The following is a 57,671-nucleotide window of genomic DNA, read 5'->3' on the forward strand; positions in this document are numbered from 1 at the left end:
CCCGATTGGAAACAAACCCTGGATAGTCATTCACTTCCACAGGGGTTTTGCTAAGGGCTTTTGTGGTTTGATCAATCGTTTGATAGGTTTCATCCGACGTTGCCAGTCCGCGGATCACCTCGACCAGTGGCATAACTGGTACAGGGTTCATAAAGTGCATGCCAATCACCTGCTCCGGGCGATTCGTAGCCGCGGCAATTTCTGTAATCGGCAGGGATGAAGTGTTGGAAGCTAAAATGGTATGCTCCGGTGTGACTTCATCCAGTTCACGGAACACCTTCGTTTTGACATCCATATTTTCCACGACCGCTTCCACAACGAGATCACAGTCGCCGGCATCTTTTAAAGAGGTTGTGGTGGTCAGCTGGTTAAGCACAGACGTCTTATCCTGCTCCGTGATCCGCTCCTTTTTTACGGAACGGGACAGATTTTTATCAATCGTCTCGATCCCTTTGTTCAAGGCATCCTCGGAAATATCATTCAGTTTCACCTGAAAATTGGATTGGGCAAAAACCTGGGCGATGCCTGCCCCCATTTGCCCCGCACCAATGACCATAATTTTATTGGGCTGCATAGAGTTTCCTCCTTTGAACTTGGTTAATAGATTTATATTTTATTTGCTGACTTAGCACCTAACTAACGCTTCCATTATCCTGACAGAGCCAGAACTGTTTAGCCTGCCTGAAAGCTAGGACTTCGGTACATCTACAAGCACGGCATCTCCCTGGCCGCCTCCGGAACAGATGGCTGCGATACCAAGTCCGCCGCCACGCCGCTTTAATTCATAGATTAAGGTTAATAGAATCCGGGCACCACTGGCTCCGATTGGGTGTCCAAGGGCGACAGCGCCACCATTGACGTTGACTTTTTCCGGATCCACATCGGCAATTTTTCCACTGGCAAGGGCGACGGCAGCAAAGGCCTCATTGATTTCGAACAGATCAATATCCTCCAGGGTTTTGCCTGATTTTTTCAGTAAGGAGTTAATGACTAATCCAGGTGTCTGCGGGAAATTTTCGGTTTCCACAGCGACCTCATCATGAGCCAGAATCGTTGCCATTGGGGTATATCCTTCCTGTTTCGCTCGTTCATCCGACATGAGCAGCATCGCACCTGCTCCATCGTTGACGCCCGGGGCATTTCCGGCTGTGATGGTTCCATCTTTATCGAAGGCTGGCTTCAGTTTGCTAAGTTTTTCTACGGAGGTGTCTTTTCTTGGAGCTTCATCGGTGTCCACAACGACAGGTTCACCCTCGCGCTGCGGAATTTCTACGGGGACAATTTCCTCTGCAAGCTTTCCTGCTTCTATCGCCTGGGTAGCTCGCTGGTGACTGCGGTAGGCCCATTCATCCTGGGCTTCACGAGTGAGCCCGTATTCCTGTGCGGTTTTATTGCCATACGTGCCCATGTGAACTCCGGCGAATGAGCAGGTTAATCCATCATGAACCATCATGTCGACAACCTTCTGATCCCCCATTCGCATGCCAAATCTCGCCTTTGGTAAAAAGTAAGGGGCCTGGCTCATGCTTTCCATACCACCGGCTACGATGACCTCTTCATCTCCTGCTCGAATGATCTGGTCTGCTAACGTTACACTGCGGAGACCTGAGGCGCACACTTTGTTAATGGTTTCCGTTTTAACATCCCAGGGAAGGCCTGCTTCTCTGGCTGCCTGACGTGAAGGAATCTGACCCTGTCCTCCCTGAAGTACGCTTCCCATAATGACCTCATCAACGTTTCCCGGCGAAAAGTCGGCTTTTTCAAGTGCAGCCTTAATCGCTGTTCCTCCCAGTTTTGAGGCTGTAAGTGAACTTAAAGCGCCACCTAATTTGCCAAAGGGTGTTCTTGACCCTGACACAATGACGGTTTTTCTCATTTATAAATCCTCCCCCTTAAGTCAATTTGTTAACGTTTTCATAATAGGTTGATTGAACGCTCGCTCAATCAGTATTCAAAAGGCAGGGCCATCCCTGCTTTCGCCTCTCTTTCAAGAGGCACATTCAGGTGATGACCACTGCTTTCACTCCCTGGTTGCATCCTTTACGAATCTTATGTTTTCTTTGCTTCCATTATGAAGCGGTTTTTTCCTCTTTTTCGTCTCCGAAAATGGACTTGGCTAACACTTCAGCTACATCCATTGTGCTTACGTCATCTTCCACTTCTTTTGCCTTCGTACCGTCGCTTAACATCGTCAGACAGAATGGACATGCACTTGCGATGGTATTTGGATCGGTTTCAAGCGCCTGTTCCGTGCGGGCGACATTGACGCGATTTCCGGTTTTCTCTTCTGTCCACATAAGTCCTCCACCGGCACCACAGCACATGGAATTCTCTCTGCTGCGTTCCATTTCCACAACCGTTACACCAGGGATGGCTTTAAGAACGTCACGTGGTTCTTCATAAACCTCATTGTAGCGTCCTAAGTAACAGGAGTCGTGGTAGGTAATACGCTCTTTTACCTCATGTTCAGGGGTTAAGCGTCCTTCTTCCACAAGCTTTGCCAAAAATTCGGTATGATGGTAAACCTCGGCCTCCAAACCGAAATCCGGATATTCATTTTTAAAGACGTTGTATGCGTGAGGGTCTGTCGTTACAATCTTTTTCACGCCATTTTTCTCGAAATCCTTAATGTTTTTCTCTGCAAGCTCCTGGAATAAAAATTCATTCCCCAGACGACGGGCTGTGTCTCCGGAGTTACGCTCTTTGTTACCAAGAATTGCGAATTTCACACCAGCCTTATTCATAAGACGGGCAAAATCCTGGACAATCTTTTGACTGCGGTTGTCGTAGGATCCCATAGCACCAACCCAGAAAAGGTATTCGAAGTCTTCATCTTCCTTCTTAAGCTCTTTTACAGTTGGCACATAAAGATTTTCATCCGCTTCACGCCAGTTCTGACGCTCCTTCTTGGATAGTCCCCAAGGGTTACCCTGACGCTCAATATTCATCATGGCACGCTGAGCATCCGGATCCATTTTTCCTTCTGTTAATACCAGATATCGACGAAGATCAATGATTTTATCCACATGCTCGTTCATCACCGGGCAGGCATCCTCACAGTTACGGCAGGTTGTGCAAGCCCAGAGTTCTTCTTCAGTGATGACATCGCCAATCAGGTTCGTTGATTCCATGGCTTCGATTGTTGCGGCAGCCTCATCCTGGCCGCTGTAGCCTTCTTTTGCCATTTTCGCCAGCTGATTTCCTTCTGTTCCAGCGAATGCATAGGATGGAACCCATGGTGATTTCCCCGTAACCACTGCACCTTTTTCTGTAAGATGGTCTCTTAATTTTACAATCAGGTCCATTGGTGAGAGCATTTTCCCAGTGCCGGCAGCTGGACAAACGTTTGTACAACGTCCGCATTCCACGCAGGCATAAAAATCAATCATCTGAAGCTGATCGAAATCTTCAATTTTTCCAACACCAAAGGAAACGTCTTCTTCGTCTTCTTCATCAATATTAAAGTCGATTTTGGACAGCTTCCCTGGTGGGTCATTACGACTCAGGAACACATTTGTCGGTGCTGCCAACAGATGTGCGTGCTTGGATTGCGGCACGTATACCAGGAATGACAGCAGTGCGATTAAATGGATCCACCAGGATACAAAGAACACAACCGCTGCTGCTGTTGGGCTCATCCAGGCAAATGCTGCGGCTATGCCTGATGCAACAGGTTCAGTCCATGTAAGCTCCTCGCCATGCCAGACAATCTCCATTCCATTTCCAAGTAATACGGACAGCATTAAAGTTCCAATAAAAATGAGTACGAGTCCTGCTTTAAAGCCTCTCTTCAGGCGGACAAGCTTTTCAATATAACGGCGATAAAACGCCCAGATAACGGCAATCAGAATCATTAACGTTACAAGCTCCTGGAAAAAGGTAAAGCCAGGATACAAAAATCCAAGCGGTAAATGAGACCCTGTTGCCAGTCCCTTCCAGATAAAATCAATGGCCCCAAACTGAACGAGAAGGAAGCCGTAAAACATCATAACGTGTATAGTCCCTGACTTTTTATCCTTCAGCAGCTTCTTCTGACCAAACACATTCACCATGACTTTGTTGATGCGTTCCTTCCAGGCCTTGTCAATTTCCACTTTCCTGCCCATCTTGATATAGGCAATTCGGGTGCGAACCACCTGAACAAATAACCCTAATGCGTAAACGGTTACAGCTAAAAATAAAATCCAATTGATGACTTCCAGTGTATTCATCCTCTGCCCCCCAGTCCTATTCTTACAGGTTGTAATTTTGGTTCCATATTTTTTGGAAACGAACTAATTTTCAGACTCTTATAGTACTACTTTAAATTATGAATGAACATTCAGTCAATACCCTGAGAAAATTTATTTTGGTTTAGCCTGTTTCTTTTGCGAGAATAATATAGTGGAGAAAGGAGAATGGACAACATTGATATTTATACTCGTAAGCTTTGTATTTATATTCCTTCTATTTTTTATCTGGCTGGACCTTTATTTGGGTCAAAAAAGTCATTACAAGCATTCACAGTCGCTTTCGTTTCCCCTGTCCAGCGCCCAGGTAAAGCTTTTCCAATCGGGACACTCTTTATATGATGATATGTTCCGCGCGATTAAGGATGCAAAAAAGGAGATTTATCTTCAGTTTTATATAGTGAAACGTGATGAAGTGGGTGAAAAGCTCCTGGCCCTGCTGGAGGATAAAGCACAGGAAGGGATTACCGTGAAACTCTTAGTTGATCGTCTCGGCGGCTACCAATTTGGACGGTCCACCCTTAATCGGCTGCGAAATGCAGGTGTTCACTTCGCTTTCAGTTCAAAACCGGGATTTCCTTATTTACTTTATAAATTGAACCGGCGAAATCACCGGAAAATTGTCGTCATTGATGGGAGTCTTGCCTACACTGGGGGATTCAACGTCGGTCGCGAGTATGTAAGCAAGGATACCAATTTTAATAATTGGCGGGATTATCATTTGAAATTATACGGGAAGGCCGCCCAGCATCTGCAAAAGGTTTTTCAGGCGGACTGGCAGGAAAATGCAGGTCCTTTGGAGGTCTATGAGTTCGAGTTAAAAGACGAGAATCAGGAAGTCAAAATCATGGCAACAGACGGACGTGACCTTGAAAGCACATTTTTTCAATTCCTGAATGCCGCCCGCGAGGAAGTGATGATCGGATCTCCTTATTTTATTCCGAGCAAAACGCTCCTTAGCGGGATCAAGGCTGCACTTAACAAGGGAGTATCCATTAAAATTCTCGTACCGATGAAGGCTGATCATCCACTTGTAAAAGAGGGTGGCATCTCCTATTTGTTTGACCTGAAAAAGGCCGGTGCAGAAGTGCGTTTGTTCGATCAGGGCTTTTATCACGGAAAATTATTTGTAGTGGATGACAAATTGTGTGAAATCGGGACCTCAAACTTTGACCGGCGCAGTCTGTTCCTGAATAAAGAAGTCAATGCGATTCTATATGACCGAAGCTTTATTGAGGAGGTTCGGAGCAAATATATGGAGGACTTTAAAGCAAGTGTGGAGCTCAGTAAAAATTGGTACAGGCAGCTCAGCTGGACGACAAGAAGAGTGAAGATTCCGCTCGCAAGGCTGATGCGGCGATGGCTGTGATGGCTGAGGTGCTGGCATGGGATTGAGCTAAAAAATGACCGATCATGCCACGCTCACGTGCACACCCACAACCAGGCCAGAGCTTAAACTCATATAAAAGAGGCTGGGACATAACTAATTCGCTTGGTAATAAACCGAATGATAGGATGCTTTAGCGGAGGAAATATACGTAGACTCCTGCGGAAGGAAGGCCTAGGTCAGACCCCGCAGTGCGATAGCGCGAGGAGGCTTACCAGCCGCCCGCGGCAAAGAAGACACTATGAAAACGACCTTTGGGAGTTTGAATAGATGTCGCACTTGTGCCCTTGGGTGAAAGCGAAGTATATTTCCGGAGCGGTGGTTCCTACACCTATTCGGATTTACCTTTAGCAAAAACACTTATGTCCCAGCCTCTTTTGTCATGTATTACATCTTCTCCGGTGCGTGCACACCGATCAGCTTCAAGGCATTAGCCAGGGTGATGCGTACGGCTTCAATCAAAGCAAGGCGGGCTTTGCTGAGCTCCATTTGATCGGAGTTGATGACTTTTTCTGCATTATAAAAGCTGTGCAGGTCGGATGCCAAATCATAGATGTACTGGGTTACCCGGTGTGGGGTACGTTTCACCGCTGAATCTCCAACAATCTGCGGGAATTCTCCCAACCGCTTCAGCAGGTCAATTTCTTTTTCCGATTGCAGCAGGCTTAAATCTGCTTCTGCATTTGGTTCGAGGCCTCTTTCTTCAGCCTGGCGCAGCATGCTGCAAATCCGGGCATGAGCATATTGAACGTAGTAAACCGGGTTTTCATTTGACTCGGATGTCGCCAGATCCATGTCGAAGTCCAGATGCGTGTCGTTCGAGCGCATAACGAAGAAATAACGTACGGCATCAAGACCTACTTCCTCGGCCAGCTCCACCATCGTAACTGCTTTTCCGGTACGCTTGCTCATTTTGACGATTTCGCCGTCCTGAATCAGGTTGACCATTTGAATTATGGAAACCTCAAGCTGTTCCGGATTATAGCCGAGCGCTTCAATAGCAGCTTTCATCCTTGGAATATACCCGTGGTGATCCGCGCCCCAGACATTGATGAGCGTATCAAAGCCGCGGTCGAATTTATTCTGGTGATAGGCAATGTCAGGTGTTAAATACGTATAATTGCCGTCCTTTTTCACCAGTACACGGTCCTTATCGTCGTTGAATTCCGTTGTCTTAAACCAGACCGCACCATCCTTTTCATACAAATAGTCATTTTCTTTAAGATAGTCCAAGGTCTGCTGTACTTTTCCTTCTTCATAAAGGGACGTTTCAGAGAACCAGTTATCAAACGGAACACGGTAATCCTCCAGGTCCTTTTTGATGCGATCCAGCAGGAAGTCGAGTCCGTACTGTCTGCAGAATTGAACACGGGCCTCCTCTGACTCCTGAACCCATTTTTCACCGTATTCCTTTGCCATTTTTTCGCCAAGCTCCACGATATCCTTGCCATGGTAGCCATCTTCCGGCATGTCAAAATCAGTATGACCGAGCGCCTGCATATAGCGTGCTTCCACGGATTTTGCCAAATTGTTCATCTGGTTGCCGGCATCATTAATATAATATTCCCTTTGGACATCATAGCCTGCTTTTTCCATAATGTTCGCCAGGGAATCTCCAAATACGGCTCCGCGGGCATGCCCTAAGTGAAGAGTTCCTGTTGGGTTGGCCGATACAAATTCAATCTGGACCTTTTCTCCCTCACCCGTATTTGTTTTTCCGTAGTCTTCCTGATCCTTCAGAATGGTTAGAATTAAGTCGGTTAAATAGGCTGTATCCAGGAAGAAGTTGATAAATCCGGGCCCGGCAATTTCAATATTTTTAATCGACGCTTTTGACTGGTCAAAATTCGCTACGATGTCCTCGGCAATTTGACGGGGGGCCTTTTTCGCGATACGTGCAAGCTGCATCGCCATGTTTGTGGCATAATCTCCGTGTGCCTTTTCTTTCGGTGTTTCAAGAACGACTTCCGGCAGCTGATCCTCTGTTGCAAGGCCGGCCTTCACAACTGCCTGAGCAATTTCTGCTTTTAGTTTCTGTTCGGTTTTTTCGACAATATTCATTTCCTTTACTCCCTTTCATATGTAAGCGTCAGTTTATGTCTTTGGGGTTCCTGCTGATTGAGGCTTAACGAATACGAGATCAAGAGCCTGCCCTCATCTCCGTTCCCGCTTCTGGAAAAATCAATCTGGTTCGTTTTCGTTTCCATATGCATCGTCCCATATGGATGATAATACGTGCTTTCGGTTGCACGGTTTTCCCTGAAGATCTGGTTCATTTTCACAGTGCCCTTACGTTTGATGGTCACTTTATCCGAGGTGATGGTCGTCATATTTTTGACACTGTTCCCATCCTCGTCCTTCTCATTAAAAATTAAAACCAGGGAATCTCCATTGTCATAGCATTTTCCTCTGCCCGTCACATCCATTTGCTCCCGGGCGTTATCATCGGTTATGTCCGTTTTTACTGTTACTTTAACACTCATGGGTTCTGTAGCCAAGATGAATCTCTCCGATCCGTGATGTAGGTCTATCCTATTATAAAGATTTCCGTTCAATTTCTCAAATCCCCCTCATCTGCATACCAGTTCATGCGTAAGAACAAAGGCGGAAGCACCCGTTTAGCGACGTACGGACTGGATTGAGCCGTAGGAGATAAAGGAAACACGACGAACCTTGTGAGTCGATGTTGACTTATCGGACGGAGGTGAAGGAAGTCTCGCTAGTCGCTGGGCGCTGGAGCCGGACGTGGCCTCTCCTGTCTTTATTATCCACAAAGCATTTATTTTATAATTTACTAGAACATAAAAAATTGTCGCACGGGCTGTCATTTTATCGTTTAAAAATATGGTGCTGTTTCCATACTGTTAATAGACTTGCATCTGTGTAACAAAACGAAAGGTGGAACTCGTATGGAACAACGGCGCCGGCGCACCAGAACCAGAAAACGTAAGCAATGGATTATTTATAGTGTTATCAGTGCATTTATGCTTTTTTTACTGGGAATCGGTAGTGTTTTTCTTTTCAGTTATCTTCAGGGGCCTCCCTCTCTGACCAGCCAGCAAAACACGGTCCTCTATTCTGCAGATGAGGAAGTGATTGGAGTCAAACACGGGAATCAAAGTCGTTATTGGGTACCTCTGGAAGAAGTGTCCCCTGATTTAAAACAGGCGTTTCTGACCACCGAGGATGACGAGTTTTATGACCATTTCGGATTTGATTTTACACGTATTTTCGCAGCTATTGGCAAAAACATTATCAATATGGACAAGGTTGAAGGAGCCAGCACCATTACCCAGCAATACGCGAGAAATCTGTTTTTAACCCATGAAAAATCCTGGAGTCGGAAAATAAAGGAAGCATTGTATGCACTCCGGCTTGAAATGTTCTATGACAAGGATAAAATTCTCGAAGGCTATTTAAATACGATTTATTTTGGGCACGGAAACTACGGTGTCGAGGCTGCCAGTCGTTTTTATTTTGATAAACACGCAAATGAGCTGACTGTAGCTGAAGCGGCGATGCTTGCAGGTATTCCTAAGGGGCCCTCTTATTATTCACCCATTCGTCATCCGGAAAATGCCAGGGAAAGGCAGGAAACGATTTTGCATCTGATGGCTAAAAAGGGAGACATCACTCAGAACGAACTCGATAAAGCCCTGCAGGAAAAACTCGCTTTTGCCGAGGAGGATGAACGGGAAGGAAAGCAAATTGCCCCTTATTTTCAGGACGCCGTTATGAATGAAGCCAGCCAATTGCTGAGTATATCCAGAAAGGAGCTTAAAACCGGCGGCTATAAAATTTATACAACCTTAAATAAGGACATGCAGAAAAGTCTAAAACAGACATCTGTGCAGGAAATTGATGAGGCCTCCAAAATCCAGGTGGGCGCTTTAAGTCTGGATCCAAAAACTGGCGGTATTCAGGCACTTGTAGGCGGCCGTGATTTTGAGGAAAGCCAGTATAACCGGGCATTACAGGCGAAACGGATGGCCGGCTCGACCTTTAAACCTTTTTTATATTATGGTGCCCTGGAAAAGGGGGCCACGCCGGGAACCCCGCTGGAAAGTGAGCCGACAAAGTTTAAATTGGCCAATGGAAAGGTCTATGCGCCAACCAACTATAATAATTATTATGCAAATGACGAAATTACTTTGGCACAGGCATTGGCCCTTTCCGATAATATTTATGCGGTCAAAACCCATATGTATTATAAACCGGAAACGTTAGTGGAGAATGCTCGGAAGTTTGGGATTCAAAGTGAGCTGCCCGCGGTTCCTGCCCTCGCGTTAGGTTCTGCCTCTGTATCGGTTCTGGAGATGGCCCGGGGGTATGGAATGCTGGCTAATGGGGGAAAAGCTGTGCATCCACATACCATTACCAAAATTACGGATTCATCCGGTACGGTTTTATATAAGCGAGACAAGCCGTCAGCTAAACAGGTCCTTGATCCCAATACATCCTTTGTGCTTACAGATTTAATGACCGGAATGTTTGACACGTCGCTCAATGACTACAGCCGTGTCACCGGTGCAGCCATTAAAGACCAACTCACCAGGGAGTATGCAGGGAAAACCGGCTCCACAGATAAAGACAGCTGGATGATCGGCTTCAGCCCTCAAGTAGTGACAGCCGTCTGGACCGGCTATGACAATAATAAAGACATTACGAAAGTCGAGGAATACCGGTATGCACGGAACATCTGGGCGGATCATATGGAAACCATTCACAAGGATCTGCCTGAGCGTGAATTTAAACCGCCTGAGGGAGTCACAGCCGTAGCCATGGATCCCCACACTGGAAAACTCGCACATTCAGGCTGCGACGACCGGCGTGTAACGTATTTTCTTGAAGGAACAGAGCCAAAAAACTATTGTACGGTCCACGTACCAAATCCGGAAGAGACCGATGAAAATAAACAAAGAAAGAAAGACGGCCGCTCGATTTGGGACTGGATTGGATTTTAGGGCGTTTGATTGCGGGATTGGATGAATTCCCTTGAATAGAACGCAAAAATAATTCCATAGAAAAAGGGGCGGCATAAACGCCGCCCCTTTTTCTTGTCCTAGTAAACATGTAAAACCCATGTGCCCTTATTTTACAAACTTCCAAACTCAAGCACAAGATATTCATAAAACGTTCACAATTCTTTCATAATTTCCCAATGTTGAATCCGGATTTTATTCACTGGTGCCATCAAAGGCATTCTTTAACTCATCCCTAGAGTTTTCCCACATTTCCGGATTAAATTCACGGAGAAATTTTTCTAAAATACCTTTAGATTTCTCATCCATATGATCGATAACAACCCGGCCTTTCAGGGATTTATCCATATGATTCACATGCTCCGGCAACAGCTTATAACCTCTGCGGATTTCTCTGTCCACCACCAGTTCACTGGCAGCCAGACCATAATAGTAGGCGCCGCTCTCACTGCGTTCAACCGTTGTCCAGGCAATCCAATAGAGTTTTCCATTTGGCACTTCATTGCGATCAGATAAAAATTTAATCCGTTTTTCCACTTTACTTCTCGCGTGCATAGCCCCCATATCAACAAAGGCTTCCTCTTCATTTGGGTCTACTATAATCGGTGACATATTTTCAAGACTAATCGCTCCACCCCCGCTATAGCCAGGGTGACCGTCAATGGGATCATCTTTCATAATCGTAAATTGCTGTGTTTTCTTTGGTTCCTTTTCGTTGGACACGATGTAAACCTCCTTTAATTAAAACTCAGGAAAAGTTTGTCTTTTATTCTAACATATCACAACTGTGCAAAACATGATAAAGAGAAACTTCCATCTGTGCGGGTTTTGCAGCCAGTTAATGCCTAATAAACGACTCTGATACAAGGATAGACAGTATGCCAGGATTTTAAGCAAAATGATCATGATTCCTCACCCGTGTAAAATCCTCAGGTTCTGGCTTAAGCTTCGTCGGCCGCACATCCTTTTTGAACTGCCTGTCTTTTTTCCGCTTCCACTTATAGATAACCCCCACTTTTGCCTGCTGGACCTCTTTGACTCCCTGAATGATGAATTGCATGGCAAAAATCGCGAGCATAAATGCAAGAAGAGGAAAAAGGACAATCCAGTAATGTCCGCTTGAAAGCGACATTTTTGCTGAGCCGAGTAAACCGGACCACTCATAAGTAATCGATCTTGGCGGGTCACCGACGAGACCAAAGCTTCTATTGGTTCCGCCGAAGAAAAAGTCAAAAACGCCGAGATGCATAAAAATGAGTAAAACCTGAATGAACTGCTGACCAAACAAAATGGTTAACCTTGGACCCAGATGAGGCAGAATGTGCTTTTTCAGGATATGAAGCTTACCTCCACCCAGCACTCTGGCACTGGTGATAAATTCCTGCTGCAGCACCCCTTTGATTTCCCGGCCGGACAAGACCGCTGTCAGGGGAACGACCAGAATCGTCAGGATCAGAATTTCGAACATGATCCGTTCTGTAAAGGAATATTGAAATCCCATTGCTGTCTCTATCAGTATCGGCCGAAGCAGGATGTAAGCAATGATACTTAGTGGGAGAAAATGTATGGAGTCGACGATTTTTTCCACCCACTTCTGTCCTCTTGGCTTTAAGCTGAATGCATAAAAGATTCCGGCAAAGAATCCAATCCCAACCCTTAACAGAGCAATGAGCAGCGCAAAGAATAACGTATATTTCGCTCCAATCACAAGCTGATCAAACATACTGAACCCCAATGAGTCCGTGCCAAGTAAATATGGCTCTGGAGGGGAATGAGGGGGTGCACTGATTAATTCACCATCTTCCCCATAAAAGAGCCTGGTCTGATCGATATGGTTATCCGTACCAGCAGAATAAATGACGCTATACGTGATGGCACCAATGAAAAACAGACTTCCAATAGCAAACTTCGGATTTTTCATATGGATAAAAAACAGCTTCAAAGGCGTCCAGACTGCATTCCACGGCTTACGGATCCGCAGAATGCTCCTGCCTGCTTCTCCTGCCAGATCCGCCAGCCATTTCACAGGCTGAAAACGCCCCCTTCCTGACCTTTTTCTGACAATCACCTGGCCATATACCCGCTCCTCATCCAGCCATAAATCAACCCCCTGGAAGAAAAGAAAAAACGGGGTGAATACGAGAATGAGAGAAACTGCAATAACCATCGGCTGCAGACTCTCTGTCATATAATACGTGATTCCGTTAATATTATAGATTCGCTCCACGATAAATAGACTGGACAGGGTTCCCCAGACGATGACCTTGGCATGACGGAATGTACTCGGGGTAATATTTTTCAGAATATGCTGAAGCACGATCACTTTTTGCTTCAGTCCCTTGCTTTTCGCAAAGGTGACATATTCCTTAAGGTACTCCTCTTCTATTAACAGCAGAATGATTTTAAACAGGGCGACCATAGGTATGATGGCCAGTGTAATCATAGGACCTGTAAATACCTTCTCATCCATATATGTAGCTACCCGAAACAGGCGTACATCGGTCGCCTGATAAACCCAGATCACCATCATTTGAAGGAGTATGGCAACGACAAGATCCGGTACCGATTCAAAAATATCAAGTATGCGTTTCAAAGGATTCAATAGAATTTTAGGCAGAAAATTTGCGGTAAATGCTAACAGAAACGCAAGAACAAATCCTAATAATAAAGCACCGACCAGCACCTGCATGGAGTAAACAAAGGGCTCCCATAACGTTTCCAATAATGGAAAGGGCTTTTGTGGGCGCCCATACATGTACACCCAGGAATCAGGGTTGAAAAAATCCACGATAAATGGCCACAGCGTCTGCACATATTCTCCTATATGAAATAGTCCGCCCGCATCAGGCTGCTGTGCCTCCATAAACCTCTTCGGCATGATACTGACACAGAGAATTCCAAAAATCCCTAATATGTAGTAAACAATCGGTTTTAAAAATTTCATGGCGACTCCTTTATTCAAATATCATTTTAGCTTCATCCGACCCGCAGTTAGCAGGCACAGCATGACCTCAAGTGCATTTATCAAGTATAAATAACCAGTATAAAGTGAAACTTCCATCAGTGGGAGTATTACGGCCGGTTAATGCGTGATAAAAGTACTGATTAAATTTTCACTGTCTATGGCAATATTACATAATGATCAGAATTATGTAAATATTAAATACAAATGCACAGGAATTCCCCGTTTTTGGCAGATAAACAAAAAACACCATCCATCCCGCCCGGATAAATGGTGCTTGCCAGTATCATACTTAGTGCTTCACATTCATTTCCGCAATGAATTCCCAAGCTCTCTCAAGCTCTTCCCGTGTATAATTCTGCTTCTTTTTTACTGTAAATACTTTATCCTCGATTTCTTCCTTGGGCCGATTGTCAAAATACAGCATGGTGGCAATCAACTCCAGAAATCTTGAGCTCATCCCCTTCATCTTTTCAATCCACTGATCCATATCCGGCATGTTGATGTTGTAATGAGTCAGGAATTTCTGCCCTTCTTCAGTAATGGAATAACGATATTGATAAAAACCTTTTTTCTTCTCTTTTTCTTCCTCTAAAAACCCTAGATTAATAAGCTCCTGAACGCGTAATGTCAACTCTTCTGAGTAGGGACCATAGAAGTGGAACTGATAGCGTTCGGAAAATGGATAATCACATTTTTTTAAAATATAAATCATCTTCTGCAGTTTTTTTCTTCCGATGAGTTCGTGACACTCCGAAAAAAACGAAACTAGTTTTGCATGATCCTGTAACACAAACGTCATCTCCTATCCTTCTAAAATCTCCAAAATCCGTCTCTTGATCGGACTATGATCTGATAATCCCTCAATAAAGTCTGAAGGGAAGTAAAGCTTATGATCTGTGCGTTTTTTCCCTGAAATCGCCTCGACAATATCCGAATGCCTGGAAAGCTCCTTTAACTCATCGTTTTGCATTAATAAATGAATCGGCAGACGCTCCTCATCCTCTCCCGGACGATAAAAGTCATAGGGTAAATCAGACGAGGAATCCACTTCCAGATAATAATCCGGGTCAATGCCCGCTTCGGTAAAGAGCTGATGCAGCTCCATAAATTGCTCAAACTGGTGGTTCGGATTGAATTCAATATACTTAAATAAATGACGATTGACGAAACGATTGCATAAATCACTCAGTATCGGATCATTCTCCTCTTTCCAGATCTGAAAGTAATAAAAAACAATCGATTCATCCAATTTTAAATAGTCCTCCAGCGTCGGGTTCCCTTTAAAAAAGGATAAAAAATGTGAAGGGGCCAGTTTAAAGTCATAGTTATTTTCATATAAATAACGGGCGCGATGTAAAATTTTGGTCAAAATAACCTCAGAGCTTCTCGTAACCGGATGGAAATAGACCTGCCAGTACATTTGATAGCGACTCATGATGTAATCCTCGACCGCATGCATACCGGTCGCTTTAATAACAACCTGATCATCCAGCGGGCGCATCACTCGTAATATTCGCTCCATATCAAAGTGCCCATAGCTCACCCCTGTAAAATAAGCATCACGCTGAAGGTAGTCCATTCGATCCGCATCAATCTGGCTGGAAATCAGACTGACCACAAGCTTGTTCGAATAGGTTTTTCCAATGACATCGGCTACATCCTGTGGAAAATCAGGATGGACACGCTTCAAAATGGTATTTACATTCGTATCGCCCAGGATAATCTCCCGGGTAAAATCCTCATGATCCAGATCAAATACTTTTTCAAAGGTGTGGGAAAACGGACCATGTCCCAGATCGTGCAAAAGTCCTGCTGTTAAACACAAGAGCCGCTCCTCTTCATTCCAGTCCGGGTGTTCCTTGAAGTTTTCCAAAATCCGCCTGACAATCTCGTACACCCCGAGGGAATGATTAAACCTGCTGTGCTCGGCACCATGAAAGGTATAAAAGGAGGTCCCTAATTGTTTAATCCGTCTTAACCGCTGAAACTCCGGAGTTCCGATTAAATCCCAGATCACCCGGTCCCGTACGTGCACATACCGGTGAACCGGATCCTTAAACACCTTCTCTTCGGTTAATTGTTCATTACGATATTCCATTTTTTCCAACCCTTCTTAAACCTGCCTATTTTGCGCAAAATATACATAAAGTGAGACTTCAATCAGTGGGCCACTGATTGTAAGCGTTACGTATCAGGCCTTTAACGAGCTGTTCAGCCCCACCTTCTTATACGAATGCTGAGCGACAGAATGACAGCCCGTCCATTCGTAAAAAAACCGACGTCTTTACTGAAATCAATACTCAGTAAATGACGTTTAACTCCTTCCATTATATAAAAACTGTCGTAAAAAAACACCACTTGACATTTAAATGGGTGAATTTTTCATGTCGAATTATCTTTACGGGAAAGCAGAGGCGAATGCTCAGGTCCTGTGAGATAGGAAGAAGACAGCGAGTGGCAGGAAGAGGACCAGGGGATTGCTTTGGTCTTTTTCTGCTCAGACGGGTCAGGCGCAATCACGGCAGCAGATGTGGTATAATAGTCAAGGCTAAACAAGTCTAATGTATTTAGTAAAGGAGAAGCCTCATGGAGAATCTTCATCCATTATTACACTTCGACAAAATTCGGTTTATTGATCAATCGATGAATATAGAAACTCCGGCGATGCAGTCCTTTGCCACAGACGATGCCCTTTGCCTTTCGATAAGTAATGGACTGTCCCCGCATGTGGCCCGACTGTGGGTTCATGATCAAACGATTGTATTAGGAATTCCGGACAGCCGTCTCCCCCATATAAATGAGGGAATTTCTTACTTGCAAAAGGCAGGCTACCGTGTAGTGGTCCGCAATTCAGGAGGCCTTGCAGTAGTGCTGGATCAGGGGGTCCTCAACCTGTCCTTTCTGTTTCCGGATGGTAAGCAGCTTGGCATTCATGATGGCTATAAAGCGATGGTATCCTTTATCCAATTTTTATTTGCTGATGAGGACGCTTCGTTTGACGTTTATGAAGTGGAAGGCTCCTATTGTCCCGGCGAGTATGACATGAGCGTGAACGGACAGAAGTTTGCCGGCATTTCCCAGCGACGGGTCAAAAATGGTACAGCTGTGCAAATTTATATGTGTATTGAGGGTTCCGGTTCTGAGCGGGCTGAGGTTGTAAGAAAATTTTATTCGGAAGCCCTTCAGGAGGAGGATGCAAGCTATGACTATCCTGTCATCAGACCGGAAACGATGGCATCTTTAAATGAGCTGTTGGGAACATCCATGACTGTATCGGACGTTCGGGATAAAATTTTATCTAAGTTAGAAGAAATCTCAACGTCGATAACGACCGATCCTCTTAACGGCCAGGAGCTTGAATGGTTTGAAAAGCGTTTGAAGCAGATGAGAGCAAGGAATGAAAAGGTTTTATGATGTTCGTTGAGGCGGACATCTTTTTTGATTACCTGGTTTTTGGTGATGTCGGGATTCAATCTGGGTTGGGATTTGATCGGATTTGGATCGGATTGGACTTTATCGGAATTGGATTAAATGAGCTTTATTTGGCTTAATTGTTATTTTTATGGATTGATTGCTGATATTTTGAATTGATTCTTCCGATTTTGGAATATTTATCCTGAATAAGGAGCAATTCTCTCCAATCCGGACGAATCATCCTCGAAACCGAATTAATTATTTTTACTCAACTTTCGCACCAAGAAATCTGTAGTGAAATCAATACGTGTAGGTGCTTATAGAACTGACATATCATGCTTGACTTTAGTTCAGACATGAAAAAAACACCTCAACGTTGGTATAGTTGATTTGATGAGAATCACATACGATACAGATGAGGTGTCCGCCTATATGATAGCGAAAAACAACTCGAATAATCAACTGCCAAATGAAATAAAATCGACATTCAAAGAATTAAATGTATTGAAGCACTTGCGTAATGCATGCATAACAAAGTCTTTCGGTTTTTCTTGTGCTTCCAGCTAATCTTTTGCCTGATCTTTGAAAACAAAAACTGGTTTCGGACACTTGAAAGTAGGAAAGCTGCGGATGTTCCAGTCAAAGATACCGTATATCGTTTCCTGAACCAATCATCATTCAATTGGCGTCGCTTTCTACTTTCACTTGTCGCTTATACGATTGGGAAGGTCTCAAAGCTAACACGCCATAATCGTCCAAAGGTGTTCATCTTAGATGATTCACCCTATGATCGGAACCGAAACAAACATGTAGAGCTTCTGGCTCGCTGCTTTGATATGCATCACAGAAAATGCGTTTCTACAAAGGTTTTCGCATGTTGATACTGGGCCTGGGCTGGTCTGATGGTGCTACATTCCTGCCAGTTGATATTTCATTATTAAGTTCAGAGAAAAAAGCAGGATAAACGATATATCTGAAAACATTGATAAACGCAACTCCGGTTACAAGCGTCGACAAGAAGCTTTACAGACAGCACCGGAACAGATTCCGGGTATGACTAAACGTGCAATGAACGCAGGCATCGATGCCTCTTATGTTCTCATGGATACATGGTTTACCCAGCAGCCTCTCATCAAAGAACTGACAGAACAAGGCCGGACGTGATTGGCATGGTCATGAAATTAAAGCAGCGTTATCTCGTAAACGGTAAACGCTTTAGCCTCGATGAGTTGTATCGCCTGGCAAAGCCTACTGATGGGAAAAAGAGCAGTCACACAACCATTGTGTTTGCAAGGTACATTGTATTGTCATGGCAAAATCGTTGCAGTTACAGTTGACCGCATACTGGGCGGTATGTTTTATAAATTATGTGATGAAGTTAATGACCTCGATTGGGTTGTGGCTTTACAGCAGTTAATCGAGCTTCTTAAAGATACCCTAAAAAGGACGAATAAGAAAATGCAGCAACTCATCAAAAGTCAACTACAACAATGGATTGCGGATCTGTCCAATTATATCAAGGTATACCTGCCTATTTCAGTCTGCGAAAGTTGAGTTTTTATAAAAGGATGAATTATTTCTAAAATGCGCTTAATCCTATCAGCGACTTGCTCAATTCAGCACATAACCGATGGATAACAATATTTAGGGATGAATCAACAACAAACCAGGATTAATTTCTATGATTGCAGCTTAATTCTGCATCTTTTGGCATTATTTGCTCAAACTCGGATTAGTCCATCACATTTCGAAATAAATTATGTGACTATAGCATCATTTTACCTTTTCCGGCTTAATCCACTCAAATTCAGATCAATCCCCAGCAGCCCGGACCAATTCCCAATCTTTCAGACATGTTCCCGCTCAGTGACCTGCAACTACTCTCCTTCTTTCCCGGAACATAGACAAACAGACAGACACATAAAATTAGCCAGGCGCTCAACTCTAGCACCTGGCTTTTAACATCCTTTATTCAAGAAATAGCGAACCGTTTACTCAAGGGATTGTGCGGCTGTAATCATGGAAAGCTTATAAACATCATCAACGCTGCAGCCTCTGGAAAGGTCGTTTACCGGCTGGTTGAGCCCTTGCAAAATTGGACCGACTGCGTCAAAGTTTCCTAAACGCTGGGCAATTTTGTAGCCAATGTTTCCTGCTTCAAGACTTGGGAAAATGAAGGTGTTTGCATCGCCCTGAATAGGAGAATCCGGTGCTTTTTTCTGTGCAACAGATGGAACAAAGGCTGCGTCAAATTGGAATTCTCCATCGATAACGAGCTCACCGTTTTTCTCTTTCGCCATTTCAATCGCCTGCTCGACTTTTTCTGTTTCCTCTGATTTCGCTGATCCTTTTGTTGAAAAGCTTAACATTGCCACACGTGGGTCAATATTAAACAGATTTGCGGTTTCTGCACTTTCCACCGCAATCTCGGCTAAGTCTTCGTCATTTGGAGCGATGTTAATCGCACAGTCAGCAAATACATATTTTTCTTCATCGCGGACCATGATGAACACACCAGAAGTTTTCTTCACACCTGGCTTTGTTTTAATAATTTGCAGGGCTGGACGAACGGTGTCAGCTGTGGAATGGGCAGCACCACTGACAAGTCCATGGGCTTCATTCATATAAACCAGCATGGTCCCAAAGTAATTTTCGTCCTGCAGGATTTTACGGGCATCCTCTTCTGTGGCTTTTCCTTTTCTTCTCTCTACAAAGGCCTGTACCATCTCGTCAAAACGGTCATAGGAAGCAGGATTGATGACTTCACACTGATCAACTTGAGCCCCTAAATCGCCCGCTTTCTGTTTCACTTCCGCTTCATCTCCAATTAGTACAGGAGTGACAAGTTTGTCTTCTGAAAGCTTGCTGGCCGCTTCCACAACACGCTCATCAGATGCTTCAGGAAGCACGATTTTTATATCTTTATTATGTAATTTTTGTTTTAGATCTGTAAATAAATCACTCATGATTATTCCTCCTAAATTTTCATCTGTTATATATTCTACACCACTTTCTGTATTATTGAAAGGGACACGGGGACAGGTTCCTTGTCCCCGTGCCCCGCCCTCTCGTCCCACCTATCTTTCCTCACACTGAATCTTTTCATTCGATTTGCAACAGAATTGTCGATTTTACGGGAGCATCTGTTTGCAGGTAGAGGTTACAATTATGGTATAGTATACTCGAAATGAAAAACTTGAACGTTTAAAAGGAGCGATATACATGGCTGAAGCAGTTGAAACATTAGATGGCTGGTATTGCCTTCACGATTTCCGCACCATCAATTGGGCAGAGTGGAAAAAAGCAGGCTCCGATGTCCGGAAAGAAGCTATGGAGGAACTGAAAAACTTATACGCACAATGGGATGAAATCGACGAAAACAAAAATGGCAGCTACGGCGTTTACTCCATCGTCGGTCAAAAGGCGGATCTTTTATTCATGCATCTGAGACCTGCAATGGATGAACTAAATGAGCTGGAGACTGCCTTTAATAAAACAAAATTCGCTGAGTTTACTGAACCTGTTTATTCCTATGTATCTGTTGTTGAAATGTCCACTTACATGGCTAAGGACAAGGACCCTGAAACAGATCCGGCGATTCAGTCCAGACTCAAGCCGATCCTTCCAAAAGGCTGGGAGTATGTATGCTTCTATCCAATGGACAAGCGTCGTGAAGTCCATGATAACTGGTACAGTCTTCCTATGGAGGAACGGAGCAAGCTCATGTATGAACATGGGATGACCGGCCGCAAATACGCTGGCAAGGTGCGTCAGATTGTAACAGGCTCCATTGGTTTTGATGACTGGGAATGGGGCGTAACCTTATTTGCCAAAGACGTTCTTCAATTTAAAAAGCTGGTTTATGAAATGCGTTTTGATGAAGTAAGTGCACGGTTTGCCGAGTTCGGTTCCTTTTATATCGGAAAGCGTAAAACCTATGAGGATATCGTGCCTTTATTAGAAGTTTAATAAAAGATTGTGTCCCCTGTCAGCGGTGAATGCTGGCAGGGGATTTTTATTTGTCCAGTTCCATCTCCTAGGTCAAGGCGGATATAAGCAGGGGCCTCCGCTTTTCTATTGTCCAGCTCGGGCTCCCAGGCCCAAGCGGTCATAAGCTGAATCTCCTCCGCTTTTCTTTGTCCCTAAAAACTTCACACATATCCTCATTTTATGCCGCATATAAATTTAGAGAAAAAGAAAGCAAATCCTGTAACCCTCACCCATTTTATTACATAGACTGAGGTGAAACGTCTAGTAGGATAAAAGTCTAACAGGAACCCCTGCTGGCTAATTTTAATTAATGTACATCACAGAAGAAGTGAGGTGAAGGATTTGGCAGTCATTCCTTTTACTGCAGCAGGACAGAAGCTGTTAGCCCGGCTGATGCGTGCAGAGGCCGAGGGTGATGGTAAGTTAGGGATGTTAATGGTAGGAAACACCGGTGTCAATCGGGTTCGTGCCGATTGCCTGGATTTCAAAGACGTTCGGAACCTCAGGGAAATGGTTTTTCAATCCCCGGGAGGCTTCGAGGCTACACAAAAGAGCTACTTCTACCAGCGAGCCAGAGCTAAGGATCTGGATTTAGCTCTGAAAATTTTACGTGGGCGCAGGGAGCATCCTGCAACCAATTCACTATGGTTTTTTCGGCCTGCAGGAAGCTGTCCCGCACAGTGGTTTGGGCAGTGGAATACAGGCAGATATAAATCTCATTGTTTCTTTGCTCCAACACAATCAGAATGTCCTAACATATTTTAGAAAGGAGAGTCTAAATAATGGCGGAAGAACAACCATCATTCGGAATGTCCCCTAACGGAGGTCAAGGTCAGCAAGGTCAGGGACCACAACAGCAGGCGCCATTTAATGCTGCACCAAGCGCACCATTTCAAGGAGGTCAGCAGGGACCTGGTTTTCAGGGAGGTATGCAGCCTCAGCAAGGACCTGGCTTCCAGGGAGGTATGCCATCTGGAGGTATGATGCCAGAGGGAATGGGTCCTGGTATGCAAGGTGGAATGCCTGGTATGATGCAAGGACAAATGGGCCAAATGGGTCAAATGCCGCCATCAGGAGGTCAGATGGCAGGAGCACCTGGAAATGGAATTCCATTAGAAGAACAGTCCTACATTGAAAATATCCTTCGTTTAAACAGAGGAAAAATGGCGACCGTTTACATGACGTTTGAAAATAATGAACAGTGGAATGCAAAGGTATTTAAGGGCATTATAGAAGCAGCCGGTCGTGACCATATCGTTCTAAGCGATCCGGAAACAGGCAGACGTTACCTCCTGTTAATGATTTACCTGGATTATGTAACCTTTGATGAAGAATTGAACTACCAATACCCTTATGGATAACAAAGCGGGAAATGAAAATCCCTTGTCACAGCATAGTTAAGACAAGGGATTTTACTTTACGGCCTTAAGGGACGAGTAGAATATCAGTTAATCACGCATGAACTGGCCGTAATATCCCCACTTCAAGTCTTGAGGGTAACCCAACAAGACTTAGTGGGGATGGAGAAAACTCCCACTGATGGAGGTTTCACTTTATTGTTTGAAAGGAAGTTCAGGATGAGACATAAATCAGAAAAGTACTTTAAATATCAATATCTTTCTATAATTGCCTGTATTCTGCTGGCTGTTTTAGCCATTTGGCAGCAGATACAGATTCTATACCTGCTGTCCTTCTACGCTCTCACCTTAAGTTTTATTTTTGATGGTCTGGGTCATTATATCCGCAATGAACAAGCTGATTTTTACCAGCAGCTGATTCGTGCGTTACTCATTTTTCTTCTGACGACTCTATTTTACTTTTAACCAGCCTTTTAAACATACTTGATAATCGCATAGCCTAATAGAATCCAGCCAATCAGAAATGATACGCCTCCAAGTGGTGTAATCATCGCAAACAGAGTTACACCTGTCGTGGAGTAAATGTAAAGGCTCCCTGAAAATAAAAGGATACCAATAAAGAAAAACCAGCCGGCGCTTTGTAAAGGACCCTGGCTCAGTTTCATCCCGACCAGAGCAGTAATGAACAGCGCCATCGTATGAAACATCTGATACGTAACAGCTTTATCCCATGTATTCAGCATTTTTTCACTTAGTTTTCCTTCCAGGCCGTGTGCCCCAAAGGCCCCAAGCGCAACAGCTAGAAATCCATTAATAGCCCCTAAAATAAGAAATAGTTTCATTCGTGATCCTCCCCTTATGTATTGCGATTCCCATTAAAAGTCAAAGATAGAGTCCCCATTAGCACCATCATGATCAATCGTTGTCTGACGCTGGCCAGTTGACGGAGATGGTGAAGGGGTTGAAGTCTGCTGAGTAGCTGAGCTTTCAGGTACGGACTCCTGAGTGAGCTTTCGCATCACCTCGGTTTCACTTGTGGATGTTTCTTCATCTATAAACAAATCCGTCAGAACCCGGACGGATTTAATATGCTCCTTCATTTTCCCCGGATCATGAGCATTTTCCATTGCCTGATGCACTTCATTCAACATTTTCTTTAATACTTTTCGATCTGAGACAGGCATGCGGCCTCCTCCTTTATGTACATAGTGTCTGTTATTATAACATGATTCGGACGCAGGATGCAGGCTTCTGCTGTTTGCGAGGTTCCGTTACGTAAAAAAGTCCCAGGGATCACAACCCTGAGACTTCTTCCGTACACATTTTATGAAAATTGCACCCATTTTCTTTCTACAACCTGCAGGACATAGGACAGGCCTAAGACGATGATTAAATAGATGATTGCTACGGTAATGTAAGGCTCCCAGACCACATAATGCTGGCCTACTGCTGCATCGCCCCAGTACATCAATTCTTTGGCTGCGATAACGGAAGCGAGAGAAGATTCCTTAATCAGCGTAATAAACTCATTGCCAAGCGGCGGAACCATCCGGCGAACAGCCTGAGGAAGAATGACGTGCCTCATGGTCTGAGCCTTTGACATGCCCAGTGACCTTGATGCTTCCGTCTGTCCCTTGTCAATGGACTGGATCCCTGCTCTGAAAATTTCCGCCACATAAGCCGATGAATTCAGGCTCAGCGTGACTACAGCCGAGGCCACTGCTGTGCCATCCGGATAAATGGCCGGCATAACGGCAAAGTGGAAAATAAACAGCTGAACCAATACAGGTGTCCCACGCAGACAGTTGATGTAAGCCAGAAAAGGAAAGCGAATCAGCTTGTTTGGAGCCATTCTCCCTAAGGCAATAAATAAACCGATTAGAACGCCTAAGAAAATACCAGCTAGTGAAATTCCGAGTGTCAGTAATGTCCCATCAAGGAAAAAAGGTAAATATTCCCCGATAATATCCCATCTAATGTCCATGCTAATGATCCTCCTTGGGTGCTTGCTTTAGCGCTTTAAAGCGTGTGGGGACAGTCCCTAAAATTTATCAGGCTTCTGTCCAAACCATTCTTTATAAATCTCGTCGTAGGTTCCGTTTTCCATAACGGTTTCCATGGCCTGATTGATTTCGTCTACTAAATCACTGCCTTTTGGAAACATAAATCCGTAATACTCTGATTCAAAGGCGTTCTTATCCTTAACAATTTTAATCTCAGCATCAGGATTGTTCTTGAGATATTCTTGTGCAACCGCATTGTCTACGATCACGGCATCCACATCATTCTGCTGCATTGCCATAATGGCCAGTGGAACCTGATCATACTGGTGGATCTGGTCTGAATTTTTACCAAAGATTTTCTGAGCGGCTTCTGCTCCTGTGGTAGAAATTTGTACACCTACATTTTTATCTTTTAAATCTTCAACACTGCTAATCTGTGAATCTTCCGGAACCAGGATTAATTGAGTCGATTCAAAGTACGGCTTGGAAAAATCGTACGTTTCCTTTCGTTCATCCGTGATGGTGATTCCGGCCACCCCTAAATCCGCTTTTTCATTTACGATATTCTGCAGCATTGTTTCCCAGCCGACGTTATCAAAGTTTGCTTTATATCCTGCCTCTTTCAGTACCGCTGTGGCAAAGTCAACATCGAATCCAGTCACTTCGCCTTTGTCCATAAATTCAAATGGCGCGAAGGCTGCATCAGTTGCGATGGTCAGTTCTTTCAATTCTTCTCCACTTGAAGTGTTTGAAGGGGTATCTTCCCCTCCACAGGCTGTTAATAGAATTAAAGATATACCCATAATAAGTGCGACGATCTTTTTCATAGCTTCCATCCCCTTAGTGTTTTGATTTTTGTATATTTATTCATTATATTTTATTATTATACATTTCACTGAATATTTGTAAAGGGGAATTGAATAAAAAATAGAAATAAATGTTTACTTGCTATTCCATCCTTTAACGATGATCATATCCGCTTCGGCAACCATTCCCTTGAAAGCGTTTTACATTTACTGTTTACAAACTTTTCTTAATATTATAAAATAAAGTCAGGTTAAAGCTTGCTGAAACTTTATGCCAAAGTTCTGACCGCAAGCCAACAACCAGATTGTTTATAAAAATGAATGAAAATATAACTGTTTAGTCTGTTCCCAATCCACACCGGAATTGGTCCAGCAGATGAAATGCCAGTTACAATTCTTATCCCGATAAGATTGTGCTGGCATTTTTTAATGGACAACGCGCACGCTTTAGCGCTTTAAAGCATGTGGGGACAGTCCCGAAAAAGGAGGAGAGGCATTGGATGGAATTCGTGTTTTGGATTTATCGAGGGTACTGGCTGGTCCATTTTGTTCGATGATTTTAGGGGATCTTGGGGCTGAGGTGATTAAGGTGGAAGCTCCGGGTGGCAGTGATGAGACGAGACGCTGGGGGCCGCCGTTTAAAAACGGGGTGAGTGCCTACTATTTATGTGCCAATCGCAATAAGAAGAGTGTCACTATTGATCTCAAATCGGCCAAAGGAAAAGAAATCATTGAAAGGCTTGTTCAAAACAGTGATGTAGTGATTCACAATTTTAAAACGGGAACGATGGAGCGGCTTGGGCTCAGTTACGAGGAGCTAAGCAGCATCAACCCGGGCATCATCTATTGTTCCATTACTGGCTTTGGTGAGACAGGGCCGTATAAAACCCACCCTGGCTATGATTTCATTATTCAGGCGATGAGCGGGCTGATGAGCATTACCGGAACCGAGGAATCCGGCCCGCAAAAGGTCGGAGTGGCCATGACCGATGTGTTAACCGGGCTGTATGCCTGTATCGGAATCCAATCCGCCCTGCTGGAACGTCAGCAATCCGGGCAAGGCCAGAAACTCGATCTATCCTTATATGAATCTGCTGTCAGTTCACTCGTAAATATTGCAAGCAACTACTTAATGTCGGGGAATCTTCCAGCCAAACTCGGCAACCACCACGCCAACATTGTTCCCTATCAGACGTTCCGCACAAGTGATGGGGAAATGGTGATTGCAGTTGGAAATGACCGTCAGTTTCAGGCCTTATGCACGATTATTAATCAGCCTGACCTCGCTCACAATCCAAATTTTAAAACCAATCCGGATCGGGTGGAACATCGCGAGGAACTCACGGCTATATTACAGGCGGAATTGGAAAAGCAGCCTACATCCTACTGGCAGGAGCAATGTCATGCCCATAACATTCCCGTGGGTCCTATACAGAATATGGAAGAAATCAGAAACGATCCACAGCTTAACGCCCGAAACTTTTTTCAAACCATTAAACATCCAAAAGCTGGTGCAATGGATATCCTGGGCAGTCCGCTTCACCTTTGCCGGACACCGCCAAAAGTCAGAAGCCATCCACCGGAGCCCGGCGAGCATAATGATGAAATCTTCACATCAATCGGATTGTCACCGTTCGAAATACAGGAATACAAAAATAATCATTGGATATAAAGGAGTCGATACGTATGAATTTTGAATTTAGCGAAGAGCAGAATCTATTAAGAGAAACGGTACGAAACTTTGTTGATAGCGAGATTAACCCCTACATGCAAAAGTGGGAAGAGGAAGGAAAATATGATGAAGGAATTAACCGGAGACTTGGAGAACTGGGTCTTATGGGTGTATGTATTCCGGAACAATACGGCGGCAGCGGAATGGATTATAACTCGCTTGCCATTGTATGTGAAGAGCTCGAGCGCGGGGATACCGCCTTCCGTACAGCTGTATCCGTTCATACCGGACTTAACAGTATGACCCTTCTTCAATGGGGAAATGAAGAACAAAAACAGAAATACCTCACCCCTCAGGCAAAAGGAGAAAAAATCGGGGCCTTTGGACTGACTGAACCTGGAGCCGGCTCGGATGTAGCCTCCATGCAGACAACAGCCAGGAAGGACGGGGATGACTACATTTTATCCGGCCAGAAAACCTGGATTTCCCTATGCGATGTAGCCGATCACTTCCTTGTTTTTGCCTACACAGATAAAGATAAGAAGCATCATGGCATTTCCGCATTTATCGTAGAACGAACGATGCCGGGCTTCTCTTCAAAAGCGATTAAAGGCAAGCACGGAATCCGGGCTGGAAATACCGGGGAGATTTTCTTTGATGACGTAAGAGTACCAAAAGAAAATCTGCTTGGTGAAGAAGGAGAAGGATTTAAAATTGCAATGTCAGCCCTTGATAATGGCCGCTTTACGGTAGCAGCCGGTGCCTGTGGGTTAACGATGGCCAGTCTTGAAGCGAGCGTGAAGTATTGTCATGAACGGAAAACCTTTGGAAAAGAAATCGGGAAGCATCAGCTCGTACAGCAGATGATTGCCAAAATGGAAGCAGGATTGCAAATGAGCCGTCTGCTTGTTTACAGGGCCGGTGAACTTAAGAATCAGGGGAAACGTAATACGCGGGAAACGTCTTTAGCCAAGTGGCAGGCGTGTGATATTGCCAACCAATCGGCCGATGATGCCGTGCAGATCCACGGTGCCTATGGCTATTCAAACGAGTATCCGGTCGAACGCTACTTGCGGAATTCCAAAGCACCCGTCATCTATGAAGGTACACGCGAGATTCATACCATTATGCAGGCAGAATATGTATTAGGGTACAGGAAGGATAAACCACTTAACAAAATGTTACCTGCCTGGAAGCCAGATTCTGAAAATTAAGGGAGAGATGCAAATGGTCCATTTTGACTCAGCCATCCATAGCATTTTTATTGATGGAGAATGGCGCAGTGCCGTATCAAATCAGACTGAGCCTGTATATAATCCGGCTACACTTAAGACAATTACAGAGGTTGCCTATGGCGGACAGAAGGAAACCAATGAAGCTGTGCAGGCAGCTAAAAGAGCGTTTGCCGATTGGTCCCGGCTTTCTCCACGCAAGCGTTCCAATATTCTTTATAAAGCATCGGAATACATGCTGGAGGACGTCGATCGGCTGGGAACCATTTTAACGATGGAACAGGGAAAGCCCTTAAAAGAGGCAAAGGGTGAGGTGAAAGGAGCCGCCGGTTTTCTCCGCTGGTACGCAGAAGAGGCCAACCGGGTTTACGGAGAATGGATTCCTTCCTCCAATACCCGCAACAGGCTGCTTGTCATCCCGCAGCCCGTGGGCGTTGTCGGAGCGATTACTCCATGGAATTTTCCAGCTTCTATGATTACGAGAAAAATTGGTCCTGCTTTAGCTGCAGGCTGTACCGTTATCCTTAAACCTGCTCCGGAGACACCGCTGTCAGCCATTGAAATTATAAAGATTATGGAAAAGGCCGGTATGCCAAAAGGTGTGGTCAACCTCGTTACCGGAAATGCCGAGGAAATCGGACAGGAGTTTTTATCGAATAAGGACGTCCGGATGATTACCTTCACAGGCTCTACGGCAGTCGGAAAATACTTAATGAGAGAAAGCGCCGAGCATGTCAAAAAGGTCTCCCTGGAACTTGGAGGTCACGCACCGATTATCGTATTTGATGACGCCGATTTAGATGTAGCTGCGGAGCTTACATTAGGCAGCAAATTCCGTAACAGCGGCCAGACGTGTATTTGCGCCAACCGTGTCTACGTTCAGCGCTCCATCTGGGAACCATTCCAGCAAAAGCTGATCGAAAAGATTAAAGAGCTGCAGCCCGGAAATGGCTTAGAGGACGGAACCACGATGGGACCTTTAATTAATCAGCAGGCAGTTGAAAAGGTGAAAGACCATTACGATGACGCTACCTCCAAAGGAGCAGAGGTTCTTTATACCGGAAAGACCCAAAAGGACGACTTACAGGGCTACTTTTATCCACCAACCGTATTAGGCAATGTCAATGATGATATGAAGGTGATGAACGAAGAAACCTTTGGACCAATCATACCGATCCAGCCATTTGATGAAGAGGAAACTGCCATTAACTGGGCCAATGATACGGACTACGGATTAGCAGCCTATATTTTCACAGAAGGCTATCGCCGCTCCGTACGTGTATCCGAACAGCTGGATTATGGAATTGTTGGAATCAATGAAGTCTTCCCTGCCCGGGCAGAAGCACCATTCGGTGGGGTCAAACAATCAGGAATCGGCAAGGAAGGCGGACATTATGGAATTGAGGAGTTTGTGGAGCATAAGTATATTGCTTCTTCGGTATAAGGTGAGGCTTCCATCAGCGGGGGTATTACGATAAACGGAAAACGGGTGCAGGGATTTTTACATCCAGCACCCGTTTTTCTTTTCGTTTGTTACACATTTTCTGCTGTAGTCGCTCACTATTTATCGAAAATATTTTAAGATATGAAGGAATTGGGTTACAGTTAAACGAAAGGAAAAAAGAGATAATGATAGAGGATCATTCATACAGATGAAAATCGCTCTCATATTCAAACCAGGGAGATGACCGTCTTGCATATTTATTTGCTGCTTATCATTGTTTTTGTCAGTACTGTTGTTTTCTATCTCATCCTACTCTTTTTCCCGGAAAAGAAACACTATAAATATATCATTCCCTCCATTCTAATTCTATTTGGGATTTGTGCATGGGTATATGTCTGGTCCGGAAAAGGATGGCTGGCATCTGCTATTTACGGAACTGCCGCTCTAATTGTTGGGGCTATTTTGTCTGTGATTGCCGTGCTTTTCGATTTATATGATAAAAAGAGGCGTTATCATTAAGACAAAGTTGACGATCTGAGGACGGCTAAGAATCATAGATTCTCTGGGTGCAAAAAAGGGGGGCAATAATAAAAGTGAAGCATTTGTTTTTTGTAATCATCTTATCCCTGCTGCTTACAGGCTGCAACCAACAAGCGAACTTTGATACGACCTACTTACTGGAAAGTGATGAAATTATGATCACAGCCCGCACCTACCAGGATGGAAAGCGTGTGACGAATATTGGTTATCAGGGAAGATTAACGACTAAAGAAGACATCGAATCCTTTTCCAATCTGGTCAGCGGAATGAACTTTACAGAGATATCTTCCAATCAAGCAGGGAAGATCACTACAAGCAATACATCCGATTCATTAACAGTCGGGACAAAAACAGCTGATCAAACAAAGAAGGAAAACTTGACGATTCTAACCTTTTACAAAGACGGCACCATCCTTGGTATTGAATTCGAAAACGGTACAGGAGAGCATTTCTACCAGGTAAAACCTAAAGATAAGTCTCTATACAGGAAAATCCATAAATGGTACGAAAAAAATAAGGAAAACACTCTTAAAATCCAATAATTCCCCATCATCCTGTCGTTCACACAAACGTCGTAACCAAAACCTGTTTTTAAAATACTTAAGACCGACTCAGGATAGTCGATCTTTTTTCTGTTGCTGCTTTTCTGATTGTGAAAGGTTTTAAAGAATCCTCGCCATTTCCGCTGAATATGTTAGTAATGAATCCCTTTCATCCTTTTACTGCTGATTGCTCATATTGCTTCGCCAGGTCCTTGAGTGCTGAAGCAACGGCATTTCCTGCTTTCCCTAAATAATGCTTTTTTACTTCCTCCACCGGTTCTTCAACGCCATCCTTCAGACTGTAACCCTTAAGAAGTCTTTGGACAAACTCCCGGCCATGCGCTGTGGCTAATGTACAGCCAGCCTCCACAATAACCCCGTATTTTTTGTCCACCTCTGCGGTGATCGTTAGAGTCTCATACATATTCTGAGCTGCCATTCCACCCGGAAGTCTGGCATGACCTGCGACGAAGAATGTATTCATATGCCTTCACCTCAATTTGCTGTTTTTCTGTCATGTTTCCATCTATATCTATGTAAAATTTCGTCATTGGGCGGAGAAGTCCTGCTTTTTTATGAAGGACGATTCTGTTTTATTTGATTGTTATATTGGCCTTCATCGCCACTATGAAGGCCACATCCACAGTATTCAAACATGATTATATCCTTCACAGAGATCAACCCGCTTCAAAAATATCCCATAAAGTGAAACTTCCATCAGTGGGGGTATGACGGCCAGTTAATGCGTGATAAAAAATGGGGTCTGCCCCGTATTCACAGCCCCATTTCCCTATAAAACTATTTTATCATCGATTCATTCTTCGCCTTATCAGTCAATGGCTTCATCGCCTCATGAATATTCACATTACGCTTTGCCATTTCTTCCATATAAACATCACCGGGGACAATGTTTTCCGGTGGATGGACGCCCCGTTTGGTGATGGTCCCGCTGCCGATCATCTGAGCAACAACGGAAATGGTATTCGCGGTCGCTCTGGCCATGGCGGTAACATTGCTCGAACGGTCCTTAAACGTACTCATTTCATATTGATAAAGCGTCCGTCTCCCATCCTTCTTCCCTTCGACCATGACCCGGAGCAGAACAGCATCATCTTTATCTTTAAGGTCCACAATTGGATCGAGCAGTTTTAGCAGGATGTCTCTTGGGGTTACCTTTGTTCCCTTTACATCCACCGTATAATCGTTTCTCGTTAAATTCAAATCAACCAGAAGTTTAAATTTCTGTGCATGACCCGGATATCGAATGGTTTTATATTCCAATGTGTCTAAATGAGGATAGGACTTAGGCAATGTTGAGGTTCCGCCTGACGTATGAAAGGCTTCCAGCGGACCAAATTTATTAAAATGAATCGTTTCGACCTCCGTTAGAGCGGGGACCTCCTGTGGCTGTCCGTTGCGAATGATCAGAGCTTTATCCGTATAGTGATCCATTAACCCCTCCATGGAAAAAACATGATTATATTCAAGAGGCGGCTCAGGCTGAACAGGAATACCACCTACAAAAATACGGATGGACTCAGGCTCATCAAGCTTACTGTATCCGTGACCTGATAGAATATTAATCATTCCGGGGGCAACACCTAAATCAGGGATCACCGTAACCCCTGCAGTTTGGGCATCTTCTTTTAACTGCAGTACCTTATCCGTAATATGACCAATATGCCCTCCCAGGTCTACACTGTGCACTCCAGCTTCAATTGCGGTTTTGGCCACAATCTCATTAAAGCTGTAAAATAAGGCATTAATCACCACATCATATTCTCGCATAAATGCTTTTAACTGTTCCTGATTGCCGGCATCTACCTGATAGGGTTTCAGTTTTTTAGATTTCAGCTGTTCACATACCTGACTGGCACGCGCTTTGTCTACATCCGCAAGTCCAATAAAGTCTACACCATGACTATGAGCAAGGTCCCTTGCCGCTTCCTTTCCCATTAATCCGGCTCCTAGTACACCTATTTTCATAGATATTACCTCCTTGTTTGTCTATTGTGGACCTGTTTATTCCGTATCGATCTGGGCCCTTTGTAATTTTCCGCTGTAATCGACATAGACGGCCTTCCATTCAGTAAAGACATCGAGGGCAGCCACACCCGAATCACGATGCCCGTTTCCTGTTCCTTTCGTTCCTCCAAAAGGCAGATGGATTTCCGCGCCCGTTGTACCGGCGTTCACATAGACAATCCCCGTATCCAGATCACGCTGGGCCGCAAAGACACGATTGGCATTTTGTGTGAAAATGGAACTCGAAAGTCCAAATTCGACACCATTATTGACTTCTATAGCCTCCTCAAAGCTTTTGACAGGAATGAGGGAAACGACGGGACCGAAAATTTCCTCCTGACTGATTCTCATATCCGGAGTAGCATCGGTAAACAATGTCGGGGCAAAATAGTGACCATCCTTATACTGGTTCTGTTCCAGCACATATCCGCCTTTAATAAGCTTAGCGCCTTCCTCCTGGCCAATCTGAATATATTTACGAATCTTTTCCAGTCCCTGAGCGTTAATAATCGGTCCCACTTTTACTGATTCATCCAGCCCATCACCAATGGTCAGGCTTTCCATTTCTTTAATTAACCGCTCTTCCAATTCGTCTTTTACCTTTTCATGGACGATGACACGGCTGCAGGCTGTACACCTCTGTCCGCTCGTTCCAAATGCACTCCATAAAATGCCTTCCACAGCCAGGTTCAGGTCTGCATCATCCATGACGATAACCGCGTTTTTTCCACCCATTTCAAGGGACACTTTCTTGAGCCTCTGTCCGCACTTACTCGCAATCGAACGACCGATATCATTTGAGCCTGTAAACGATATAACTCGAATATCGTCGTGGGCAACCATGGCCTCCCCTACTTCGGAACCTGTACCGAAGACCACATTAAGAACGCCGTCCGGCAAGCCTGCTTCTTCAAAAATTTTCGCGAGCTCATAGGCCATCAGCGGGGTTTCGGTTGCCGGCTTCCATATAACGGTATTTCCTGCCACGATTGCCGGGAAGGACTTCCATGTGGCTATGGCAATCGGGAAGTTCCATGGGGTAATAATGCCCACAACCCCAACAGGTGCACGAACGCTCATAGCAAACTTATCGCCCAGCTCGGATGGAGTCGTGTGCCCAAATAACCGGCGTCCTTCTCCTGCCATATAAAAGGCCATATCAATCCCTTCCTGAACTTCTCCCCTTGCTTCTTCAAGAACTTTTCCATTTTCCATTGTTAAAATGGTTGATAATTTCTCCTTCCGTTCCTTCATCAGCTGACCGACACGCAATAAAATCTCCGCCCGCTGGGGACCAGGGACGAGTGCCCACTTTTTCTGAGCATCACGGGCGATTTTTACCGCATCCTCTACATCTTCCTTTGTGGATAAAGGCACTTGAGCAATGGGTTTTCCATTCGCAGGGTTGATCACATCACGATAGGTTTTACGGTCATCGGACACCCATTTTCCGTTTATATAATTTTTTAATTGCTCCTCCTGAATGAAAGTCTGTGTCATGAAATCATCCTCCTTTATTTGTTATAAGTGATTGATTGCTCACGAATTTGCTGAATGGTTTTTCCCACCGAAATCTGCTCAGCATCACACTTTATGTCAATTACAGCCGGTTTTTCCTGGCTTAACGCCTTTGATAGAGCTGCTTTAAATTCTGTTCCCCCCTTCACCACTATCCCAATCGCTCCCATGGACTCTGCATAGCGGGCAAAATCAGCATCTGATAAGGAGGTGCCCATCACTCTACCGGGATGATGAATTTCCTGATGCATGCGGATCGTTCCATACGACTGATTGTTAAAAACGAGAGCAATGACAGGAATCCGGTATCTCACGGCTGTCTCCATCTCCTGCATCGTCATCATAAACCCACCATCACCTGACAAGGAAATAACCGGGCGATCGGGATGAGCGAGCTTTGCCCCTAAGGCAGCTGGCATGCCATAGCCCATGGCACCTGACGTTGGACCAATGTAGGTATTTTTCTGTCTGAAGGGATAATAGGCATGCAGCCAGCCGGCAAAATTTCCAGCGTCATTCGAAATCATGGCACCCTGAGGTAAGTCCTCGATCAAACTGGAATAAACCTGTTGATAGATAGAGCTGTCTTGAGATGCATGAATGTTTGCAGCTTGCTCATAGGCAGTACGACGCTGAACAGACCAATCTTTCCACTCTTCATTTCCTTTTATCATCTGCAGTCCCTTTAAGGCTTCCTTCGCATCAGCGACAACCCCAATATCCGGAGTAAACACCTTTCCAATGGTTTCTGCATCGATATCGATATGAATCAGCCGCTGACGGGGTTGTGGAAATTGATAATTTTGTGTAGTCACCTCTGATAATCTGCTGCCCAGAACAAACAAAACATCCGCTTCCTGCAGGGTCTTTTTAATCTCCGGGTGGGTTCCAAGCCCTAAATGCCCCATAAACTGTTCATGGTGATGGGGAAAAACATCGTGTCTGCGAAAGGCTGTGAGCACAGGTAAACCGGCTTGCTCGACAAACGATAAAAAGTCATCCTCTGCCCGGGCAGCTTTTACTCCTCCACCGGCAATGATTAGCGGCCGTTCTGCCCCCTTTAAAAGCTTCTCTATCTCTTGAATCTCGCTATCTGCCGGCTTCGGTTTCGGCTTTATTACTTTAGGACCAAAATTCATAACCGCCTTTTCCTTGAGAATATCCTCGGGCAAGGAGATGATTACAGGACCAGGTCTTCCTGTCTGAGCCACTCGAAAGGCACGCTGAACCAGCTCCGGCACCCGTTTTGCCTCGTTGATTTCCACTGCCCATTTTGCTGTATAGCGGAACATTTCCTGAAGGTTGACCTCCTGAAAACCCTCACGCTCCCGGACCTCCCTGGACACCTGGCCAATAAACACAACCATAGGGGTGGAATCCTGATAAGCCGTATGCACACCAATCGACAAGTTGGATGCCCCGACTCCCCGTGTGGCCATCACAACCCCTGGCTTCCCGGATGCCTTTGCATAGCCCTCCGCCATGAAGGAAGCACCCCCCTCATGTCTCGCTGAATACAGAGCGATGTCCGGTTCATCGTAAATCCCATCCAATAAAGGCAGGTAGCTTTCCCCCGGGACACAAAACACTTTGGAGATCTCCTCTATTTTCAGACACTCCACAATTCCCTCAGCTCCGGTCATCAGGGAGGCCTGTGTTTTTTCCATTATGAATCCCCTCCCATGTGCAGTTTTTCTATTCTTTTTACCGCTTCATTTAAACGTTCATCAGGTACAGATAATGAAATCCTGAAATATCCCTCACCCGCCGATCCAAATGCATTCCCTGGTGTTACAATGACCCCCAATTCGGTTAAAAGTCTGTCTGCAAATTCCATTGATGAATAGCCTTGGGGAACGGGAGCCCAGATAAAGAAGGTTCCTCTGGGCTTTGAAGCATGAATACCAATGGATGTCAGAGCATTCAGCATCCTGTCCCGCCGTTGCTGATAAATGGCGTTATGCTCTGAAACGGCGGACAAATCGCTGGTTAACGCAGCGACGGCAGCCTTTTGAACAGGGATGAACTGACTCGTATCCACATTGCTTTTATACGTGGCTAAAGCCTTGATCATCTCCCTGTTCCCGACTACATAGCCGATACGCCAGCCCGTCATATTAAAGCTTTTGGACAGGGAGCCAAATTCCACAGCATATTCCTTAGCCCCGGGAACCTCCATCATGCTTGGTGCCTGATAGCCGTCAAAAGTGGTGAGACTGTAGGCAGCATCGTGCGCAATTGCAAGCTGGTACTTTTCAGCATATGTAACCGCTTTCAAAAAAGTGCTTTTCTGAACCGTTGCCGCTGTAGGATTTCCTGGATAATTCAGGAGCATCAATTTTGAGTCCTGTAACGCTTCATCTGATAATTCTTCAAAAACAGGCTCCCCGTTCTGTTCAGCATTTAAAGGCAAGTCGATGGCATTTCCCCCAGCAAGATGCACCGCCGACCGATAGACAGGATATCCGGGATTCGGTACCAGTACCTTTTCACCCTGGTTAATGACAGCCGGTATAAAATGAGCAATTCCTTCCTTTGAGCCGACTAAGGCAAGCACCTCTTCATCCGGATCCAGCTTCACCCCATACTGCTTTTGATAAAAATGAGCGACTGCCTGCCGAAATTCATCAGTGCCTGTGTAAGAGGAATAACGATGGTTTTCCGGCTTCTGCACCTCATTGACTAACGTATCGATAATAAAGGATGGTGTCGGTAAATCCGGTGCACCGATTCCTAAATCAATGATGTCCTTTCCCTCTTTTTCCAGCTGCTTTTTCCTTTTTTGAATCCGGGAAAATAAGTACGGAGGCAATGCTTTTATTTTTTCTGACACGAAGTCCATGCTTCCTTCCCCCTTCCCCTTCAAATATATGACGGATGAAATTTCAATATGAATGAACGTACAGATGCACCGGTACAGGCTATTTAATCCACAGCAGTCCCATCATTAACGGGGACTTCCTCGGGTCTCTGCAGCAGAAAATAAAACACCAGCAGACCAATTAGGACTGTGCCCAGACCCATCCAGGTATTGTTCGTTAAGCCAAAAACCATGTAGCCGGCGAAAGTAATGACAGCCGCTGACAGGGCATACGGTATTTGCGTCATCACATGGTCAATATGGTGACAGCTGGAACCTGTAGCCGAAAGTATAGTCGTATCTGAAATGGGTGAACAGTGGTCTCCAAAAACGGCTCCCGCCAGAACCGCCGCAAGCATCGGCATAATGAGTGAAACATCGGTAGCGGAGGCAATCTGACCGGCAATCGGCAGCAGTATACCAAAGGATCCCCAGGACGTACCCGTGGAAAAGGCAATAAAACCTGCGATGACAAACAGAATGCCCGGTAAAAAGGCCGCATTTAAATTCGCCCCTTCTACAAGTCCGGCTAAATACGTTCCCGTGCCTAACTGGTCGATTAAGGTAACGATGGACCACGCCAAGATCAGAATCATAATACTGGATATCATGGATTTCGTTCCCTCTTTCAGACCGAGCAAGAAGTGGGAAGCGTTCATTTCCCTGTGCTTTGACTGCTGAGCGAAGAATAAGGCAAACGTTAGAATTAAACCACTGGCACCCCCAATAATTAGCGATAAGGTAACATCGGCATTCCCAAAAATGTTCACCAGCGTCTTCGCTTCTTCGGTTGCCAGGTAACCCGTCCAGACCATCGCCCCAACAGTCGCCACAAACAGAACGATAATCGGCAGCATTAAATCACGTACTTTTCCTTGTTCACTGGAAGGAAGCTTACTTTCCGTATCAATTTGATCCTTAAACTCCGGATTAACAACCTCACCAGTTTGTACGGCTCTCTCCTCATGCTTTTTCATCGGTCCAAAATCCACTTTACGCAGGGCAATAACCAGCACAACACCGAGAGCTGCCCAAACATATAAATTCATGGGAATCATTTGCATAAACGCATTAAAAGCACTAATTTCCGTCAGACCTTCAGCAGCAAATACCGTCCCCAATATCCCTATAATGTACGCACCCCAGCTTGATACCGGAGAAACAACACAAACGGGAGCAGCCGTAGAATCAATAATATAGGAAAGCTTGGCTCGGGAAATCTTATGCTGGTCGGCCATTGGTCGTGAAACCTGCCCAACCGTTAAACTGTTAAAGTAATCGTCAATAAAGATAATAACCCCAAAAATCATCGTCATAATCTGCGCCCCAACCCTGGACCGCACACGACGAATCATCCAGGTCCCAAACGCCCGTGAACCACCCATCATGCTGACAAACGCAGTCAGAATTCCAAGCATTAAAATAAACAGTAAAATATAAACATTCCACGTGTTTAACGATCCACCGTCAACAAATACCCCCTTAAACGATTCCCAGATTGCTGAAACCGTTCCCTTAAATTGAAACCCTGATAAAAGAATCCCGGCAGAAAGAATCCCGATTCCCAGCGAAATTAACACCCTTCTTGTTAACAGCACCATAACAATGGCAATAATCGGCGGAATCAGGGAATAAACCGTCTCCTCCACATTCATCCCTCCCTCGGTTTTTCAGCATTCACTTATTTAAATGCTTTGTTGCTGTTTTTCACCTCCCTGGTAAAGATATTTATTTTCAAATTATTCATACTATTCTATAAACTATCTTCAAACCCTTTTTTATTGGGGAAATTTATTTTCAGATGAGGTTCCGGGTTTTATAGATGGGGGTTCGTTAATATTGGATGCTGGTGGGTGGCATTTTGGGGATGAGGATGAATGGGGGCTGGTGGGAATCGGTCGATTTGATGGATTTATCAATCGGGAACCAGATTATATCCATCAATTTCAATGGTTTATCAACCAGCAGGTGAGGGCGTTCGTTTTTATCGATCAATTTGGTGCTGGTATCCGTCGGTTTATGGCTGGTATCGGTGGTTTTCTTCATTTATCCGTTTATTTGCCGTTGGTTTCATTCGATTTTCGGCATTTATCAATCCTGGTGGAGCTTATCCACCAATCTTGAGCATTTATCAATCAATTCCCATGATTTATCCACCAAATTCGAGCACCTATCCACCAATCGCACGCACAAATCCGCCCCCGCCACAAGGATCCCATCTCTGAACACTTCAATAAAAAAGGCCCTGCTTCAGCAGGACCCTAGCCCCTATAAATCAAACAAAAAGGGAGCGGCGAAAAACAGCACTGCCGCCACTCCTGCGGCAATTAAAGCGGGTTTTAATTTAAATTTTGCATATTGCATCGGATTTAAATCCAGAATCCCTGAGGTCGTGTTGGTGTCGTCACTTAATGGGGAGGCAAACGCACCAAATGTACCGCTGGCGAAAACGGCGCCGATGACAAAGGCTAAGTCTGTGCCGGAAACCAAAGCCAGAGAAACACCGACTGGCATCAGGATTCCCCAGGTTCCCCATGAGGAGCCGATAAAATAGGAAAGTCCGCAGCCCACAACAAACAGAAGCCCACCGACAAGTGATGGTGGAATCCAGGATAAGGAGGAGGATACAATATCCGCAAAGTTCAACGCCTCTGATCCGACGCTTAACGCCCAGACGAGTGTAAGTAAAACAATGACGTTCATCATGTCATTGCCGCCATCAATAAAATTTTGCATGATGGCCTTCAGTTTAAAATCCTTTAGCAATAGCAGGAACAGCCAGACGATCGTAAATAACAGCCCCAGTACCATGGCATCCAGAACATTCGCCTCAAGCAGCACTTCTAGCCCTCTTGAGCCGCTTTCCAGGCCAAGCATGTACATAAAAAAGAAGGTAGATACGATAATGCTGATCAGCGGCAGAATAAGATTCAATGGTTTGGCCGGAAGATCCTTGGCAACGGACGGATGACAATCGACCCAATCGTCATGCTGCTCCTTATCCTCGTCCACCTTTTCCGGCTTGTCGATATTATGAAAAAAGGCAAAATATACCCCTGTGGCCAGCATCGCGAACGCAAAAAAGTTAAACGGAATACTGTTCAGAAATAAACTGTAGGCATCCTCCTGCACATCGGATGAATGTATGGAAAGCTCAATTACCGATGTCATGTAGCCCACAAAGGCTGTGGCAACAGGGATTAATACAATCAACGGGGATGCTGTTGTTTCAATAATAAAGCCGAGCTCCTCCTTGGTCATTTTCACCTTTTTCCGCATTGCCTTCATCACCGGCGCAATCGTAACGATACGAAAGCTCGGCGCACTAAAGGTTCCCAGTGCAGATGCCCACGTAAGGAAAATGGCACTTTTCTTCCCCTTCACTTTATCGGAGGCTGCTTTCACAAAGCCTTTAATCCCCCCGGACATTTTCATAACGCCCACCAAGGCGGAGAAAAGATATAGAAAGATGATGATTTTTAAATTATTGGGATCAGTCAGACTTTCAATGACAAATTTCAGTGTTTCGGTTAACCCGTTTAGCCAGTGAGGCTCCGATAGATAACCCGCAGTCAGAACGCCCAGAAATAAACTCGGAACCACCTGTTTGGTCCAAATTGCAAAAATAATGACTACCACAAAAGGCAAAACCGCTAACCATTCCATATGCATTTTCCTTTCTATCGAAGCATCGTCTCCTGTTAGCTTATGTGAATAGGCTACAGTTATACAGAACCGTGGTGCTGAAGCTGATTGTGCTTATCACGGTGGTTTCAGGATATTTGGGGAATGCAGGAAAAAAATACACCTTGCTATAAAAACAAGGTGCTCCCGTATGTATCAGTTTACCTGATACTGGTCAAATTCATTTTCCTCCAGGTACTTTAAATATACCCAAAATAGAAAGTCCTTTTCCTGTTGTTTAAGGTTACGGTTTAACTGTTCCTCAAACTCCTTAACAAGAAATTGGAAATTTGTGATGGTATTCATGTCCTTCCCCCTTACAAAAATACCCATATTTTCATTATACTATGTTTTTTTCTAAATGTTGATAAAAATCATCATAATTTTCAAAATTTTATTTGAAAAAATTCCATTTTATGTCCGTCTTTTTCGAAATCAGTACAAATTCCTTATATTCTCCCGCTGATTTAGTACTATTTACCTGGTTATATATGCGAAATAAGTCGTGAATATAAGTTGAATTTACCATTCAAAATCTTGTGAAAATTTGAAATGATAGAAAACGTAATAGATTTAATTTTTTTACTATAATAGATAAATAGGAGGAGAATGGATGAAGAAAAAAGCAGTTTCCTTATTATCCGTGGGTGCCTTAACGCTCGGATTACTGGCACCAACAGCAGCAGCACAGACCACATCTGATTCTGAAGTTGCATCCAAGTATCAGAACTTTGATACGGAGAGGTATACGGACCGGGTAGATGTGGATGGTTACTTGGACAAATTGGCAAATGATGAAGAATTCCAGAAGAAAGCAAAGAAGAAGATTAAGGAGAACGCTGAAGACGTCAACTTCAATGAAGCAGAAGGTGAAGAGTCAGAAAGCTCCGATGGAAACTTCACTTATAATGGTGGAACCAAGCAATTTTTAGATTACGAGCTTGGGTTTAAAGAGTTTACCCTTAGAAGTGAAGGAGATCATGTTGAAATCTGGGTCGCCAATGATTTATCTTATCCTGATGATCGACCGGATCCTGTTGTCACCCAGGAGCAGGTAGACAAGCTTGCTGAAGAATTCGACAGTAACATTTATCCAACTGACACAGGATTTTTTGGTACACCAGATAGTCATGATGGAACAAATGCTTTACTCGAGGACTTAGGAATTGTTCCAGAAAACTACTATAAAGGAGACGGCGATAAAATCATTATGCTGGTGGATAACGTTAAGGATGAAAACTATTATGATCCTACTTATCCATTCTTCGTAGCCGGCTTCTACTGGGGTACGCTTGAACAATATACGGACCGTAACATCATTACCATTGATACCAACAATTGGGAGGAGCGTCTGGAAAGCACGTTCTATGGTACGACTATCCATGAACTGCAGCACTTAATCCATGACGACAACGACAGTGATGAAACCACATGGGTAAACGAAGGCATGTCCACCTTCTCTGAATTCCTCGGTGGTTATGGTTTAGATACGGGATCGATTAATTTCCTGCTTGATCATCCGGAAAACTCCTTAACAGCTTGGGATGAACATGTAAATGCAGAAACGGGTCCGGAAACGATTGCGGACTATGCACTTGTTCAGCTATGGACTCTTTATAACTATGAGCAGTTTGGACAGGAATTCATACGTGAAGTGGCAACAAGTCCAACAAATAGTATTGACAGCTATAATGAAGCACTGGAAAACAACGGCATTAACATGGACTTCCAGGATGTTTACAAGCGCTTCTCATCTGCCCTGTTACTTGATGACGATAAGCGTAAAGGCGGAATTTACGGCTTTGAGAATATTGACTTAAAAGATATTCCTGTAAGCGGCCAGGACGAGCCACGTGGAAAAACGGTAGACTTTGAGTCAGCTAAAGTTTATGAAAAAGAAGGTGTCCCTGCCTGGGGTGGAGACTATAAGAAGCTTGATTTCGATCAAAAAATTGATACGATTGAGTTTTCCGGACAGGACTTCTTTGAAACCAAATGGCAATCAGTTGACGATCCACTGGGCTCCGGTAACCAGGTATTCTGGGGCAATGAAGGTAATGAAGCTGACCACAACATGATTCTTGAGGCAGATTTAAGCAATGTCTCCGATGCTACGTTAACCTTTGACAACTATATCGATATTGAAGAGCAGTGGGACTTCGGTATGGTTCAGGTTTCAACGGACGGCGGTCAGACTTGGACTTCCCTTGAAAATGAAAATACACGCTCTGATGTGGTAGACAATGGGTATCCAAAAATCAAGGACAATGTTCCAGGGTTTACAGGTACGTATGAAGGCTGGAAAAAGGAAACCTTTGACCTCAGTGAGTATGCCGGACAGGAAGTGCTCGTTTCCTTCCGTTATCTAACCGATTGGGGAACCAATAATTCCGGATGGTTCGTTGACAATATCGAAATTCCGGAAATTGGCCTATCCTATGACGGTTCCAGCGTGGACGAAATGCAATCCTTAAGTGAAGTTCAACAGGAATATGTTGAATATGGGGTATCCTTCATTAACAAGAAGGAAAACGGCAATTACAAGGTTATCCACGTCGATCCATTCAATGTAACCGAAGAAGATGCACTTAAGCTTCGTCAGCTGTTCAGAAAGGGAGAAAACTATATGCATACGTACTATGCAGCTCCACAGGACAGCCTGGATTCGGTTAATTTTGAGTATGAAGTGAAGTTTAAGAAATAACGAAAGAGTATATTCACAAAATAAATAAATATTGCGAAAAGGGTATCTTTTTAAGGTACCCTTTTTCTTTTGCCATGAGCTTGCTAGAATGAATAAAGACTTTTGCAGATGATCGATGGGAGGAATTTTTTATGGAGCAATTTTTCGCTGAGATTCTTCAGGACCATAATCTGCCGGGGGCTGTGCGCGGCAGCAAACCGATTTCGGGCGGTTCCATCAATCATGCCTATCGTGTGGAAACGGATAAGGACAGCTATTTTATTAAAACCAATACCGGTATTCCTGCTCACTTTTTTGAGGTGGAAGCAATTGGTCTGGAACACATAGAAAACTCCCGGACGATTGCAGTGCCTCATGTTTATGGGTATAACCGGCCGGGAAAGGGAGAAACCGGTTATCTTATTCTGGACTGGATTGAGGGAAACCCTTCTCCTTCAACTGCTGAAGAGCTCGGGCGTTCTTTGGCCGGCATGCACAAAACAAAGGGTGAAGCATACGGGTTTAAACAGGATTCCTTTATCGGTGCCCTCCCTCAGCCCAATGATTTGTTTGCAGATTGGTTGACCTATTACCGGGACCGTCGTCTGAAGCCCCAATTCGAACAGGGCCTGGAAACAGGGAGAATGTCCGGTTCCAGAAAAAAGAAAATGGAAGTCCTGCTTGAGAATCTGGACAACTGGATCCCGGAAAACCCAGGATCATCCCTGCTCCACGGGGATTTGTGGGGTGGAAACTGGATGACAGGTCCTAAGGGGACGCCCTATGTAATCGATCCGTCTGTTTTATATGGCGATCATTTATTTGAAATGGCCTTTACTGAAGTGTTCGGAGGCTTTTCCGCTGATTTTTACCAAGCCTATCAGGAAGTCCTTCCCCTCCCTGACTACTATGTGGACGTAAAGCCACTGTATCAGCTATACTATTTACTTGTGCATTTAAATCTATTTGGAGAAGGCTACGGGGGAAGTGTGGATAGAATTTTAAACCGCTATATCGGGTAAACTGTAGGTGCGAGTTATATTTTTCCATTTTTTGTGCGTGAAGAAAGGTCTGTTCTATAATGAAACATTATTCTTTGATTGATCATTTGAAATTTATTGTGCCGTCGTTGCTTGGAATCTTTCTATTTATGATTCCTTTTTCTTATAAGGATCAAGTGACGATTCCTATCGCTATTCTTGCCAGCTGGCTGCAGAATCAGATAGGGGATTATCTGACCGGTATTATGACGTTTATCATTGTACTGACTGCATTTATGACACTCCTGTACAGATGGATTTTAAAAAGGAATCCAGAGGCCCTATCCTTTTCGCCCTTTTTCATAGGTTTATTCCATGTCACTACGTTTTGGGCCGCTGTGCGGGTTGTGGGTGCTGTTCTTGCACTGTTAACATATTTCCAGGTCGGACCTGAAGCCATTTATTCCGAAAATACAGGAGGCATGCTGCTAGGCGATTTGCTTCATATTCTGTTTTCGGTATTTCTATTTGCCGGACTGCTTTTGCCCTTATTATTAAACTTTGGATTGCTGGAACTGTTTGGTACGGTTTTAGAAAAGGTGATGCGCCCGCTATTTACCCTGCCAGGGAGGTCTTCAATCGATAATCTCGCATCCTGGCTGGGTGACGGAACCATTGGGGTGTTACTGACAAGTAAACAGTATGAGCAGGGGTACTACACAAAGAGAGAAGCGGCGGTTATTGGCACCACCTTCTCCGTGGTATCCATTACGTTCTGTATTGTTGTCATCGAACAGGTAAATTTAGAACACCGGTTTATCCCTTTTTATTTAACCGTTTTAGCTGCCGGGCTGGTTTCCGGGATTATTATGCCCCGTATTCCACCGCTATCACGTTTTAAAAATCAATACAATAACGGTGAAGAGCAAGTGCGTGAAAAGGAAAACGTTGGGAAGGAAAAATCCAGATGGCGCTCTGGCTACGAAAAGGCTCTGGATAAGGCTTCTAAGAGCAAAGGGCTTCCCCATTATGTAAAAGAGGGCAGTCAAAATGTGCTGGATATGTGGATGGGCGTGGCACCCATTGTCATGACATTCGGTACGCTTGCCCTGGTGTTAGCGACCTACACTCCTGTGTTCAGCTGGCTCGGATACCCGTTCATCCCAATCCTCGAGCTCATGCAGCTGCCAGAAGCCGAGGCTGCATCCGAAACTCTTTTAATTGGTTTTGCCGATATGTTTCTGCCGGCCATACTGATTGAATCGGTTTCCAGTGAATTGACCCGCTTTGTGATCGCCTGTCTGTCGGTTTCCCAGCTGATTTATATGTCAGAGGTTGGCGGTCTGATTTTAGGTTCAAAAATTCCCGTTCGTTTTATCCATCTGATTGTGATCTTTCTGCTTCGTACGGTCATCTCACTGCCAATTATTGTGGCGATCGGGCATTTGATTTTTTGATTGGACTGGGGAGTTTGATGCGGGGGATATTTTTGGATTTGGAAGCGTGGGATTAGTCCTGAGATCTGGGAAATAAGCCGCTTTGCATAGAATTCGTCCAGTTCAATGATTTTTAAGAAAAAACTCTGCTTATTGAGCCTGTTTTAAAAATAATTGATCCAGTTTTAAAACTTTTCTGTCGTATTTTAAAAATAATTAAGCCGATTTTTACTTTATTCGTCCTGTTTACAAAGAAATGAGCGTAAAGTAACGGAATTCTACCTTTCATACCATAATTGCCTATGAAAGCTAACCATTCGTCCAGTTACACCTGTATTCATCCAAAAAAATCCTTATTAAGCCCATTTTCAGCTTTATTGACCCAGCAGACTAAAATAATGCCGTTTTAGATATAACCCGGCCAACAAAATCACTGCAACCAGCGCCATTACGCAAAAAAGCTGCCCATAACGGCAGCTTTTTTCATTACCCCAAATCGATCGCCCATTCTCCATTTCGGAAAATCGGCTCTGTTTTTCCGTCCTTCGTTACAGCATCAATATCCAGCTCTGCTGAACCAATCATAAAGTCCTCATGATTCAGGCTGGTGTTGACTCCGCGTTCTTTCAATTCTTCCTGTGACATTTCCGCTCCACCTTCAATATTGGTTGGATAGGCCTCACCCAGAGCAATGTGGCAGGAAGCATTCTCATCAAAGAGTGTATTAAAGAACACCAGGTTTGACTGGGAAATTGGAGAGGAATGCGGCACCAGAGCCACTTCACCTAAACGTTTCGAGCCTTCATCTGTTTCCAGCAATTGTTCTAAGACGTCCTGGCCTGCTTCAGCCTTGTAGTCTACTACTTTTCCATCTTTAAAGGTAAGCGTGAAGTTTTCAATTAAATGACCATTATAATTCAACGGCTTGGTGCTGGTTACCGTTCCGTTTACACCCTCGCGATGGGGCATGGTGAAAACTTCCTCTGTTGGGATGTTTGGATTAAAAGCGGCGCCTGTTTCAGCTACGGCTGATCCTCCATGCCAAACGTGGTTTTCCGGCAACTCTATCGTTAAATCGGTTCCAGGGGCTTTATAGATAAGTTTCTTATACTGCTTGTCATTAAGAACCTCTCTGGCACGACGGAGCGTTTCGTTATGGGCGTTCCATGCTTCAATTGGATCTTCATGGTCAACACGTGTAATACTGAAAATCTGTTCCCACAACTTTTCAGTGCCCTCCTCTACATCATCCTGAGGGTAAACCTTCTTGACCCACCCTTCAGTCGGAATCGCAACGATGGACCACTGAATACGATCGTTCATCATGTAATCGCGGTATTCGGTCAAGGCCTGGCCTGCCGCCTTGTTTGCAGCAGCCGGTTTCTTGGGATCAATCCCTTTTAATAGTTCCGGATTGGGAGCGTAAACCTGAAGAATGGCTCCTCCATTTTTTACGTGTTCGGTCATTTTCTGTACACGCCAGTCGGGAAAACCTTCCAGGACTCTCATAGGCTCATTCTCGTAGCTTAATCGGGTCAGCACTTCATCGTTCCATTGCACCTGTACATTTTCGGCTCCGGCAGCATAGGCCTCCTCTACAACCTTATGTACAAAATCAGCCCCTTCAATGGGAGCATTAATAATCAGTGCCTGTTCTTTTTGAATATTTACTCCTGTTTGAATGGCAAGCTTTGCGTATTTTCTTAAAACGTTCTCGGATGGTTTCATTTATTTTCTCTCCTTTTTATTTTCTATTATTCTTATTCCACACTTTCACCCTTCAGTCCTTTTGAATCGTTAATGAAGGTTGGAGTTCAAGCTCTACATTTCCTTTAATGGCTCGGGAAATCATACAGCTTGTTTCCGCTTTTTCAGCTAGCTTCCTGAGCTTATCCAAATCCTTATCTGTAGCATGTGCCTGCAGACTTACAGTTGGTTTATGAATAATCTTTTTATAGGTGAATACGCCATTTGTGACATCCACAATGCCCTCTGATTCCATATCCATTTCATGCAAGGGTAAGTCTGCCCGCTCAATCATAGCGGCTAAAGTGATAATATAGCAGGTTGCTGCTGCCCCCAACAGCATTTCATCAGGATTTGTCCCCTCTCCAGGTCCATCCATTTCATGCGGGATGGAGATTTTCGTCTTTAGGTTGCCAGCATCTATTTGCCCTACATTGTTTCTGCCTCCAGGCCAGTCCGCTTTTAAATGAAATGTGTGTTCTGCCATCATTGATTCACTCCTTTATATAAGTTGAGACTGTTTTGGTGCTGCTCGAGCGATTGCAATTGACTTACAGCCGGTTCATCCTTCAGGCACACGACTCCCTATTCCTCTTCCAGGTATTCCTTCAGAACTTGAACATGATTATGTACAGGGTCCTTTGCTGCGTATAGCAATGTTACCTTTTCCTGCTCTGCTAATTCCCGCACATAGGCAACAGCTTTTATTTTTTCAGGGTGGGTGGCTAATTCCTTTTGAAACTCTGTTTTGAATTGCCCAAACTTGTCCGGATCATGTCCAAACCATTTTCGTAAGTCGGTGCTGGGAGTGATGTCCTTCAGCCACTCGTCCAGCTGTGCCTTCTGTTTGGATACGCCTCGTGGCCAGACACGATCGACCAGGACTCGCCTTCCATCGCCTTCCTCTGCTGCTTCATAAATTCGTTTTACCTCAATCGCCATTTTTACCCCTTCTTTTCCTTTTCTCTATCATCAGTATATTTTTATGCAATTGGAAATGTAAAGAAAAATCCATCAACAGGATGGGGCCCACTGATGGATCTTTCACTATATGATTCCTGTTTAAGAGGTAAAATGCTGCTCCCACGCTTTGATTTCCCGTTCCAATTCAGCCTGTTTTTGTTCAATGATCGTAAAGTCAACCGCATCGATATAGTAGGATTCCAATTGGTTTCGGAATCGATTGCTGTCCTTCAGTTTTGCGGTTGCCTGCTTCATTTTTTCCTGATATTGCTGTGACAGAGCTGTTATTTCATTCTCATATTTTTCATCCGTACCTGGCTGGATGATTTCCTCATACATATCCACAATTTCATCCCCTTCCCTGGAAGGAAAATGCTCATGTGGACTGGTGCTGTCAAAAATAGCAACGCCAAGCTCCCGGAAAATCAGCATATCCAGGCTATTTGGATCAAAGCCGCAATGATAAACCTCCACTTCAAAGCCTCTGTCTTCTCCCTCGGCGGCCAGCTGTTTCAGCATAGTTGATTTACCGGTACCCGGACGTCCTTTGATAAACAAGCGCTGCAGGATGTCTTCGGTTAAATTCTGAATAAAATCTTTCGGCCCTTCCGGAGTGGCAGCCCCGAGAAACCGGTGAAGCTGAGATCCGCTTTTATCAAGGGTGTCCTCATCGAATATTTCTGTTGTGAGACGGTCTGTTAAATTCCGTGCTTTCTCCGGACTAAGGTTTTTAATATAAATACGTTCCCAATCATCATGTATGCGCAGGGCCTCTTCCATTAAGCTATAAGCATCATCATAACAAGCCTTTATTTGTTTCTTCACCTGAAAAATCTCCTCTTTGTACTTGCGCAACTGCACCGAGTCCCAGGCATCACCCAAATTGACATATTCATCGATCACTCCGGGATATTTAGGTTCTATCACATGAGGCGCCGTACCATCGACAATGCCCAGCTTTAAGTCAGGGATAATCACCCCATCGATGGAGCCATAGTCTGCAGAACAGTGAATATATTCAAGATCATACGCAGAACCCCAGGCCTCCCCGATTTTTTTCATTAGGGTGGACTTCCCTGTACCCGGGCCACCTTTAAGAATATAAATACGTTCCAATCGATTCAGGGTTTCATCAAACAGATTATAAAAGCCCTTAGCCGTATTTCCACTTGCATAATAGTTATAAATTCGCTTACCCAAAAAATCACCTCTTTATGATTTTGGCCACAGAATAATCTATGCAAGTGGAGTGAAATAGGTGAATGCCTATTCTTCTAATTGTTCGGTAAGCTCTTCAACATTTTCATCATCTTCCTGATCCTCATTCTTGCCACCCAGGAACCAACCGGCTACAAGAATGGCCACTAAAACAATATAGAAGGTGAGCTTCCAGCCTGTGGAATGTGGAAAATGCTCATCAATAATACCCACATTTTCATGTCCTAACGTAATAACGGCCAATTTCACACCGACCCAGCCTACAACAATAAAGGCTGCTGTTTCCAGCCCCGGACGCTGGTGCAGCAGTTTGACAAAGAAGGAGGCGGCAAATCTCATAATGATTACACCGATTAAACCTCCGGCGAGGACCACAGTAAACTGTCCTGCATCCATTCCGCCAATTTCTCCAAGGGCGGTTTCAGGAAGAGCGACAGCAAGAGCGACAGCAGCCAGGATAGAATCTACCGCAAAGGCAATATCGGCCAGTTCAACTTTAAGGACTGTCATCCAGAAACCAGACCCTTCCTCAGCTGTTCCTGCTTCTCCCTCTTCGTTCTCATCCTGTTCATCCTGTTTTTTCACATATTTCTTAAACAAATGATTTAAGGCAAGAAATAGTAAATACGCTGCACCGATCGCCTGTACCTGCCATACATCAGCTATAAAGGAAATTAAAAATAGCGAACCTGCTCTTAAAATAAATGCTCCCAATAAACCGTAAAACAGGGCCTTCTTTCTTTCTTTTTCCGGCAGATGCTTCACCATAATCGCCAGTACCAAAGCATTATCTGCCGCTAAAATTCCTTCTAGTGCAATGAGCACAAGTAATACCCATCCATATTCCAATAGTAATGCCTGCTCCATAACCTACTCTCCTTTTTTCTGAATCATGATCTGCCATCTTTTTAAGTACAAAAAAGAGCCTTCACCAAACTGGTAAAGGCCCAAAAAAAGACCTTTACGAATAGTGTACCCGTAAAGGTCTCGCTAACAACTTTTGTTGCCAATAAAGCCGGAGAAAAAAATTTTTTCTCGAAATGACGACTTTATTGAGAAGCTACTCCCCTTTAATCAAACGCTCTTTTATTGTGCATACTTTATAGTACCGGCATTCCTGTTAATTGTCAACGTTAAACGTTCAGTTTCATTTTCTGCGGATTCATGATTTCATCAAAGTGTTCAACCGCTATCCTTTCATCATCCAGCCCCTGATAATGAAACAAGCCATCCATAAATAAGGCAGCTATCTTTTGATCCCGATCTGTTTGTGACCGTTTCAGAGCATGGGTGGCCAGGTAAATATCTGTCATAAATCTGGCAATTCTCCGGCTGTGGTAGGTTTGCACCGATTCATTCTTACCCTGAATATAGGCAATCATATTCTTTAATTCCTGCAGAGAATGTCCTATTCGTTCTTTATATTTCTCTTCTGCCTGCACATTAGATAAATGATGCTCCACTTCTCGTATAAATATTTCGTGTACCCGGTATTTATGCATTAATCGCAAAACTTCCAGGGACAAAATATTGTCTGTTCCTTCCCAAACGGTAAGAACCTGGGCATCCCTCAGCAGACGAGGTGTAACAAAATCCTCAATATAGCCATTTCCACCATGAAGCTCAATCGACTCATGGCTAAAGTCAATCGCCTCTTTTGCTGTACGAGCCTTCAACAGTGCAATCAGCAGGCGATTCATGGCCACTTCTTCTTCGGTCCTGCTGCCTCGGTCCCGCATCACCTGATCAAAGAGCTCAATGGATTCAAATAAGGCGGATAATTGAACTTCAAACCTTGACTGAAGATTCGCCAGGGTTTCCTGAACCATAGGGTACTGAATGATTTTCTGACCAAAAGCCTCCCGCTCATCTGCATATGCATAGCCTTCCTTCAGAGCACGCTTCATAATCCCGAGTGAAGCTGTTGCGTTACATACCCTTGATAAATTCAGGGCTTCCATCATATAGTAAAAGCCCTGATCCGGTTCGCCAACCAGGTACGCTTCCGAACCTTCCAATTCAATTTCAGCGGAAGGCACCGCACGTACACCGAGCTTATCCTTTAACCGGCGTACTTTTATATGATTCGTTCGGCCATTGTCTCTTTTCCACGGGACCAGAAACAGACTGAGACCCTTTGTACCGGCCTTGCTTTCTTCCGTTCGTGCAAGCACAGCTGCGACTCCGCACTGTCCGGAATTGGACGCAAAATACTTTTCTCCATATAATCGGTAATGATCCCCATCTCTGACTGCCTTCACTTCATTCGCGCCCACATCCGATCCGCCCTGCCGTTCCGTTAAAAAGGTTGCTCCTTCATATAATTCCTCATTTCCGGTTGAAAGCACGTGGGGAAGAAACCTCCTTTTTAAGTCCTCATCTGCATACTCATCAATCAGGTAGGCCACTGCCATTGTAAGCGTGACTGGACAGTAAAATCCCGGTTCCACCTGGGAAAGCAAGTAGCCCTGGGCATAAGAATACAAATAATTTCCCTTTCGGCCTAAATCAGGGATTGGCTTGTGAACATATCCAACAATACCTGTGTTATAGGTATCCTCGACTGTTTTTTTATAGCCTTCATTCACCCAGATTTCAGAAACATCCTCCCCATAGCGATTGTATTTGATTAGTCTGGGCTGACCTTCCCGATCTGTGTGTACGGCTCTCGGATCAAATTCCTGATAACACTTATGATAAAACTCTTCCAATTCTTTTTCTGCATACTGATATAGCTCAGGGTCCAGCTTTTCCTTAAGTATTTTCAACAATAAATACTCCTGTTGATGAAAATCTTTCATTTCATCCACCCTCTCCTCTTTATATCCGTTTTAATAAAATTTTCTGAATATTTAAATTATAGCATTTCCTTATGAATTTTTTAAGGTTCCAGCTCCGAAAACTTCCAATCTTAATTTTTTCTTTCATGGCAGCATTTTTGTAGGACAAATTGCATAGATTTGTAATGACCTAATATTCAGATTATTTGGAATAACAGACTATTCCGCAACTTAAAGAAGTAATACTCAGCATACTCAAGCTTAACTCGTCTCAGTTGTTTATCTCCAAATATTTACTAATTAATAAAGTTATATCCAATTTGAAGAAACAAAACCTTGAGTATAAAGTAATTTATATAGGCGAAAAACGACTGCATCTACAATTTGCCAGCGCACTTTATGCTCACTTCTGGAGGTGGTACATAAACATTTGCAAGTCGCAAATTAGTAGATTGGCAGTACAGCAACAGGCACTATTCATTATAGAAACATTTAAAAGTTTATTTAAAAAATCTTTTGGGAGGGGTCAATAGACCAATGAAAAAACTATTATCAATTTTTGCTTTAGTACTGACTGTATTCTTAATAACAGCATGTGGGTCATCTAGTGAAACTGATGGAGACACAAGCGGTGATAATGGAAATAGTGGTGAACAATCCAGTGATGAAGGTTCAGGAGAAGCCAGTGGCAAACTTGCTGAACTAAGAGAAGCTGGCGTTGTAAAAATTGGTTTTGCGAACGAAAAGCCATACGCTTATCAGGATGAAAATGGTGAACTTAAAGGGGAAGCCGTTGCGATTGCAAAGGCTGTTTTTAAAGAGTTAGGTGTTGATGAAGTAGATGGTCAGTTAGCTGATTTCAGTCAATTAATCGCAGGTGTGCAGGCTGGTAAGTTTGATGTTGCTACAGCTGGTATGGCGATTACACCTGAACGTTGTAAGCAGGCAGACTTTGGTGAGCCTGAAATCCAATATGGTGAAGGTTTGATTGTTCAAGAAGGGAACCCATTAGATCTTCATAGCTACTCAGATATTGCAGATAACCCAGATGTAACGGTTTCTGTAATGTCCGGTGCTACTGAAATTGGTTTCCTGAAAGAAATGGGAGTAAGTGAAGATCAAATTAGTGAAGCTCCGGATATTCCGGCAACGTTCGCAGCCGTTCAATCCGGAAGAGCAGATGCAACGACTGGTACGGAAATGACCATTAAAATGGCATTAGAATCTTCTGATCAGGATGCACTTGAGTTCGTTGAAGACTTTGAACAGCCTGATATAGAAGGCGTGCCAAGCTATGGTGCTGCCGTATTCCATCAAGACAATGACGATTTGAGAGAAGCTTACAACGAAGTACTTCAACAAAAGAAAGAAGACGGTGAAATATTAGATCTCATTACACCATCTGGTTTCAGTGAACGTAACCTCGTACCTAATGATCTAACCACCGAAGAATTATGCCAGGGATAATGGGGAAATAAAATTACTTTAACAGACCCCCTATTCAGGGGGTCTGTTTTCTAATAGGAAAGGGTGAAAAGCGATTAGTACCATAATTGAAATTTTTGATGTTTTACTTCGTGGAATTAACATCACTATCACTGTACTGCTTGCATCGGCCGTATTATCCTTTATCATCGCCTTTCTCGCCGGGTTCGGCCGAATTGCCAAGAACCCCATCATTCGCAAGTTTACAGGATTTTATATAGAAGTATTTCGTGGTACTTCTTTAATTGTTCAGTTATTCTGGTTTTACTATGCTTTACCAGGTTTATTTGGAATTGATTTAGGTACAGATTTCTGGGCAGCAGTCGTAGCCATATCTATGAACTACGGCGCTTATATGTCTGAAGTCGTTCGAGGATCTATTCTTTCTGTATCCGATGGTCAGAAGGAAGCAGCGACTGCCCTTAATATGTCCAGATTTCAACGTATGAGATTGGTTATCTTACCTCAGGCCGTACGTATGATGCTACCGGAATTCGGTAACTACCTTATTCAAATGCTGAAGGCAACTTCACTTGTCTCTCTCATCGGTTTAACCGATATTTTATACCACGGCGATATATTCAGAAGTACAAATCTATCGCTGGCACCTACAGTTTACCTTTTAATTCTCGTCTTTTACTTTATTTTAGCCCTTCCTCTAATCTGGTTAACACGTTGGGCAGAAAAGCAATCATCGAAGGGAGTGGCTACTGAATGACTTGGAGCTGGAATTATGTCTGGGAATCACTCCCATTAATTTTTGAGGGAATGTGGATTACACTGGGACTGACCATTGGCTGTTTTGCCTTTGCCATGCTCTTTGGGTTTGTATGGACTTTTCTACGACGCATACCATGGACGTCTGTTCAAAAGCTTGTAGGATTTCTATTGGAGTTTATCCGATCCACGCCTCCACTCGTACAGCTATTCTTTCTATTTTATGCATGGCCGATGGTACCTTACGTTGGGGTAACACTTGATCCAATATCCTGTGCAATTTTGGGATTAGGCGGACACTTTAGTACGTATATTTCAGAGATTTACCGGTCTGGCATTGAGTCCGTTGATAAAGGACAATGGGAGGCTGCAAAAGCATTAAATCTATCAACAGGTAAAAAATGGACAAAAATTATCTTACCACAGGCGATACCTCCAACCATTCCAATGTTAGGGAATTACCTCATTATTATGTTTAAAGAGGTTCCATTAACAGCCACAATTGGAGTTACCGGTATGCTTCATGCTGCTGAATCCTTTGGAGCCCAGACGTTTGCATACGTAGAGCCCTTAACACTAGTGGCGTTGTTCTTCCTTGCTATGAGTTATCCATCAGCTGTTCTCATAAGGAAGCTGGAGAAGAAATTTAACCGTCGCTTTGATAAAAAGAATCCGACTGGTACGAATAATAATATGGATAAAGGAGTGGCAGTAAATGGCTGATCCCATTGTACGATATAAAGATGTTCATAAATCATTTGGCGAGGTTGAAGTATTAAAGGGCATTGACCTTGATATTGCCCCTGCCGAAAAAATTGCATTGATTGGTCCAAGTGGTTCCGGAAAAACCACGATTATTCGAATGCTTATGACCCTTGAGGAGCCTACTTCCGGAGTTATTGAGGTCGATGGACGCCCGCTTTGGCATATGGAAAAGGAAGGAGAACTTGTCCCTGCGAATGAAAAGCATTTGCGTGAGGTTCGAGGAGACATCGGAATGGTGTTTCAGCACTTCAATCTCTTTCCACACATGTCTATTTTAGATAACTGTATGGTTGCTCCTGTTCATGTAAAAGGAGAGCCAAAGGATGAGGCCAGACAGCGTTCCATTGAAATGCTGGAGAAAGTTGGTCTGGGAGATAAACTGGATAACTATCCAAGCCAGTTATCCGGCGGACAAAAGCAGCGTGTCGCAATGGCCAGAGCACTTGTTATGCGTCCAAAGGTGATGCTATTTGACGAGGTAACCTCTGCTCTTGACCCTGAGCTTGTAGGAGAGGTTCTGGAGGTTATCCGGGACATTGCAAAGGAAGGGGAAATGGCCATGATACTCGTTACACACGAAATGGAATTTGCCCGTGACATTGCTGATCGTGTTCTGTTCCTTGATGAAGGGACGATTGCAGAAGAGGGATCTCCTGAAGAAGTACTGGAAAATTCCAAGAGTGAACGTTTACAGTCCTTCCTCAGTCGTTTCCGTTCTTCATCACCATCTTAATAAGAACGTTATAAAAGGGATGCCAGCTGTCTGCTGATCCCTTTTATATTCTAATCTATTCCGTTACTTCAATTAATCCCTTAGCACCCTTAGTTGCGTGATTGAATTGGTGAGTTACGAATGGGAAGGTTCCTTCTTCGGTTACCGTAAATTCTACGACTGCTCCTCCACTGGCTGGAAGCATGACAAACGCTCATCTATGTCCGAATTGTGAATAAATGATCTGAAGTACAGATAACCCTTTCCCTCGCTTCCTCCTTTGTATCATGGTAAACTCTAAGAAAATGAATTTTTAAAGGGGATGAGAGAAAATCATGGCAACAAAAAAGGAAATTGAACAGGAGATTGAACAGCTTAAAATGGATTACATACGCATTCAGGGTGATTTAGATAAGCTGGAGGCTACAGGCGGAAGAGTTTCTCCACTCGAAAAAACCCTGGAACGAATGGAACAGCAGCTGGCCGATCTGAGAAAACAACTGGAAGATGCAAAATAATAGAATGAAGAGTTCATTGCAACTATGCAATGAACTTTTTATATTTTATAGATTAGAATATATAAAGTGAAACTTCCGTCAGTGGGGGGCTCCATCCCCCACTGATGGTTAGTTGAACTTATCAGGAGTTTACTGGCCGTTTCCCCCCACACTTAGTCTTGTTAAGGTACCCTCAAGAATTGAAGTGGGGATTACGGCCAATTAATACGTGATAAAGCTGATGGCTGTGGATAAGATTTCAGAAAGAGGTTATTCCGCATTTGTGCTATAACCGACATCATTCGCCATTAATTTACATTTTTCCAAGACTATTCGATCACCCTACCGTAGCCCATATCTCCTATTCCCCATCAGATAGCCTTTATAGAATTTTCTTTAAAAAATAAACATGATATGATGAAACCGAATGCAACATTTTCCGACAGAGTTAAAATAAGGATGACATCCCTTTTATTCTCACTAGATTTCATCAGGTTTAAAGTGAATCTTCCATCAGTGGGAGGATTACGCCAGTTAATGCGAGATAAACTGGCTTTTTCCCTAAATCTGCTGACGGGATAGCGCCAGTCATTACACGATAAAGGTGGTACATATGTCAAACCAGGAAAATCATTATATGTTCTTTAATGAAGAGGAGATGTTTCAGCTTTTTACATCTTTATTCGATATTGTATTTTTAATGAAATATGAACCACCTGATCAATTCCGCTATCTAAAAGTAAGCCAAACAGCGAAAAAGCTGGCCATGCTTCATGATGAAGATATTGGGAGAACGATAAGAGAGATCTTTCACCAATCCGTGGCTGACCACTTGATCGGATATTATCAACAAGCTGTTACGACAAATAAAAAAATAACCTTTCGTGATCGTATGAATATTAATTCAGAAAATCGCTATGGGGAAACCATATTAATTCCGTTTACTTACGAGAATGTGACCTATGTGATTGGGCTTACCCGTGACATTACACATGTGGTCAATTTAGAAAACAATCAGGGAAATGATCCGATTACGGG

The 57,671-nt window shown here is 44.0% G+C and carries 52 protein-coding genes and 2 pseudogenes (2 of these 54 cut by a window edge); 25 read left to right on the top strand and 29 right to left on the bottom strand.

Features of this window, described 5'->3' with window-relative positions; genetic code table 11:
* From ACZ5OK_RS16025 to ACZ5OK_RS16035, 3 genes are all read right to left on the bottom strand, one after another.
* A protein-coding gene (locus tag ACZ5OK_RS16025) for a 3-hydroxybutyryl-CoA dehydrogenase (RefSeq protein WP_343838624.1) crosses the window boundary here: on the bottom strand, positions 1-574 show its 5' portion. It extends 281 nt beyond the left edge of the window; 574 of the gene's 855 nt are visible here — the first part of the coding sequence; it begins with the start codon at positions 572-574; its stop codon lies off the left edge, out of view.
* Positions 575-688: 114 nt separating this feature from the next.
* Positions 689-1,876: an acetyl-CoA C-acetyltransferase gene (locus ACZ5OK_RS16030; RefSeq protein ID WP_343838625.1), complete on the bottom strand. Its 1,188-nt coding sequence runs from the start codon at positions 1,874-1,876 to the stop codon at positions 689-691.
* Positions 1,877-2,069: 193 nt separating this feature from the next.
* Positions 2,070-4,211 (bottom strand): (Fe-S)-binding protein, encoded by a 2,142-nt coding sequence (locus ACZ5OK_RS16035; protein WP_343838626.1) that lies wholly within the window; start codon positions 4,209-4,211, stop codon positions 2,070-2,072.
* Between the two features lie 186 nt (positions 4,212-4,397).
* Here ACZ5OK_RS16035 and ACZ5OK_RS16040 point away from each other — a divergent pair, with 186 nt between their 5' ends.
* Positions 4,398-4,571, top strand: coding sequence for a hypothetical protein (locus tag ACZ5OK_RS16040; RefSeq protein WP_343839045.1), 174 nt, complete (start codon positions 4,398-4,400; stop codon positions 4,569-4,571).
* The gene (gene cls / locus ACZ5OK_RS16045; protein ID WP_343839025.1) at positions 4,522-5,598 is read left to right on the top strand and encodes a cardiolipin synthase; all 1,077 of its coding nucleotides are present in this window, start codon (positions 4,522-4,524) and stop codon (positions 5,596-5,598) included. The genes ACZ5OK_RS16040 and cls overlap by 50 nt, the downstream gene beginning before the upstream one ends.
* A gap of 405 nt (positions 5,599-6,003) precedes the next feature.
* Here cls and argS read toward each other — a convergent pair whose 3' ends face one another.
* Positions 6,004-7,677, bottom strand: coding sequence for an arginine--tRNA ligase (gene argS / locus ACZ5OK_RS16050; protein ID WP_343838627.1), 1,674 nt, complete (start codon positions 7,675-7,677; stop codon positions 6,004-6,006).
* Positions 7,678-7,682: 5 nt separating this feature from the next.
* Complete coding sequence (locus tag ACZ5OK_RS16055) at positions 7,683-8,099, bottom strand: YwiB family protein (RefSeq protein ID WP_343838628.1); 417 nt, start codon at positions 8,097-8,099, stop codon at positions 7,683-7,685.
* Between the two features lie 426 nt (positions 8,100-8,525).
* On the opposite strand from ACZ5OK_RS16055, the gene ACZ5OK_RS16060 reads away from it, so the two are divergent.
* Positions 8,526-10,580, top strand: coding sequence for a transglycosylase domain-containing protein (locus ACZ5OK_RS16060; protein ID WP_343838629.1), 2,055 nt, complete (start codon positions 8,526-8,528; stop codon positions 10,578-10,580).
* A gap of 213 nt (positions 10,581-10,793) precedes the next feature.
* Here the strand turns inward: ACZ5OK_RS16060 and ACZ5OK_RS16065 are convergent, their stop codons facing one another.
* The 4 genes from ACZ5OK_RS16065 to ACZ5OK_RS16080 all read right to left on the bottom strand — a co-directional run bounded on the left by ACZ5OK_RS16065 (position 10,794) and on the right by ACZ5OK_RS16080 (position 15,661).
* On the bottom strand, positions 10,794-11,324 hold the full coding sequence (locus ACZ5OK_RS16065) for a YwhD family protein (protein ID WP_425542195.1): 531 nt from the start codon (positions 11,322-11,324) through the stop codon (positions 10,794-10,796).
* A gap of 163 nt (positions 11,325-11,487) precedes the next feature.
* On the bottom strand, positions 11,488-13,542 hold the full coding sequence (locus ACZ5OK_RS16070; RefSeq protein ID WP_343838631.1) for an ABC transporter permease subunit: 2,055 nt from the start codon (positions 13,540-13,542) through the stop codon (positions 11,488-11,490).
* Positions 13,543-13,852: 310 nt separating this feature from the next.
* The gene (locus ACZ5OK_RS16075) at positions 13,853-14,353 is read right to left on the bottom strand and encodes a YwgA family protein (protein WP_343839027.1); all 501 of its coding nucleotides are present in this window, start codon (positions 14,351-14,353) and stop codon (positions 13,853-13,855) included.
* Positions 14,354-14,365: 12 nt separating this feature from the next.
* A complete protein-coding gene (locus tag ACZ5OK_RS16080; protein ID WP_343838632.1) occupies positions 14,366-15,661 on the bottom strand; it encodes an HD domain-containing protein in 1,296 nt (431 codons plus the stop codon).
* A 488-nt stretch (positions 15,662-16,149) separates the two neighbouring features.
* Here ACZ5OK_RS16080 and ACZ5OK_RS16085 point away from each other — a divergent pair, with 488 nt between their 5' ends.
* The 3 genes and pseudogenes from ACZ5OK_RS16085 to ACZ5OK_RS16095 all read left to right on the top strand — a co-directional run bounded on the left by ACZ5OK_RS16085 (position 16,150) and on the right by ACZ5OK_RS16095 (position 18,531).
* Positions 16,150-16,977, top strand: coding sequence for a lipoate--protein ligase family protein (locus tag ACZ5OK_RS16085; protein ID WP_343838633.1), 828 nt, complete (start codon positions 16,150-16,152; stop codon positions 16,975-16,977).
* Positions 16,974-17,114, top strand: a complete 141-nt coding sequence (locus ACZ5OK_RS16090; RefSeq protein WP_343838635.1) for a hypothetical protein — start codon at positions 16,974-16,976, stop codon at positions 17,112-17,114. The genes ACZ5OK_RS16085 and ACZ5OK_RS16090 overlap by 4 nt, the downstream gene beginning before the upstream one ends.
* 295 nt (positions 17,115-17,409) lie before the next feature.
* Positions 17,410-18,531 (top strand): annotated as a pseudogene (locus tag ACZ5OK_RS16095) (IS4 family transposase).
* Positions 18,532-18,968: 437 nt separating this feature from the next.
* Here the strand turns inward: ACZ5OK_RS16095 and pta are convergent.
* Entirely contained in the window at positions 18,969-19,943 is a 975-nt protein-coding gene (gene pta, locus ACZ5OK_RS16100; RefSeq protein ID WP_343838637.1) for a phosphate acetyltransferase, read from the bottom strand.
* A gap of 256 nt (positions 19,944-20,199) precedes the next feature.
* On the opposite strand from pta, the gene hemQ reads away from it, so the two are divergent.
* The 4 genes from hemQ to ACZ5OK_RS16120 all read left to right on the top strand — a co-directional run bounded on the left by hemQ (position 20,200) and on the right by ACZ5OK_RS16120 (position 22,790).
* Complete coding sequence (gene hemQ / locus ACZ5OK_RS16105) at positions 20,200-20,946, top strand: hydrogen peroxide-dependent heme synthase (RefSeq protein WP_343838639.1); 747 nt, start codon at positions 20,200-20,202, stop codon at positions 20,944-20,946.
* A gap of 363 nt (positions 20,947-21,309) precedes the next feature.
* The gene (locus tag ACZ5OK_RS16110; RefSeq protein WP_343839029.1) at positions 21,310-21,732 is read left to right on the top strand and encodes a cell wall hydrolase; all 423 of its coding nucleotides are present in this window, start codon (positions 21,310-21,312) and stop codon (positions 21,730-21,732) included.
* Between the two features lie 17 nt (positions 21,733-21,749).
* Positions 21,750-22,328 carry a spore coat protein GerQ gene (gene gerQ, locus ACZ5OK_RS16115; protein WP_343838641.1) on the top strand — a complete coding sequence of 193 codons (579 nt, stop codon included), beginning with the start codon at positions 21,750-21,752 and terminating at the stop codon, positions 22,326-22,328.
* A 216-nt stretch (positions 22,329-22,544) separates the two neighbouring features.
* Positions 22,545-22,790 carry a hypothetical protein gene (locus ACZ5OK_RS16120; protein ID WP_343838643.1) on the top strand — a complete coding sequence of 82 codons (246 nt, stop codon included), beginning with the start codon at positions 22,545-22,547 and terminating at the stop codon, positions 22,788-22,790.
* Positions 22,791-22,798: 8 nt separating this feature from the next.
* On the opposite strand, the gene ACZ5OK_RS16125 is transcribed toward ACZ5OK_RS16120, so the two are convergent.
* From ACZ5OK_RS16125 to ACZ5OK_RS16140, 4 genes are all read right to left on the bottom strand, one after another.
* Entirely contained in the window at positions 22,799-23,167 is a 369-nt protein-coding gene (locus tag ACZ5OK_RS16125; protein WP_343838645.1) for a DUF423 domain-containing protein, read from the bottom strand.
* A gap of 33 nt (positions 23,168-23,200) precedes the next feature.
* Entirely contained in the window at positions 23,201-23,509 is a 309-nt protein-coding gene (locus ACZ5OK_RS16130; protein WP_343838647.1) for a YwdI family protein, read from the bottom strand.
* Positions 23,510-23,649: 140 nt separating this feature from the next.
* Positions 23,650-24,309 carry an amino acid ABC transporter permease gene (locus tag ACZ5OK_RS16135; protein ID WP_343838649.1) on the bottom strand — a complete coding sequence of 220 codons (660 nt, stop codon included), beginning with the start codon at positions 24,307-24,309 and terminating at the stop codon, positions 23,650-23,652.
* Positions 24,310-24,366: 57 nt separating this feature from the next.
* Positions 24,367-25,155 (bottom strand): basic amino acid ABC transporter substrate-binding protein, encoded by a 789-nt coding sequence (locus tag ACZ5OK_RS16140; protein WP_343838651.1) that lies wholly within the window; start codon positions 25,153-25,155, stop codon positions 24,367-24,369.
* A 475-nt stretch (positions 25,156-25,630) separates the two neighbouring features.
* On the opposite strand from ACZ5OK_RS16140, the gene ACZ5OK_RS16145 reads away from it, so the two are divergent.
* The 5 genes from ACZ5OK_RS16145 (at position 25,631) to ACZ5OK_RS16165 (ending at position 30,564) form a co-directional block, all read left to right on the top strand.
* Complete coding sequence (locus ACZ5OK_RS16145; RefSeq protein ID WP_343838676.1) at positions 25,631-26,806, top strand: CaiB/BaiF CoA transferase family protein; 1,176 nt, start codon at positions 25,631-25,633, stop codon at positions 26,804-26,806.
* Positions 26,807-26,820: 14 nt separating this feature from the next.
* Positions 26,821-28,020, top strand: coding sequence for an acyl-CoA dehydrogenase family protein (locus ACZ5OK_RS16150; RefSeq protein ID WP_343838677.1), 1,200 nt, complete (start codon positions 26,821-26,823; stop codon positions 28,018-28,020).
* A 13-nt stretch (positions 28,021-28,033) separates the two neighbouring features.
* The gene (locus ACZ5OK_RS16155; RefSeq protein ID WP_343838679.1) at positions 28,034-29,482 is read left to right on the top strand and encodes an NAD-dependent succinate-semialdehyde dehydrogenase; all 1,449 of its coding nucleotides are present in this window, start codon (positions 28,034-28,036) and stop codon (positions 29,480-29,482) included.
* 249 nt (positions 29,483-29,731) lie between these two features.
* Positions 29,732-30,001 (top strand): hypothetical protein, encoded by a 270-nt coding sequence (locus ACZ5OK_RS16160; RefSeq protein WP_343838681.1) that lies wholly within the window; start codon positions 29,732-29,734, stop codon positions 29,999-30,001.
* Between the two features lie 74 nt (positions 30,002-30,075).
* A complete protein-coding gene (locus ACZ5OK_RS16165) occupies positions 30,076-30,564 on the top strand; it encodes a hypothetical protein (protein ID WP_343838683.1) in 489 nt (162 codons plus the stop codon).
* Positions 30,565-30,733: 169 nt separating this feature from the next.
* Here ACZ5OK_RS16165 and ACZ5OK_RS16170 read toward each other — a convergent pair whose 3' ends face one another.
* From ACZ5OK_RS16170 to ACZ5OK_RS16195, 6 genes are all read right to left on the bottom strand, one after another.
* Positions 30,734-31,048 carry a DUF3870 domain-containing protein gene (locus ACZ5OK_RS16170; RefSeq protein ID WP_343838684.1) on the bottom strand — a complete coding sequence of 105 codons (315 nt, stop codon included), beginning with the start codon at positions 31,046-31,048 and terminating at the stop codon, positions 30,734-30,736.
* Between the two features lie 314 nt (positions 31,049-31,362).
* Positions 31,363-32,550, bottom strand: coding sequence for a saccharopine dehydrogenase family protein (locus tag ACZ5OK_RS16175; protein WP_343838685.1), 1,188 nt, complete (start codon positions 32,548-32,550; stop codon positions 31,363-31,365).
* A gap of 36 nt (positions 32,551-32,586) precedes the next feature.
* Positions 32,587-34,089 carry an aldehyde dehydrogenase family protein gene (locus ACZ5OK_RS16180; protein ID WP_343838687.1) on the bottom strand — a complete coding sequence of 501 codons (1,503 nt, stop codon included), beginning with the start codon at positions 34,087-34,089 and terminating at the stop codon, positions 32,587-32,589.
* Positions 34,090-34,103: 14 nt separating this feature from the next.
* Positions 34,104-35,774: a thiamine pyrophosphate-dependent enzyme gene (locus ACZ5OK_RS16185; protein ID WP_343838689.1), complete on the bottom strand. Its 1,671-nt coding sequence runs from the start codon at positions 35,772-35,774 to the stop codon at positions 34,104-34,106.
* Positions 35,774-36,949, bottom strand: a complete 1,176-nt coding sequence (locus ACZ5OK_RS16190) for an LL-diaminopimelate aminotransferase (protein ID WP_343838690.1) — start codon at positions 36,947-36,949, stop codon at positions 35,774-35,776. Before ACZ5OK_RS16190 ends, ACZ5OK_RS16185 begins: the two co-directional genes overlap by 1 nt.
* A gap of 83 nt (positions 36,950-37,032) precedes the next feature.
* A complete protein-coding gene (locus ACZ5OK_RS16195; RefSeq protein ID WP_343838692.1) occupies positions 37,033-38,616 on the bottom strand; it encodes a Na+/H+ antiporter NhaC family protein in 1,584 nt (527 codons plus the stop codon).
* Positions 38,617-38,806: 190 nt separating this feature from the next.
* On the opposite strand from ACZ5OK_RS16195, the gene ACZ5OK_RS16200 reads away from it, so the two are divergent.
* Positions 38,807-39,091, top strand: coding sequence for a hypothetical protein (locus ACZ5OK_RS16200; RefSeq protein WP_343838694.1), 285 nt, complete (start codon positions 38,807-38,809; stop codon positions 39,089-39,091).
* A gap of 144 nt (positions 39,092-39,235) precedes the next feature.
* Here ACZ5OK_RS16200 and ACZ5OK_RS16205 read toward each other — a convergent pair whose 3' ends face one another.
* Positions 39,236-40,633: a Na+/H+ antiporter NhaC family protein gene (locus ACZ5OK_RS16205; protein ID WP_343838696.1), complete on the bottom strand. Its 1,398-nt coding sequence runs from the start codon at positions 40,631-40,633 to the stop codon at positions 39,236-39,238.
* 174 nt (positions 40,634-40,807) lie between these two features.
* Positions 40,808-40,957: a hypothetical protein gene (locus ACZ5OK_RS16210; protein WP_162038886.1), complete on the bottom strand. Its 150-nt coding sequence runs from the start codon at positions 40,955-40,957 to the stop codon at positions 40,808-40,810.
* A gap of 307 nt (positions 40,958-41,264) precedes the next feature.
* On the opposite strand from ACZ5OK_RS16210, the gene ACZ5OK_RS16215 reads away from it, so the two are divergent.
* The 3 genes from ACZ5OK_RS16215 to ACZ5OK_RS16225 all read left to right on the top strand — a co-directional run bounded on the left by ACZ5OK_RS16215 (position 41,265) and on the right by ACZ5OK_RS16225 (position 45,771).
* Entirely contained in the window at positions 41,265-43,355 is a 2,091-nt protein-coding gene (locus ACZ5OK_RS16215) for a peptidase M6 (protein WP_343838702.1), read from the top strand.
* Positions 43,356-43,486: 131 nt separating this feature from the next.
* Positions 43,487-44,356, top strand: a complete 870-nt coding sequence (locus ACZ5OK_RS16220; RefSeq protein ID WP_343838704.1) for a fructosamine kinase family protein — start codon at positions 43,487-43,489, stop codon at positions 44,354-44,356.
* 59 nt (positions 44,357-44,415) lie between these two features.
* On the top strand, positions 44,416-45,771 hold the full coding sequence (locus ACZ5OK_RS16225; protein WP_343838706.1) for a YjiH family protein: 1,356 nt from the start codon (positions 44,416-44,418) through the stop codon (positions 45,769-45,771).
* A 465-nt stretch (positions 45,772-46,236) separates the two neighbouring features.
* On the opposite strand, the gene ACZ5OK_RS16230 is transcribed toward ACZ5OK_RS16225, so the two are convergent.
* The 6 genes from ACZ5OK_RS16230 to ACZ5OK_RS16255 form a co-directional block, all read right to left on the bottom strand.
* Positions 46,237-47,478: an aminopeptidase gene (locus ACZ5OK_RS16230; protein WP_343838708.1), complete on the bottom strand. Its 1,242-nt coding sequence runs from the start codon at positions 47,476-47,478 to the stop codon at positions 46,237-46,239.
* A gap of 52 nt (positions 47,479-47,530) precedes the next feature.
* Positions 47,531-47,983, bottom strand: a complete 453-nt coding sequence (locus ACZ5OK_RS16235) for an OsmC family protein (protein ID WP_343838710.1) — start codon at positions 47,981-47,983, stop codon at positions 47,531-47,533.
* 98 nt (positions 47,984-48,081) lie between these two features.
* Positions 48,082-48,438 carry a DUF488 domain-containing protein gene (locus tag ACZ5OK_RS16240; RefSeq protein WP_343838712.1) on the bottom strand — a complete coding sequence of 119 codons (357 nt, stop codon included), beginning with the start codon at positions 48,436-48,438 and terminating at the stop codon, positions 48,082-48,084.
* 120 nt (positions 48,439-48,558) lie between these two features.
* Positions 48,559-49,659 (bottom strand): PRK06851 family protein, encoded by a 1,101-nt coding sequence (locus tag ACZ5OK_RS16245; RefSeq protein ID WP_343838714.1) that lies wholly within the window; start codon positions 49,657-49,659, stop codon positions 48,559-48,561.
* 66 nt (positions 49,660-49,725) lie between these two features.
* Positions 49,726-50,544 (bottom strand): TerC family protein, encoded by an 819-nt coding sequence (locus ACZ5OK_RS16250; protein WP_343838716.1) that lies wholly within the window; start codon positions 50,542-50,544, stop codon positions 49,726-49,728.
* A gap of 266 nt (positions 50,545-50,810) precedes the next feature.
* Positions 50,811-52,478, bottom strand: coding sequence for an acyl-CoA dehydrogenase family protein (locus ACZ5OK_RS16255; protein ID WP_343838718.1), 1,668 nt, complete (start codon positions 52,476-52,478; stop codon positions 50,811-50,813).
* A gap of 516 nt (positions 52,479-52,994) precedes the next feature.
* Here ACZ5OK_RS16255 and ehuB point away from each other — a divergent pair.
* The 4 genes from ehuB (at position 52,995) to ehuA (ending at position 56,157) form a co-directional block, all read left to right on the top strand.
* Positions 52,995-53,924 carry an ectoine/hydroxyectoine ABC transporter substrate-binding protein EhuB gene (gene ehuB, locus ACZ5OK_RS16260; protein ID WP_343838720.1) on the top strand — a complete coding sequence of 310 codons (930 nt, stop codon included), beginning with the start codon at positions 52,995-52,997 and terminating at the stop codon, positions 53,922-53,924.
* A 73-nt stretch (positions 53,925-53,997) separates the two neighbouring features.
* Positions 53,998-54,660: an ectoine/hydroxyectoine ABC transporter permease subunit EhuC gene (gene ehuC / locus ACZ5OK_RS16265; RefSeq protein WP_343839031.1), complete on the top strand. Its 663-nt coding sequence runs from the start codon at positions 53,998-54,000 to the stop codon at positions 54,658-54,660.
* Positions 54,657-55,382 (top strand): ectoine/hydroxyectoine ABC transporter permease subunit EhuD, encoded by a 726-nt coding sequence (gene ehuD / locus ACZ5OK_RS16270; RefSeq protein ID WP_343838721.1) that lies wholly within the window; start codon positions 54,657-54,659, stop codon positions 55,380-55,382. Before ehuC ends, ehuD begins: the two co-directional genes overlap by 4 nt.
* The gene (ehuA, locus tag ACZ5OK_RS16275) at positions 55,375-56,157 is read left to right on the top strand and encodes an ectoine/hydroxyectoine ABC transporter ATP-binding protein EhuA (protein WP_343838723.1); all 783 of its coding nucleotides are present in this window, start codon (positions 55,375-55,377) and stop codon (positions 56,155-56,157) included. The genes ehuD and ehuA overlap by 8 nt, the downstream gene beginning before the upstream one ends.
* Before the next feature lie 55 nt (positions 56,158-56,212).
* On the opposite strand, the pseudogene ACZ5OK_RS16280 reads toward ehuA, so the two are convergent.
* A pseudogene (locus tag ACZ5OK_RS16280) lies at positions 56,213-56,344 on the bottom strand (multicopper oxidase domain-containing protein); the annotation flags it as partial.
* A 127-nt stretch (positions 56,345-56,471) separates the two neighbouring features.
* Between ACZ5OK_RS16280 and ACZ5OK_RS16285 the strand changes: the two are divergent.
* A complete protein-coding gene (locus tag ACZ5OK_RS16285) occupies positions 56,472-56,654 on the top strand; it encodes an SE1832 family protein (protein ID WP_343838725.1) in 183 nt (60 codons plus the stop codon).
* Between the two features lie 592 nt (positions 56,655-57,246).
* Positions 57,247-57,671, top strand: the beginning of a protein-coding gene (locus ACZ5OK_RS16290; RefSeq protein ID WP_343838727.1) for an EAL domain-containing protein. 1,258 nt of this gene lie beyond the right edge of the window; 425 of the gene's 1,683 nt are visible here — the first part of the coding sequence; it begins with the start codon at positions 57,247-57,249; its stop codon lies beyond the right edge, outside the window.

The sequence above is a fragment of the Salinibacillus aidingensis genome (assembly GCF_055393355.1).

Excerpts from the sequence above, each read along its gene's own strand:
- ACZ5OK_RS16030 (WP_343838625.1), bottom strand. The coding sequence starts at position 1,876 with ATGAGAAAAACCGTCATTGTGTCAGGGTCAAGAACACCCTTTGGCAAA.
- ACZ5OK_RS16035 (WP_343838626.1), bottom strand. The coding sequence starts at position 4,211 with ATGAATACACTGGAAGTCATCAATTGGATTTTATTTTTAGCTGTAACC.
- ACZ5OK_RS16040 (WP_343839045.1), top strand. The coding sequence starts at position 4,398 with ATGGACAACATTGATATTTATACTCGTAAGCTTTGTATTTATATTCCT.
- argS (WP_343838627.1), bottom strand. The coding sequence starts at position 7,677 with ATGAATATTGTCGAAAAAACCGAACAGAAACTAAAAGCAGAAATTGCT.
- ACZ5OK_RS16055 (WP_343838628.1), bottom strand. The coding sequence starts at position 8,099 with ATGAGTGTTAAAGTAACAGTAAAAACGGACATAACCGATGATAACGCC.
- ACZ5OK_RS16060 (WP_343838629.1), top strand. The coding sequence starts at position 8,526 with ATGGAACAACGGCGCCGGCGCACCAGAACCAGAAAACGTAAGCAATGG.
- ACZ5OK_RS16070 (WP_343838631.1), bottom strand. The coding sequence starts at position 13,542 with ATGAAATTTTTAAAACCGATTGTTTACTACATATTAGGGATTTTTGGA.
- ACZ5OK_RS16080 (WP_343838632.1), bottom strand. The coding sequence starts at position 15,661 with ATGGAATATCGTAATGAACAATTAACCGAAGAGAAGGTGTTTAAGGAT.
- ACZ5OK_RS16085 (WP_343838633.1), top strand. The coding sequence starts at position 16,150 with ATGGAGAATCTTCATCCATTATTACACTTCGACAAAATTCGGTTTATT.
- ACZ5OK_RS16090 (WP_343838635.1), top strand. The coding sequence starts at position 16,974 with ATGATGTTCGTTGAGGCGGACATCTTTTTTGATTACCTGGTTTTTGGT.
- pta (WP_343838637.1), bottom strand. The coding sequence starts at position 19,943 with ATGAGTGATTTATTTACAGATCTAAAACAAAAATTACATAATAAAGAT.
- hemQ (WP_343838639.1), top strand. The coding sequence starts at position 20,200 with ATGGCTGAAGCAGTTGAAACATTAGATGGCTGGTATTGCCTTCACGAT.
- gerQ (WP_343838641.1), top strand. The coding sequence starts at position 21,750 with ATGGCGGAAGAACAACCATCATTCGGAATGTCCCCTAACGGAGGTCAA.
- ACZ5OK_RS16120 (WP_343838643.1), top strand. The coding sequence starts at position 22,545 with ATGAGACATAAATCAGAAAAGTACTTTAAATATCAATATCTTTCTATA.
- ACZ5OK_RS16125 (WP_343838645.1), bottom strand. The coding sequence starts at position 23,167 with ATGAAACTATTTCTTATTTTAGGGGCTATTAATGGATTTCTAGCTGTT.
- ACZ5OK_RS16130 (WP_343838647.1), bottom strand. The coding sequence starts at position 23,509 with ATGCCTGTCTCAGATCGAAAAGTATTAAAGAAAATGTTGAATGAAGTG.
- ACZ5OK_RS16135 (WP_343838649.1), bottom strand. The coding sequence starts at position 24,309 with ATGGACATTAGATGGGATATTATCGGGGAATATTTACCTTTTTTCCTT.
- ACZ5OK_RS16140 (WP_343838651.1), bottom strand. The coding sequence starts at position 25,155 with ATGAAAAAGATCGTCGCACTTATTATGGGTATATCTTTAATTCTATTA.
- ACZ5OK_RS16150 (WP_343838677.1), top strand. The coding sequence starts at position 26,821 with ATGAATTTTGAATTTAGCGAAGAGCAGAATCTATTAAGAGAAACGGTA.
- ACZ5OK_RS16155 (WP_343838679.1), top strand. The coding sequence starts at position 28,034 with ATGGTCCATTTTGACTCAGCCATCCATAGCATTTTTATTGATGGAGAA.
- ACZ5OK_RS16170 (WP_343838684.1), bottom strand. The coding sequence starts at position 31,048 with ATGAATACATTCTTCGTCGCAGGTCATGCCAGACTTCCGGGTGGAATG.
- ACZ5OK_RS16175 (WP_343838685.1), bottom strand. The coding sequence starts at position 32,550 with ATGAAAATAGGTGTACTAGGAGCCGGATTAATGGGAAAGGAAGCGGCA.
- ACZ5OK_RS16180 (WP_343838687.1), bottom strand. The coding sequence starts at position 34,089 with ATGACACAGACTTTCATTCAGGAGGAGCAATTAAAAAATTATATAAAC.
- ACZ5OK_RS16185 (WP_343838689.1), bottom strand. The coding sequence starts at position 35,774 with ATGGAAAAAACACAGGCCTCCCTGATGACCGGAGCTGAGGGAATTGTG.
- ACZ5OK_RS16190 (WP_343838690.1), bottom strand. The coding sequence starts at position 36,949 with ATGGACTTCGTGTCAGAAAAAATAAAAGCATTGCCTCCGTACTTATTT.
- ACZ5OK_RS16205 (WP_343838696.1), bottom strand. The coding sequence starts at position 40,633 with ATGGAATGGTTAGCGGTTTTGCCTTTTGTGGTAGTCATTATTTTTGCA.
- ACZ5OK_RS16210 (WP_162038886.1), bottom strand. The coding sequence starts at position 40,957 with ATGAATACCATCACAAATTTCCAATTTCTTGTTAAGGAGTTTGAGGAA.
- ACZ5OK_RS16215 (WP_343838702.1), top strand. The coding sequence starts at position 41,265 with ATGAAGAAAAAAGCAGTTTCCTTATTATCCGTGGGTGCCTTAACGCTC.
- ACZ5OK_RS16220 (WP_343838704.1), top strand. The coding sequence starts at position 43,487 with ATGGAGCAATTTTTCGCTGAGATTCTTCAGGACCATAATCTGCCGGGG.
- ACZ5OK_RS16225 (WP_343838706.1), top strand. The coding sequence starts at position 44,416 with ATGAAACATTATTCTTTGATTGATCATTTGAAATTTATTGTGCCGTCG.
- ACZ5OK_RS16230 (WP_343838708.1), bottom strand. The coding sequence starts at position 47,478 with ATGAAACCATCCGAGAACGTTTTAAGAAAATACGCAAAGCTTGCCATT.
- ACZ5OK_RS16235 (WP_343838710.1), bottom strand. The coding sequence starts at position 47,983 with ATGGCAGAACACACATTTCATTTAAAAGCGGACTGGCCTGGAGGCAGA.
- ACZ5OK_RS16240 (WP_343838712.1), bottom strand. The coding sequence starts at position 48,438 with ATGGCGATTGAGGTAAAACGAATTTATGAAGCAGCAGAGGAAGGCGAT.
- ACZ5OK_RS16250 (WP_343838716.1), bottom strand. The coding sequence starts at position 50,544 with ATGGAGCAGGCATTACTATTGGAATATGGATGGGTATTACTTGTGCTC.
- ACZ5OK_RS16255 (WP_343838718.1), bottom strand. The coding sequence starts at position 52,478 with ATGAAAGATTTTCATCAACAGGAGTATTTATTGTTGAAAATACTTAAG.
- ehuB (WP_343838720.1), top strand. The coding sequence starts at position 52,995 with ATGAAAAAACTATTATCAATTTTTGCTTTAGTACTGACTGTATTCTTA.
- ehuD (WP_343838721.1), top strand. The coding sequence starts at position 54,657 with ATGACTTGGAGCTGGAATTATGTCTGGGAATCACTCCCATTAATTTTT.
- ehuA (WP_343838723.1), top strand. The coding sequence starts at position 55,375 with ATGGCTGATCCCATTGTACGATATAAAGATGTTCATAAATCATTTGGC.
- ACZ5OK_RS16285 (WP_343838725.1), top strand. The coding sequence starts at position 56,472 with ATGGCAACAAAAAAGGAAATTGAACAGGAGATTGAACAGCTTAAAATG.